Raw genomic sequence first — 55925 nt, forward strand, 5'->3', positions numbered from 1 at the left:
AAAATTCGAGCACCGATAAGCGATTGGTGTATCTTTCCGTGACCCCGAAGGGACTGAAGGAGCTGGGCGCTCTCGACGAGAGCAGAAGCGCCATCCGCTCCGCCATCAAAAAGGAAATGGGGGAGGCGGCGACGTTGCACACCATAGAGCTTTTGCAGCAGCTTGAACGCTGTTTTGCGCGCTGCCGGTTGCGGTTGCAGATCGACGAATAGGACAAGAACGGACGGTCGCAATGATCATCTTTCCCTTCGGGTTCTATGTCTTGGAAGGCAAGTTGCCGGTCTATCTCGGTAATGACTTAGAAGCGCAGAAAGCCATGCAGGCTTGGCTGGAAGCGAACCCTGATTGTGTCCAGTTGCGCCTGGACGTCATAGGGCCTGAGCAGCTTTTGACGAGATTCCTGGGTTTCGATGTAAGCGGCCGGTCTGCCGCAATGGACCATGGGCCGCTTTTGTTCGAAACGACCTGCTGTGAAAAGGAAAAGATCACAGTGCGGCGCCTGTACCATGACTATGATGCGGCGCTCCGTGGTCATGCCGAACTGATTGAGATCAGCCGAAAAAGATTGCACTGACAGTTAGCCATACAAAACGGAATCAGGACACTGTGACCCTGCTCCTCCGCGCTCAGCGCAACTGGTAAGCTCTAGACGACAGAGACGGGAGCTCTTGGCAGGTAACTGCCGAGAGCTCCCCAGAGCCCTCGGCGGGAAACCGCCGAGGGCTCTGCTGTCTTCGGAAGCAAGATTGGGAGTCTTCGATCGACAATAGTCGGGCACCAGCCGCACGTGGCGATTTTCAAAAACGAAGTGCTTCTTCGCTTCGCCGGTGAACGGCTGGATGAGAGGTTCGCTCCCCGGTGATGATGTTCTCGCTGCACCAAACACAGCGAGCGCGGCAACCTTGTTTTGCGTGGGCAATCGGTTGCTGCATCCACATCAATACGGCCAAGCCTCCTCAATAACGCCGGCGGCGTGCGAGCCCATTGGGCGGATACGCCGTGAGAACGCCCGCAGAACAACTGATCCTGTTTTTGAGGCTGCCAAAACCGTTGTCGTTTACCGTCTGTGCCGACTTTGCCGATCACGCGAAACTTCAAAACGCCTGCTATTATAGGCATTTTGTGGTGCCGGCTGAGGGGATTGAACCCCCGACCTTCGGTTTACAAAACCGCTGCTCTACCGCTGAGCTAAGCCGGCGACGCCTGGAGAAGCGGGGCAGGCCCGGCCTATGCCGGGGCTGTCCGCCCGTGCGCGCCGCAATACCAGACTTGACCGGAAAGTGCCAGAACCCGGGAGCCCCGATGCAGACATGAATCAGGCGGCCCGAGGGCCGCCCGATCTGTCGCGTTCGGTTCAAACCGCCTTACTGGCAGATGTGCCGGCGGCCGTCTTCGCCCTTGAACCAGGTGCCGGGCGTGCAGACGAAGCCGTTGCGCTGGGCGTAGGTGCGGGTGTCCCACCCCCGATTGTCCCAGCCGCGGTTATCCCAACTGTTGTCGTAGGCGTAGGCGTCGTTCGTGGCGCGGAACGGGGCGGTTGCGATTGCGCCCGCAGTCCCGATGGCTGCGCCGGCGACGCCAGCGGCTGCTCCGACCGCGCCGGCGGCGACGTCGGTCGGCCAGAAGCCGGTGCGGCTCCTGTTCCAGTCGTTATTCCAATCGCCGTTGTTGGTCTGGCGATAGGACACGCGACGATGCCGATAGCCGCTGTCGGTGTACGGATTTCCCGGTCCGACGTTCCGGCAGTTGGCGTTGGGGAATTGCGCCGCGCAACGGCCGGGATTGGTGATCACGGCCTGCGCCATGGCAGAGCCTGCCACCAAGGTCGCCGCAATCGCCGTGGCTCCGAGAAGTTTGACGTTCATGATTGTTTGGCTCCCGTTTTGTTGACGGGGGCTAAACGCGGAAGACGCCGGACGTTCCGCTGAAACCGCCGGATTTTCGTCAGCCATAGTCAAACGGAAGTGAGCACGCGCGACGGTTCCGGACTGCAGGATCCGGCGGCGTTAATGCTTCGCTAGTTCGCTTTGGCGCATTTGAGCGGCGCGCAATCCTTACACATTAGGCTTACCGGCAATTGGTGAGAGGGCCTTAACCCTCTCTGCGCCGCCATCGGGTAGGTTGTCGCCGAATAAATGGGGTCCCCTCATGCGCGCTGTGGCGCTCGCTGCCTTTCTGATCGGACTGCCCGCGACGGCGTTTGCCGGCGGCGGCTTCGATATCGTCGTTCCCGGTCGCCCCGGCGTGCCCATCATCATCAACAACATCGACGCGTCCTATGCCGTGATCGAGGGGACCTGGGGCCTGGGGAAGAACGTCCAAGTGCAGCCCACGATCTATGGCGGACGCTATGTCGCCGAGCGCCAGCCCACGGACGTCGGCCACTACTACCCGACGCTGGGCCTGCGGCCCGGCTATGGCCGGCTCGAGGTCGAACCGCCCGCGAACCGCAAATTGCCCAAGCCGCCCGATAGCTATCACCAGAGCTGGGGCGCCCAATCGGCGCCGCTGCCGCCGCAGATGGACGTGCCCGTCAATCCGCCGCCGGTGATTCTCGCGCCTGAGTTCAACGACCAGCCGCGGCGTCCTCGGCCGCGGCCGCGTGCAGAGATGCCCGGCAAGCCGCCGGGTTAAGAAACGACAAAATCCAAAAAACGGAAATCAACAGGAGAGAGTAATGCGTCAGATGATTTCGGGACTGGTCGCGGCGGCTGCCGTGATGTTCGCCGCCACCGCGCCCGCTGCGGCCTGCGGCTTCGATCCGTGCCAGCCGGTCGCGCCGGTCTATTCCGGCTGTAACACCGGCTGCGGCGGTTATGGGGCCGGCTACAGCTACGGCTACGGCGCCTATGAGCGTCTCGCCGAGCCCACCACGCAATATTATCACGTCAACCAGGGCCCGACCTACACCGGCCCGGGCGCCTTCGCGCCGTATCCGACCTACCGTGAGGACGCGGTGGTTGCGCCCGCCAATTACGGCTACGGCCGTGGCTACGGCTATGGGCACGGCTATGGCTATCGCGCTGCCGCGGTCGAAGCGCCGGCCGCCTATCCCTACCGCCGCCCGTATTACCGTCCGTATCGCTACGGCTACGGCCCGCGCGCCGGCTATCTGCCGCGCACGCATTACGGCTACGGTCCGCGCTACGGCTACGCCCCGCGCCATGCGCCGTATTATGGCGGCCACCGCGTGCTGCGCCGCTATTACTGATCGCTTGATCGGTTGAGCCGACGAGACGCCCGTCCGCGACGCGGACGGGCGTTTTGTTTTGTTACCGCTTCATCAGCCCGAGCCGGCTCGCGCCGACATAGAGCGAGAGCACGGCGGCATTCGAGACGTTGAGACTCTTGATCTCTCCGGGCATGTCGAGCCGCGCCACGACGCTGCAGGTCTCGCGTGTCAATTGCCGCAGGCCCTTGCCTTCCGCGCCCAGCACCAGAGCGAGCGGCTCGCGCACGGTGACCTCGGAGAGATCCGCACTGCCTTCACTGTCCAGCCCGACGGTCTGGAAGCCGAGCTCGTTCAGCGTGGTCAGTGCGCGGGCGAGGTTTTGCACCGTCACCATCGGGACGAGCTCCAGCGCGCCGGAGGCGGCCTTGGCCAGCACGCCGGTCGCTTCCGGACTGTGACGCGCGGTGGTGACGATCGCCTTCACCGCAAAGGCGGCCGCCGAGCGCAGGATCGCGCCGACATTGTGCGGGTCGGTGATCTGGTCGAGCACCAGCACCATGCCGTCCTGCTCCAAATCCTCGATGTCGGGCGAGGGCAGGGGATCGGCCTCGGCGAGCAGGCCCTGGTGCACGGCGTCGGGCGACAGCAGCCGGTCGATCTCCTGGGGCCGGACGATCTCGGGCGTGACCGGGATCGCGATGTTCTCGTCCGCCAGACGCCTTGCGGCGTTCTCGGTCAGCGTCAGCTTGCGGATCTGCCGCTGGGGGTTGGCGAGCGCCATGGAGACGGTGTGCCAGCCATAGAGGATGACAGGCCCGTCGGTGTCCGAATCGCGATCGCGACGGGCCGGGCGACCGGCCGATTTTCCGGGCCTGTTGAAGGGCTTAGACCCGCCGCGGGGGCCCCTCGGGTTGAATTTTCGATCCTTCATGGGCTCGCTTGTGTCACGGGTCCCGGAATATGGCAATTTGGGTGGTGTCGAGAACGATTTTAGCTGTTCGCCTCGGTTGACTTTACCCCATCGCTTCGCCGATAACCGCGCCCGGTCGCGCCCCCATCCGGGCTGTCGCGGCCTTCACGTTCCATGGCCGTCTTCGGTCGCCGGCAAGGTCCGGCCCGATCGTGCTGCCGTCGAGCGGGGGAGTGTCCCGAGTGGCAAAGGGAGCTGACTGTAAATCAGCCGCCTTATGGCTTCGCAGGTTCGAGTCCTGCCTCCCCCACCACGCTTCGCCCTTCGGGCTGCGCGTGGCGCTGCCAAGTGATGCCTGAAGAACGGAGCGTGGTGTCCGGCGAAGCCCGTAGGGCGAAGACGGACTGAAGCGGATCCGATCGCCTTACCCCATCATCTCCCGCACCATCGGCACTACCTTCCGCCCATAGAGCTCGATGCTCTTCATCAGCTTGCCATGCGGCAGCGGGCCCGCCGAATACTTCAGCTGAAACCGCGAAATGCCGAGTGCCTTTGCCGTCTTGGCGATCTTGCGCGCGACCGTCTCGGGCGAGCCGACATAGAGCGAGCCGTGCTCGGCCTCGTTCACGAACTCGTCGCGGCCCATCGGCGGCCAGCCGCGTTCCTTGCCGATGCGGTCGCGCATCGCCTTGTAGTCGGGCCACAGCTCCTCGCGCGCCTGTTCGTCGGTTTCGGCGACATAGCCTGGCGAGTGCACGCCGATCGGCTGTGCCGGGCGGCCGAACTCCCTGAACGCGCGATGATAGAGCTCGACGAAGGGCGCGAAGCGCGCGGGATCGCCGCCGATGATCGCGAGCATCAAGGGCAAGTCGTAATGCGCCGCGCGCACCACCGATTGCGGACTGCCGCCGACGCCGATCCAGGTCTTGAGCGTGCCGTTCTCGACCGGGGGATAGACCAGCTGCCCGTTCAGCGGCGGACGCAGCTTGCCTTCCCAGGTCACCGGCTTCTGCGACAGCAGTGCCGCGAACAGATCGAGCTTCTCCTCGAACAGCGCCTCGTAAGCCCGCAGGTCGAAACCGAACAGTGGAAAGGACTCGGTGAACGAGCCGCGGCCGAGGATCACCTCGGCGCGCCCGTTCGAGAGCGCGTCCAGCGTGGCAAAGCGCTGGAAGACGCGGATCGGATCGTCCGAGCTCAGCACCGTCACGGCAGAGCCGAGATGGATCCGCCTGGTCCGCGACGCGATGGCGGCCAGCACGGTCTCGGGCGAGGAGATCGCGAAGTCGGCGCGGTGATGCTCGCCAAGGCCGATGAAATCGAGGCCGAGCTCGTCAGCGAGCACCGCCTCGTCGACGACGTTGCGGATCACCTGTGCGTGCGGAAGCATCGCGCCGGAGGCGTCCCTGGTGACGTCGCCAAAGGTGTCCAGTCCGAATTCGAGCGTTGCGGTCATTGATGAGGTCTCTGCGGGCGCGGCTTTCGCGCCTGTCACTGGGGAGGGGATTGCTTTGGTTGGAGCTAAGCAGCAGGGACTGGCGCGCAATGCTGCTTCGAGAAACCCATTGTTTCCCTTTTTTCATGGTGTCCGGGGGGGCGCACCGCCCGCGGCTTCAGTCGGACCTGGCGAACATCTCGACCAGGGTCTCGCGCAGCCAGCGCTGCGCCGGTACGGTGTCGTTGCGCTGGTGCCAGAACAGGCTGACGATGCGCGGCGGCGCCTTGAGCGGAAGCGGCATGGCGTGCAGGAACGGCGCGTGCCGGGATTGCGAGCGCAGATCGCTCGGCAGCACGGCGATCAGGCCGGACTGGCGCACGATTTCGTAGGCGGCGCTATAGTGATTGACGGTCGCGACCACGTTGCGCGACAGCCCGCGCGAGGCGAGGAAGAGGTCGTAGGACGGCAAGGTCTTGCCGGCGAGGCTCACATCGACATGCCCCGCGTTGAGGAAGCTGCGCGTGCTCAGCCGCTTCATCGCGGCGAGCGGATGGCTGCGCCGCATGAAGCAGGCGTAGTCGACGGTCCACAGCGAGCGCGAGCGGATGGCGGCCGGCTGCTGCGCCTCGTTGACATAGACGCTGAGGACGCAATCAACGCGATTGTCCTCGAGCTGGTCGGCGATCTCCAAAATGGTGTTGGGAACGGTGTGGATTCGCGCCTTGGGCGCGACCTTGCCGAAATGGTTCAGCAGGTTTGGCATCACCAGCGAGGCGACGTAATCCGACATCGACAGGCTGAACTCGGTCTGAGCACGGTGCGGATCGAACACCTGCTCGTCGAGCGCGCCGCGGACGGTTTCGAGCGCTTCGCCGATCGGCTCCCACAGCACCACGGCGCGCTGGGTCGGACGGATGCCGGTGCCGGACCTGACGAACAGGGCATCGCCGAGCGCGTCCCGCAGGCGTGCGAGCGCGTTGCTGACGGCCGGTTGCGTCATTAGAAGCGCGTTGGCGGCGCGCGTGACGCTGCCCTCGGTCATCAGGGCCTCGAACACTTTCAGCAGGTTGAGGTCGAGCGAGCGAAACGACAGAACATTCACCCCAGTGATGTACTAGATCATGATTATAAATTATGACGATAATATCTCCTTGTCTATGGTTCCCCCCGGGAATGAGCGGAGTGCCGGGCCGCCAGACAGAGGGGGACTTTCATGTCGATGATCTCGGCGCGGATCGAGCGCCTTCCATTCGCACGCTTCCACAAGCATCTGCTGCTGATGGGCGGGCTCGGCTACATGTTCGACGCGATGGACGCAGCCGTGCTGGCGTTCATCCTGCCGGTGCTGCGCACGACCTGGAATCTGTCGAGCGTCCAGATCGGCGTGCTCGGCAGCAGCACCTATATCGGCTTCCTGTTCGGCGCGCTGCTGGCGGGCACGCTGGGTGACCTGATCGGCCGTCGCGCGGTGATGATGTCGGCGCTGGCACTCTATTGCGTCGCATCCATCGTCAGCGCTGCGGTGAACGACTGGTCGTCCTTCTTCGCCGCGCGCGTCGTCGCGGGCATGGGCACCGGCGCGGAGAGCGCGATCATTGCGCCCTATCTGGCGGAATTCGTCGCACGGCGTTACCGCGGCAGCTTTACCGGCGCGCTGGCCGGATTCTTCTCCTTCGGTTTCGTCGCGGCGGCCTTGCTCGGCTATTTCATCGTGCCCGCCTCTGAGAACGGCTGGCGCATCGTTCTGGTGATCACCGCGGTGCCGGTCGTCATGCTGCTGTGGTGGCGCAGGGCGCTGCCGGAATCGCCGCGCTGGCTGGAAAGCCGGGGCCGGGAGAAGGAAGCCGCAGCCGTGCTGGACAGGATCGAGGCCGGATTTGCGAGCCAAGGCCATGTCCTGCCGCAACCGGTCGTCGAAATCACGGCGCCTGCCGTGACTGGTGGGACGCTGCTTGCCAATTTCGCCGCGCTCCTCGCCGGCCGCCAGGCGCGCATCACCATCATGACCTGGATCATGTGGCTTACGATCACGTTCAGCTACTATTCCTTCTTCGTCTGGATCCCCGGCCTTCTGGTCCAGAACGGCATGAGCATCACCAAGAGCTTCGCCTATTCGATCGCGATCTATTGCGCGCAAATTCCCGGCTATTTCAGCGCTGCGTACTTCAACGAGCGCATCGGCCGGCAGGCGACGATTGCCTCCTACATGGTGCTCGGCGGCGCCAGCGCGCTTGGACTTGCATTCGCGCAGAGCGATCAGCACATCATGGTCGCCGGAATCTTGCTGTCCTTCTTCATGAACGGCACCTATGCGGGGGTCTATGCCTATACCGCCGAGGTATTTCCGACGGCCGTCAGAACCACCGGCGCCGGGCTCGCCTCCGCGATCGGCCGCATCGGTGCGATCGTCTCGCCGATCCTGGTCGGCTATCTCTATCCCAATTTCGGCTTCGCCGGCGTGTTCGGCCTCACCACGAGCGTGCTGCTGTTAGGCGCGCTCACCGTGGTGCTGATGGGCGTGCCGACACGCGGCCGTTCGCTGGAAGAGATCGCGGCAGGCGAAGTCGCATGAGGGATACGAAACACCGATCCGATCCGCTGCTCTGCGCGGTGGCGGCCGCGCAGGGCAGGGCGGATCAGCCGGATGCCCTGTACTCGGCGCTGGACGGCGCCCTGAAGTCGGCGATCGGGCACAAGCTGTTCACGATCCTGACCTATGACGACGACACGAGGGAAGCCGCGCGGGTGTATTCCAATCTGCCCGGACCTTACCCCGCGGGCGGCCGCAAGCACCTGGCGCCGGGGCCGTGGACCGAGGCCGTGCTCGACCGCGGCGAGGCCTATATCGGCCGCACCCGGGACGATCTGCGCGAGGTGTTCTCCGATCACGAGCTGATCGCTTCGCTCGGCTGCGAAAGCGTGCTCAACATGCCCGTGCGCTGGCGCGGGCGCACACTCGGCTCGCTCAATCTGCTCCATGAGGCAGGCTGGTACGTCGAGGACGATAGCGCCGCGTGTCTTCCATTCGCCCAGCTCGCCTTGCCCGCGCTGCTCATCCAGTCCTGATAAGACAGGAAGTCGTCATGTCCCGTGTGCTCTTCAAGAACGCCGCTCTGCTCGATCCGCTTCAGCCGGACCTCCTGGAGGGACATCACGTGCTGGTCGAGGACGGTCTGATCAAGGAGGTCTCCGATCGGCCGCTCCAAGTGGAAACCGACCGCACCGTCGATCTGAAGGGCAAGACGCTGATGCCCGGCCTGATCGACCTGCATGTGCATGCGATCGCCGTCGAACTCAATCTGGCGCAGCAGGTGCACATGCCGAACGTGCTGGTGACGCTGCGCTCAACGCTGCTGCTGCGCGGCATGCTGCGGCGGGGCTTCACCACCGTGCGCGACGCCGGCGGCGCCGGCCATGCGCTGAAGCAGGCGATCGAGACCGGTCTCACCGACGGTCCGCGGCTGTTCGTCTCGGGACGTGCGCTCAGCCAGACCGGCGGCCACGGCGACATGCGGGCCCGCTCGGATTATCTTGCCAGCGACGCACCGTGCCCCTGCTGCGTGCGTGTCGGCGCGCTGGCGCGCGTTGCCGATGGTGTCGACGGCGTGCGCAGGGCGGCGCGCGAGGAACTGCAGATGGGCGCCGACCAGATCAAGATCATGGCCTCCGGCGGCGTTGCTTCACCGACCGATCCGGTCGGCGCCTTCGGCTACTCCGAGGACGAGATCCGCGCCATCGTCGAAGAGGCGCGCGGGCGTCAGACCTATGTGCTCGCCCACGCTTACACCGCTGCCGCGATCGAACGCGCGGTGCGCTGCGGCGTGCGCACCATCGAGCACGGCAATTTGGTCGATGCTCCGACCGCGCAGCTGATGGCCGAGAAGGGCGCCTATGTGGTGCCGACGCTCGTCACCTACGAGGCGCTGGCTAACGAGGGTGCCCAATATGGCCTGCCGCCCGAAAGCGTTGCCAAGATCGCCGATGTCCGCGACGCGGGCCTGCGTTCGCTCACGATCTACCGCGACGCCGGCGTGAAGATGGGGTTCGGCAGCGACCTGCTCGGACCGTCGCAGCGTCTGCAGAGCGACGAGTTCCGCATCCGTGCCGAGATTCTCGGTCCCCGCGCCGTCATCGCCAGCGCGACATTGGTCGGCGCCGAGGTGCTCGGCATGGAGGGCAAGCTCGGCCGCATCATGCCCGAAGCCATTGCGGACCTGCTCGTGGTCGATGGCAATCCGCTCCGCGACGTGGCCTGCCTGCTCGGCCAGGGCGAGCACATCCCGATGGTGATGAAGGCAGGCAAGGTCCAGTTCGACCGGCTGGGGGCGCGTAGCTAATCCTATTTCGAGATGCGCACGACCATCTTGCCAAGCGCCCCGCGCGTCTGCATCGTCCTGAACGCTTCCCGGAAGTCATCCAGCGCGAAGATGCGACCGACCACAGGCTTCAGCTGGCCCTCGACCAACCAGGCCGTCAGCTCCGACATCAGGCGCTTCTGCACCTCGGGCTCGCGGATTGGAAGCTGCGCGAGGTCGACGCCGAGCAGGGCGCCGCCCTTCAGCAGTGGCAGGTTGAATGGCAATGCCGGGATCGCGCCGGCGGCAAAACCGACCACGAGATGACGGCCGCGCCAGGCGATGGAGCGAAAGGCCTGTACCGAGACTTCGCCGCCGACGGGGTCGAAGATCACGTCTGCGCCGCGTCCTGAGGTCAATTCCTTCAGCGTGTCGCGCCAGTTGGTCTGCGTGTAGTCCACCACAGCGTCGGCGCCGTGCTGTCGCGCGAACGCGCGCTTGTCTGGTGTCGATGCCGCTGCGATCACACGGGCGCCGAGCAGCCTGCCAATCTGGACGGCCGCGATTCCCGTGCCGCCCGCTGCGCCCAGCACCAGAAGCTGTTCGCCTGCGCCGAGCGACGCGCGCGCACTCAGCGCATAGAGGGCGGTCAGGTAATTGGCACGAAACGAAGCGGCGACCTCCGCCGCGACGCTGTCCGGCAGGGGATAGAGCGCTTCGGGGGGGACGACGATCTCTTCGGCAAGCGCGCCCGAGCGCGTCATCCCCATTACGCGCATCCCGGGTTGATAGCCGCCCGGTGCGCCGGGGGCTTCGTCCACGATGCCTGCGAATTCGGTTCCGGGAATGAAGGGCAGGGGATCCTTGGTCTGATAGCGCCCCTCCATCTTCAAACCGTCAACAAATCCGATTCCTGCAGCCTCTACCCGGACACGCAGCTGTCCGGGCCCGATGCGTGGAGACGGAACGTCCTTCAGGGCGATTTGATCGATCGGCGCGTATTGCTCGACGACGACGGCTTTCATGTCGGACCTCTGTTGTCCAGTTATGCTGACAGGTCTCGACACCAGCCTCTTGTGTCTTACCGCCACATTCCGCGCATCCGCGCCCTGATGTCGACCTTCGGCCCTTGCGCCGCCGTGCGGGCCGCGCTTGCCCCAGCCTTCGGCCAGGCGGTGCGCTCGAACAGATAGACCAGCGGCTCCGGGATGAAGCGGGTGCGCGAGGCGTAGACGTGGCGGTCGCCCTTGGCTTGCTGGCCGTGGGTGAAGAAGCGCTGCGGCACCACGAGGTGCAGGTCGTCCTTGGCGCGCGTCATCGCGACATAGAGCAGGCGGCGTTCCTCCTCAAGCTCGGCGCTGGTGCCGGCGCCGAGATCCGACGGCATGCAGCCGTCGACGACATTGAGCACGAATACCGATTTCCACTCCTGGCCCTTGGCGGAGTGGATGGTGGAGAGGATCAGATAGTCCTCGTCGCGCAAGGGCGGCCCGGATTTGTCGCTGGCAGCATCCGGCGGGTCGAGCGTGAGCTCGGTCAGGAATTTCTCGCGCGAGGCATAGCCACTCGCGATCTGCTCGAGCTGCATCAGGTCGGCGCGGCGCGTCTCCGAATCCTCGTGGAGGCGATCGAGATGCGGTTCGTACCAGAGCCGCACGCGTTCGAGATCGGCCGGCCATTCCGAATAGCGCAGATTTTCGATGGTGCGGACGAAGTCGGTCCAGTCCGCGCCGGTGCGCGGCGGCACCGGGAGCTGGCCGAGCGCGGCGAGCGGATCGGAGCTCTCCGCCATTTGATCGAGCACGCGCTGCGCCGTCGCGGGTCCGATGCCCGGCAACAGATGCAGGATGCGAAAGCCGGCGACGCGGTCGCGCGGATTTTCGGTGAAGCGCAGCAGCGCCAGCACGTCCTTGACATGCGCGGCATCGAGAAATTTCAGCCCGCCGAACTTGACGAACGGGATGTTGCGGCGGGTCAGCTCGATCTCCAGCGGGCCCGAATGCGAGGAGGTCCGGAACAGCACTGCCTGGTGCTTCAGGAGCGCGCCTTGCTCGCGGTTGGCCAGCACTTCCTCGACGATGTAACGGGCCTGGTCGGTCTCATCGTGCACGGTGACGAGCTGCGGCTTTTGCGCGGAGCTGCGGTCGGTCCAGAGGTTTTTTGTGAAGCGCTCGCGCGCCAGACCGATGACGCCGTTCGCCGCCGCCAGCACGGGTTGCGTCGAGCGGTAATTGCGGTCGAGCGTGATCATCTCGGCGCGGGGCGAGAAGCTCTGCGGAAAATCCAGAATGTTGCGGACCGTGGCGGCGCGGAACGAATAGATCGACTGCGCGTCGTCACCGACGACGGTGAGGCCGCGTCCGTCCGGCTTCAGCGCCAGCAGGACCGAGGATTGCAGGCGGTTGGTGTCCTGATATTCGTCGACCAAGACGTGATCGAAGCGGCCGCCGATTTCTTCCGCGATCAGCGCATCGCTCATCATCTGCGACCAGTAGAGCAGCAGGTCGTCGTAATCCAGCACGTGCTGGGCCTGCTTGGCCTCGACATAGGCCGCGAACAGGCCCTTCAGCTCGGCCGCCCAGCCTGCGCACCAGGGATAGTGCGCCCCCAACACCTTCTCAATCTCCATCTCGGCATTGACGCAGCGCGAGTAGATCGACAGGCAGGTGCCTTTGGCGGGAAAGCGGCTCTCCGTCTTCGACAATCCGCGCTCGTGCCGGACCAGATTCATCAGGTCGGCGGAATCCTCGCGGTCGTGGATGGTGAAGGCAGGATCGACGCCGATCCGCTCGGCATATTCGCGCAGCAACCGTGCGCCAATGCCGTGGAACGTGCCGGCCCAGCTGAGCGCGTCGCGCATGATCGCGGCATTGTTCTCGCCGAGCACTTTTCGGGCGATGCGCTCGACCCGGCCGGCCATCTCGGCCGCGGCGCGGCGGGAAAACGTCATGAGGAGGATGCGGCGCGGATCGCTGCCCGCGACGATCAGATGCGCCACGCGGTGGGCCAGCGTGTTGGTCTTGCCGGAGCCCGCACCGGCGATGACGAGCAGCGGCGCGCCCACGGTCGCACCATCGGCCACGCCATGCTCCACGGCGCGGCGTTGCTCCGCATTGAGCGTGTCCAGATATGTCGCCACGAATCGCCCCGGTGAAACAGCCAGAGTCGGCGATCCCGCTGCGAATCGCAATGCGTCTGGACGGGACCGATGTTAAGACCTAGGGACAAGACGGCCCAAGGTTCCATTCCGAAAAGCGCCACCCGGCATGACCGAGCTCAAATCCGACCAGTTCGAGATGCGACGGCTGGAATCGCTCAGCAACACCATCTTTGGCGTCGCCATGACGCTGCTCGCCTACGATCTGCCTAGGGCCGCGGTCTTCACCAGCGCGCCGGACTGGAACGATCTCGCCCGGGTCTATTCCGGCAAGCTCGCGGGTCTTGCGCTCAGCTTCATCATCGCCGGCGTGTTCTGGATCAGCCATCACCGGCGGCTGGCGCGCCAGCCCGTCGGCAGCCGCGGCGCGGTGATCCTCAATTTGTTCTTCCTGCTGTCGATCGTGCTGCTGCCGGTGACCAACGGCCTCTACACCAACTACGCCACGAGCAGTGCGGTCGCCGTGCTCTACGGCCTGCACCTGACTGCAATCGCCGGCCTCAATGCCTGGCTGTGGTGGAGGATCTTGGGCGGCTGGCGCCAGGAGATCATGGCCTCGTTGTTTCCGCTGCTGGTGTTCATCCCGGGCACGGTCGTTGCGGCGTTCGCGCCGCAAGTCGCGCCGTTCGTGTGGTTCATCGCCTTCGGCGGGCTGCTGATCCAGCGCTTCTATGTCGGGCCCACCGGGACGGACAATTAAGCCTGCCCTTCATTCGCCGGAGGGCGTCGCGCCGAACCCGTCGGCCGGCACGTAAAGCTTGACCGGGCGGATTTCGTAGACCGCTGAGGGATTGACCTGGCGCAGCGTTCGCGCCGCCGCGATCGCCTCCTCTTCCGTGTCGTACTCGGCGAGGTGGAAGCCCAGAAGCTGCTCCTTGGTCTCGGCAAATGGGCCGTCCAGCACGACCCCCGCGCCGGGGCCGCGCAAGGTGCGGGCCTTTCGGGTCTCATCCAGGCGGGCGGCCGGGCCAAAATGCCCGCTTGCCCGGAGGGGAGCCTGAACCTCGATGACCTTTGCCACGACCGCGGCGTCCTTCTCGGGCGTCCAGGACAAGATCTCGTCTTCCACGTGATAGGCCAGGATGGCGTAAAGCATCGTCACCTCGTTGATTTTCGCTGCGCGCGTCCAAAGGACGTATCACCACCGTCGCAGCCGACAATGGGGCTGCGGAAAATATTGCGTCGCGGGTGCGGCGACGAAACCTTCCCGAAACCCGATTGCGGCCGAAAGGTGTGAACGCCGCGCGAAATCGGCGCGACTGATTGCCACCAAGAGCACTTCGGAGGCGGCCATGTCGACCATCAAGATCATCTGCGACGCGCGTCGGACGGGAAAGTCGGAGCTTGCGGATCTGCACGACCAGAGCGGCCACCATCGCTATTACGACAGCTCGGCCGAGAGCGGCGGCGAGCGCATCGTTGAAAGCCGGCGCGGCAAGCGCCCGCGCGCAATGAACGTTTGCGGCTTCTAAGCCCAATGCTTGCGAAACAGCCTGCGACCATGAACGTCGTGCAGATATCGATCGCCGCGATGCCGTTCCTGCTCTCGCTCGCGAGCAGGTCCGGCAAGGCGATGGCGCCAAGCCTGCTGGCGGGCATCTTCACCGTGCTTCTCGGCAGCGAGCCGCCGCGGGCGGCCATGGCCTGGTGCGTCGGGCTGTTGATCGCGGCGGTTGCGGTGCGGGAGCGGACTCGCACGACCTGACCGCGTGTCACATCCCGCTCAGCACCTGCTTGATCAGGGTTTCCCGCAACCGGGCGATTTCGCCGCTCGCCTCCATCTGCTCGATCATCCTTCCGACCTTCGGCACGAGATCGCGATGCCGTTCATGCAGATGGTGGTAGATGCTGATGCGCTCGAGGGGTGGTGAGAGCGGATGGATCCTGGCCTGGAGATTGAGCTTCCTCACCGCAGCCAACCCGCTGAAGAGGTCGGTGACCATCACGTCGATGCGGTCGGCGTCGAGCATCTTGACCATGTTGTCGAGGCTTGTCGTCGCCGTGACCCGGGTCATGCCGCGCGTACCGGCTTCCGACGAGCCGACGCCGCGTACGATGCCGATGCTGTAGTCCCTAATTGAATTCCAGCCGGCGACGTCGAACTGCAGTTTCGTGGTGAAGACAGTAGGCTCGATGTAATTGATCGCAGGTGTCACCTGGATCAGCGTCGGATAGTCGCGAGAGAGCGTTCCGATCCGCTGGACCTCGCCGTCGACCTCGCCGGTGCTCGACAGCGCGAGCGCGCGCTTGCCGGGCACATCCTCGAATTCGAGCTTGATGTTCAGCCGGGCATAGACCGCGCGGAGCATCTCGCCGCCGACATATTGATCGGGGATATCGGCGATGCGCGCCAGCCTGATGACCTCTTGCGCCTGCGACGGGCCTGCCGCGAGCAGCAACAGGCAGACCACGACTATCCGCCTCATGACGCATCTCCCTGGCCATGCCTCTTGGGCGTGCCCTGCTACCATCGGATTCCGGTGCCGCGATCTACCGGAGATGGCGGCTGCGCCGGTCCGCAACGTTGAGAGCGCGTTCCCGCTGTATGGCGGCTCCGGACTTTCACCGATGTCATTCTAGCACGCGAGGTGGTAGTTTGCCTGGGAAGCCTGCTGCTGGGCGCAAGATATGACCCCGTCGAGCTCAAGCCGCCCAAGGGCCAACAGGATCATCGGCCGACAAGATCGCCACGTGTATCGCGTGCTGAGGCAGCGCCTCAACCGTTCACCTGCTCGCGGCTGCGATCGGTAAGCTGAGCAGGTGCCGCCATTTTCGAGGACATGGTGCATGGGCGACGCAGGTGACGATGATATCAAGCGTGGCCGCGCCATTGCGCCGGCGGCTTCGAAGCAGGATTTGACCGGCATCGGCGCCCCGTTCGCGCCTCCGATGTTCGCGGCGCTCCTGTCGCGGATCTTCAACTGGTCGCGCAGCGGCGTCGGGCCTCGGCTGCTTGCCGCCGTGCTGCTGTTCTCATCGGTCGTGACGCTGACCCTGACCGCGCTCCAGCTCTATCTGGATTACAATCGTGAGGTCGGACTGATTGAGACGCGGCTCGACGAGATCGGCCGCAGCACTACGGGCAGCCTCGGAGAGAGCCTGTGGAATCTCGACCAGAACCAGCTCAAGCTCCAGCTCGATGGCATTCTGCGGCTGCCCGACATCCGTGCGGCGGAGGTCCGCGAGATCGCCGATCGGCCCAATCCGATCCGCGTGGAAGTCGGCGAGCGAAACACTCGTTCGATCATGACCCGGGAGTTTCCGCTGAGCACGATGGTGCAGGGGACCTCGCGTGCCATCGGCACGCTCCGGGTCGAGGCGACGCTGACCGACGTCTATCAGCAATTGTTGAACAGGGCCCTCGTCATTCTGGCAAGCCAGGCGGCAAAGACGTTCCTCGTCTCGTTGTTCATCATCTACATGTTTCATCTGCTGGTGACCCGGCATCTCGTCGCGATCGCCGAGTACGTCGGCAAGTACAGCCTCGGCCGGCCGCCGCCGCCGCTGCGCCTGGAGCGCCGGCCGCCTGACGAGGCCGACGAGCTGGACAAGGTGGTCGTTGCTTTCAACGCCATGTGCGCCAACCTCGAACATGCCTATGGCGAGCTGCGCGCGGCCAATGGGAATCTCGAGCGCGACCTGAAGATCCGGCGGCATGCCGAGGAGAACGCCCGCGCGAGCGAACAGCGCTTCCGTGACTATGCCGAGACCGCATCCGACTGGTTCTGGGAGACCGGTCCGGATCACGTGTTCACCTATATTTCAGATCGGGCCGGTGCTTTCGGCATGGACCCCAAGGCGCTGATCGGCAGGCGCCGTTCAGACGCCGCCTTCGACCACGATGCCGAGCCGCAGAAATGGCGCAGTCACTGGGCCACGCTGGATCGCCACGAGCCGTTCCGGAAGTTCGAGTATCGCGGCCGCGATGCGGCTGGCCGCGCGCACCATTTCAGCGTTAACGGCCAGCCGGTGTTCAGCGGCGATGGACGCTTCATGGGGTATCGCGGTTCGGCTACTGATCTGACCGAGCAGCACGAGACGGAGGAGCGGCTTCGCCAGTCGCAGAAGATGGATGCGATCGGTCAGCTCACCGGTGGCGTCGCGCATGACTTCAACAACGTGCTCACTGTCATCACCGGCACCATCGAGATCATCCGGGAGGGGCTGGCGGACAAGCCCGACCTCGCCGCGATCGCCCAGCTCATTGACGATGCGGCGGCGCGAGGCGCGGAGATCACCTCGCAGCTCTTGACCTTTGCGCGTAGGCAGCCGCTGGAGCCGCGCGAGATCGACGTCAACGGCCTCGTGCTCGAGACGGCGAAGCTGTTGAAGCCGATCCTGGGCGGAAACATCGAGATCGTGACCCGCCTCGCGGACGACGCCTGGCCGGCGATGGCCGATCCGTCGCAGCTGTCGTCGGCGATCATCAATCTCGCCGTCAATGCGCGGGATGCGATGCCTGGCGGCGGCACGCTGACGCTCGAGACCGCGAACCGCGAATTCGATGGCGCGGATGGTGCTGGTGACGGCGATGCCACGCGCGGCGCCTTCATCATGGTTGCGGTGGCCGACACGGGCCATGGCATCCCCGCCGACATCCGCGACCGCGTGTTCGAGCCGTTCTTTACCACCAAAGGGGTCGGTCGCGGCACCGGGCTCGGCCTCAGCATGGTCTACGGCTTCGCCAAGCAGAGCGGCGGCAGCGTTGCGATCGAGAGTGAGGAAGGCCGCGGCACCGTGATTCGGCTGTTTCTGCCGCGATCTGCGGGCGGAGCGCAGGCCAGGACCGGCTCGCTCCAGGCGCCCGCGGCGGCACGCGGGCACGAGGCGATTCTCGTCGTCGAGGACGATCCGCTGGTGCAGGGCTATGTCATCGCCCAGCTCGGCAGCCTCGGCTATCGCATCCTCGCAGCCGGCGACGGCGCAACCGCGCTTGCGCTGGTGCAGCAGGGCGCCCAATTCGATCTGCTGTTCACCGACATCATCATGCCCGGCGGCATGAACGGGCAGGAATTGGCCGAGGCCGTGTGGCGCCTCCGCCCGGGGATGAGGGTGCTCTATACGTCCGGCTATACCGACAACGCCCTCGACCACGAGGGTCAGCTCGGTCCCGGCGTTGCGCTGCTGAGGAAGCCGTACCGGAAGGCGGACCTGTCGTTGAGGATCCGCGAGGTCCTCGCCGGCGAGCCGCCCGCCTGAGCAGCCGGCGCGCGATGCCAACGAAAAAGGCGCGGCGGGGAAGGCCCCCGTCGCGCCCGATTTCTTGCTCGCTGGTCCAGGGCTGAGAGCGCCCCGATGCCAAGCCTCTATTAAAGGCTTAGCGGGCGATCCCAGCGAGGTGACAGCGCTTGGTAAAAGACACTGGATCACCTCCTTTCGTTGGTTGCGGAAGATTTCAATATAGGCGGCAATTCCGGCGTTGTTAAGGGGAGGCGGGTCGGGAGGAACCAGCGGCTGTTCGTAGGGCCGGGCAGACGCTGGAAGCCGTCTCTTAGGCAGTTGATCTTGGGCAGTTGAGACCGCCGCCCGGCCGTGTTAGGGAGCCCCTGTCGCGGGTGTAGCTCAATGGTAGAGCAGCAGCCTTCCAAGCTGAATACGAGGGTTCGATTCCCTTCACCCGCTCCAATTATTTCAATAACTTAGCGCGTTAAGGCCTTTCCATTCTGACAAGCCGCGCATTCTCATTCTGACAAACGTTCCTTTCGCTTGTTTTGCACGGCGCTTGATGCGTTTCATTTGCGCATCTTGCTTTGCCTGATCGTCGTCGTGCAGATAGTGCGCCATAGCTGCCGTCGACGACCACTGACCCTTCTTCATTAGCTGCGTTTCCGTTAGCCCGGATGTGCTTGCTTCGGTCGTGCCGCCGTGGCGGCCGAAAGAGGTAAAAGTTAGCTCGGGCCGTAAACCTGCAGCCAAGATAATTTTCTTCGTGATGCGTTGGACTTGAGTCAGCGTCTCGCCCTTGCCAAACTAGGGTAGACTGCTCCCATCACGTCGCAACATCAGACCTCCTGTCGGACGCAGCTCCTTGATCGCACCGAGCTCTGCCATTAGCAGCGGGTAACATGCCTTCCCCTTGGCTTCTTTGAAGAGCTTTCGAAGAGCTGATCGACGAAAGCGGTGTCAATACTTGCGACCCGGCGCGTCCCCAGTCGTCGGCCATCTTGCAAGATGTACTCACCGATCATTTTGATGCCAGTCTCATGAACCCGGCACTGACCGGGGCTCAAAGGCTGAAGTCGCTTAGCTGTCTTCTGGGGACCACGTTTGACGGTAGAGATGAAACATCCAATCTACCGTGCCGATGACCACGCCAATGCCAATCGCATTTTGCGTCCTCGCCGCCCATGCGCCAGCTATCTGAAGCTCGACCTGAACAGCACATCCTGCAAGAACTCATCCTGCAGGATGCGGTGTACATACTGCCAGCAAGAGATGTTAGCGGCAGACGTAGCTGCCGTTAACCAGAACGCGGACACACGCGGTGCCCACCGTAGGTCATGGTATCCTCCCCCTAGGCGTCGATCTCCTGAGCGCAGATTGGCGCGAGAGGCGGCGGCTCAATGAGCGCCGCCCATCGCGCCATCATCAAGCTCTATTGGCACACATACATGATGCCATCACCGCCCTTCACCAACGAGCCTGGGACGCATCCGGTGCCGTTGCGCGCCGCATAGTCGGCCAGCCGCTATAGCCGTAGCTCCACGGCCCGCCGAAGTAATAAGCTCGCACCGCGTACCAGGGCAAACCGTCATTCGTGTAGTAGTGACCGCGATAATAAGGAGTGACGTACAATCGGGCGGCCGCTTGGGCGTTGTCGAGTCGCAGCGAGATCCCGCTTCGGTCGGTCAAGCCAATGAACAGCGCCGTGCCGCATACGAGCGCGGCGACGGCAATCTTCCTTGCGCTTATCTTCATGGACGTTCTCAAAAAATGAACTTCAACGCCACAACACCAACGCCACAACAGGGCGGCGATTTGCGTTAGATCAAGGGAATCAAACAAATCGAATCTGCTTCTCCTTCGAATTCGCAGGATCAGTTCGGATCAAATAATGCGAATCTGGAGGATAGCACTCCAGCCCGACAAGTGCGGCCCACCATCGGAAAGCTCGCTGTCACGGTGGCAGCGCCGGCTCTCTCTGCACTGGAGCCAAGTATGCAATTGTGCGAGTGCTTTTCGCCAGAATGCTTCAGGCAGTCGGGGACGAGCTCGGAGACGGCATCGCGGTTCGGGATCTGCTCTTCATCAGCTCTGCCGATCGGTTCGTAGGATCCTGTTGCGCAGCGACCAATTTGCTGAACGCAAAGAAGAATCTGGCGACGACACCCTCGTCCGATCCGCGCTCATCACGAAGCGCCTCTGCCGCCATAAGCGACCAGCTTCTTGCCTCAGCCATCCAGACGGTGCGGTTTGCCGCATCCTCGCTTGCGAGCTGCCGACAAAGTGCTGCGCGCGAACTCAGCTCGAATTGACTCATCATCGTCCCTCCCTGCCAGAAGCTCGATGTACGCGGTGAGAACTCTGCGTTGCGTGCCACGTCTCTGCAATTGACCTTCCGGTCATTGTACCAAGGGGCATGTCACAGCCACTGACCAAGCCGCGCGATACTACGCCAGGCGGTGTTGCGAAAATTCAGTTTGTTGATCTGGCTCAAGCGACGCCGCATTCGAACGCGGTGAACATTAGCCTGCTGCAGCGTGCGTGCGCTTACCAGTGAAGCGCCACCGATGCATCAGCAAGTGCTTCACCAGGGGCGCGCCGCGGCGGAAGCAACGGCGGCTCGATTTAGGCAGCCATGCCCATGCAGGTCGCATTTCTTCGCCAATCCTGCCGCCGTGGCCCGTTGCTTGCCAGACGAAGGTCTGCGGCGGCAATGGCGCCGACAATGCCCATCTCGCGATATCTGGTCTATGTCGGCGGTGCGTTGCTCGCGATGCTCTTCGTTGTGGACGCCCTGGTGCAGGATCGGCCTGCCATCCACGGTGGAGCTGCGCGCTCCGCGACCATCCGCATCCATTCCGATTGGAAATTGCCCGAGCGGGTCGTTCTCGACACTAGCCTGCCGACGATCGTCGCAACCGACATCGCCAAGGTCGAGCCTGGTGCCCTGCCGGGCGCCGACCTCTCACAGAGGCGCGCTCGCGAGGCCTTCGCTCAGCTAGGAGCAGCCGATGCCGAACGACCGCCGGCGCGTCCGTCGACAAAAGCTGATGTGAAGCCGCAGCGTCAAAACAAAAGTGCGCGGAGGCACATCGAAAAAAATATCCGCCTCGTCGCGCGGCCGCCGCAGTACGGCTGGTTTGGCAACCAGGTTTGGTGAGCGTCTCCGATCGTCGCATCTTCGGCGTGGGGCGCCTGCCATCGATACTATCAACGAGTGCACGTCGAGGGATTGCCCAATCAAATGTCCTTCAAGATCGGGAGTAACTGACATGAGTGAAACGTCAAGGTTTGAACGGTTAGATCGTCGCGGGGCTCTTTCATTGCCCGGATGGGCCGCTGTACTCGGATTGGCGGCACCCGGCACGGTGCTGTTAGGAACAGAAGCGCCGGCGCAGACGATCGGCATGGAGCGACGCCAGGAGAGGCGGGGAGCCCGCCACGAGCGACGTCAGGAACGGCGCACGGGCCGGACTGAACGCCGCCAGGAAAGGCGTTCAGGGCGCACGGAGCGCCGTGAAGAGCGGCGCAACTAGGACGTCAACATGCTCTCACCGATCATCGCTCGCCGGCAGAAGTCTGCTTGATCGCGATCCGGAAGCTGGCGCATGCCGCAGACCTGCTACGTCACATTCGAGGTGCACAAGCGTGGGACCTTGCCGAAGCGGCGAAGTCCACGGGAGACACGCACATTCGAGAGCGAAGCCGAGGCGCGGGCTTTCGCGCGAGAGAAATTCAATGAGGGATTGATCGTGTTTGCAGGCACGCTCAATCCCTTTTTGCCACGACGGCTGATTCCCTCGAGCGACATTCCGTCCTGGATAGAGCAAGACCGAGGCGGCGAGGTTGGCGGCCACGATGACAAGCGCGAACCGGAGAAATAGGCAGCATGTCTTGGTGCTTCATGCCGATGTCACGTTCGAAATGTCTTGAGTGTTGCCATTATGGCACGTGGAGTTTGTGCCCTCGCCCGTAGAGTTTCAGCTGGAAGTTGGGGGATGATCGCAGGGCAACAAGCCACCGTTCGAGCAATCAAAAAGCGGCCGGCAAGGAGAGCATGATGAAAAGACTTCTGCTGACAACCATTGGCGTGGTGACGCTGGCCATGGGACCCGCCATGGCTGCCGATATGGCCGTGAAGGCGCCGCCCCCGGCACCGATCATTCCGATCTACAATTGGACGGGGCTCTACATCGGCGGCAATGGTGGCTGGGCGCAGAACCACAGCTGCGTCGATTTCCTTGACGCGGCCGGCGTCGCCGTCGCTTCCGGCTGCCGCGATCGTTCCGGTGGTGTTATCGGTGGCCAGCTTGGTTATCGCTGGCAGGCCAGCCAGTGGGTGTTTGGTCTGGAAGCTCAGGGCGATTGGGCGGATCTCAGCAATCAGCGCGTCAGCCTGTTCGATCCAACGCTCTCCACGCGCGCCAAAACCAGCGCTATCGGCCTCTTCACCGGCCAGATCGGCTACGCCTGGAATGCGTCACTGCTCTACGTGAAAGGCGGCGCTGCGGTGACAGACAATCGCCTCAGCGTACTTGATACTGCGACCGGCGCCGAGCTCGCGGCGCAAAGCGCAACCCGCTGGGGTGGTGTCATCGGTGTCGGATTCGAGTATGGCTTCACGCCGAACTGGTCGGTGGGTCTCGAATACGACCATCTGTTCATGGGGCACCGGAATAATTCGTTTACGGTCGCTGATCCGCGACTTGCTGCTTTCGTGAACGATCGGATCACCCAGGACGTGGATATGCTCACCGTGCGCTTCAACTACCGGTTTGGCTGGGGCAGCAATCCGGTCGTCGCGAGGTACTGAACTTTCCTGGTCTGATGTCTTCAGGAGGCCGGCAGCGACGCCGGCCCTCATTTTTGCGCTTTGGCGCGTCCTATCCTCGGCGCCTGCCAACGCGATCGACCGGACCGCCGCGATTGGTCGGTGTGCCGGGCCGCACTGCTTCTCGTGCGCCAGCGCGCGCGACAGGACGCACCCCCAGGAGGACGCCCGGTCTTGCAACGCAATGCGCGGGATAGTCCACGTATTGGCAGTATGCGACGGCGTTGGCGCTCCCAGAACTCGTGAAGACGAACCCGACCGTCATCAATGCAACTGCTAATGCGATGGATGGCTTCATTTTTGGCCTCCTGTTTTTGGAGCCGTAGTGGAAGCCTGCGCGTTGCGGACGTTACCGGCAAAACGGTTCGTCTGCCGCGAGAATCGTCCGATGCGGCTCTCGCGCCATAGAATGTCGATCGCTCAAAACTGTTCGTGCTGGAGCGGTTGGATTCCGTCGAGCGGCCGGGTTGCTCGGGCGATCGAATACACTCGGTTTCCTTACACGATGTCTTCCAATGATAGCCTGATCGAGGAGGAAGGATTGCTGTTGCGGGCCGCCGATCTCATCGGTCAGCTCGGCGATCCCAACTACCTGAAGAAGTCCAACGCGCTGTTCTACGAATTCGAGGAGATCGGCCTCAACAGGACCTTGGGCTACGCGACGCCAGCGGACATCGTTTACAAATATCCGCCATTCTATTGGAGTAACGTAGCTCCCCAGATCCAGCCGGCGATACGTCATCTCAACGTGACGTCCCGAGGCCGGCAATGGATAGCGAGTCTCTACGGCAACATATTTCGGGCCGAGCGCGAGCTGACTCTGTCTGGACCTCAGCCCTAGAAGAGGCTCGACGCTTGATCTGGATCAAGCGTGCGGCGTGAGAGCAGGGGCTAGTTCGCCTCAGCATGCGCGGCATGGCTGAAGGCGCGTCCGTGAAAACACTCCGTCAGATATTCTCCGGAGACGAGATCATCCAGCTTCTGATCCGACTCGGATTGCTGGGGCTGCTGCTCGTCTGGGCGCTCCTCCTGGTCCGTCCATTCATCCCCATTTTGGCCTGGAGTGTCGTGCTTGCTGCTGCGCTGAACCCGGCGTTTCGGCGCCTCAGCGACATTCTCGGCGGACGGCCGAAGCTTGCGGCGACGATCCTCACGCTCGTGAACCTGGCTGTGGTGATCGGACCGGCGACCTGGCTGGGCATGGGCGCGGTCGACGGGATCACCGATCTTGCCGCCCAGGTGACGGCCGGTGAATTGCATGTGCCTTCGCCGCCGCAGTCGCTCAAAGAGTGGCCAGTCATCGGGCCTCAGCTCTTCGATCTCTGGGATCAGGCGACGACCAACCTCCGGTCGCTCTTGCGCGCGGTCGTGCCCTATTTGAAGCCATTCGCGTCCACCTTGCTTGGGTTTGCCGGCAATGCTGGTGTGGGAACGGTCAAGTTTCTGCTGTCGGTGGCGGTGGCCGGCGTGCTGTTTCCGTATGGACCTCAGCTCGTGGCCGCAGGGCGCAGCTTTCTGTCCCGCATCGTGCCGGACCAAAGCGAGCATTTTCTGGACCTGGCAGGAGCCACGATCCGTGCGGTGGCTCAAGGCGTGATCGGCGTTGCCATCATCCAAGCCTTGCTGGCGGGAATAGGTTTCAAGCTCGCCGGCATCGCCAGCGCGGGCCTTCTTGCTTTCGTGGTGCTGTTGCTGTCGATCGTGCAGATCGGCGGGACCATCGTCATCCTGCCGGTCATCATCTGGATATGGACCGACAAGGAATTCCCGATCGCGCTCCTACTGACGGTGTTTCTCGTGATCGTGTCGGTGCTCGACAATATCCTGAAGCCGCTCGTCATGGGGCGCGGCCTGACCACGCCAGCGCTGGTCATCCTGATCGGGGTGATCGGCGGAACTCTCTTCCACGGAATCATCGGCCTCTTCATCGGACCGATCATTCTGTCTGTCGTCTGGGAGTTGACAGTCGCCTGGATCCGCGCTGAACGGGCTGCGCCCGCACAGCTGGCAATCGAGCGTTGACCTCGATGAGCTCGATGGAAGCTCTCGGGTGAAGATACGACGACCGGTCGGAGATGGTGGTGGATATGCCTGGCTCGCCCGCTGACGTTGCTCGGACCATCAGAGTCGATGCGGGGCGTCGGCATGCTGCAAAATTTGCGGTGTGAGTGCCATGGACACCATCCTTGTCATCAATGCCGGCTCCTCTGATCTCCGATTCCAGATCTACTCTGTCGAAGGAGAAGGCAGGCTACGGCAACGGCTCAAGGGGCAGATGGACGGCATCGGGCGCTGTCCGCGCTTGCGGGCGAGCAAGGCTGGCGGTGGTCCGCTCGCCAATCGCGCTTATCCAGTCGAAACAGTGCCGGATGTTGCGGCTGCGATGGACATCACCAGCACCTGGTTGCGGGACGAGCTTCATATAAATCCGATTGCAGTCGGGCACCGCGTCCTTCACGGCGGTCCAGAGCATGACCGCCCCGTCTTAATCGATCATGAAGTCATGGCCCGCCTGGAGCGGTTGACCAGGTCCGCACTTTTTGATCTGCCGCACAACTTGGCGCCAATCCGTTCCATTCTGGCGAATTTCCCGGCAATCCCGCAGGTCGCCTGCTTTGATGCCGCATTTCCCCGAACGCATGCCGCAGTCGCCGACCATTCTGCGGTTTCTCCGGCGAGCCGCATTCCGGTCCATGTCATCCCCTCCGACGAGGATCTTATGATCGCCAGGCACACGCTGGCACTGCTGATGAAGGGTAGCCCGAGAGCGCCAAGCTGAGCGTCATGACCGGGCTCCTTGGTGGCCGGGGTGCGGGCAATGAGCGTACACGCCCGCGCCACGTTGATCTGCATCAAACGCCCGCATCATACCGCGGGCCGGATGGCAGCGCTGACCAACCAAACCCCGGCAGCGTCGGAGGGAGCTCGCGATGGCTGTCCAATTTCTGCTCGGCACTTTCATTAGCGTGATCAACATCATGATTCACGCGCTGGTGACCGTTGCAGCGATCGACATCGCCCGCAGCGCGGGATTGAAGCATACAATGCGGCCCCGATCTCACATGATGGCGGTGATGGTCACGATAGCTGTCATTTTGATGGTTGCACACACGGTCGAGGTTCTTGTCTGGGCGCTGGCTTACGCTCTGGTTGGTGCCGCGCCCGAGGGGAGCGAGTTGCTGTATTTCACCTTCGTGAACTACACCACGCTGGGCTACGGCGATGTCACGCCAGTGCAGGGATGGCGGCTGACGGGGCCGATGACTGCCATGAACGGCATTCTGATGTTCGGCTGGTCGACCGCAGTCCTGTTCGAGGTGTTACGCAAGACCCTTGAACATCTCTCGGCAATCGCGGCGCCCGGCTTCAATTCTGGAGATCATCAAGAGCTGCGAGCTGATGCCGGTCCAGGAGCATGATCTGCCGCTGGGTGTTGCCGATGAAGCCGAGGATGCCGAGGTCGTGAAGGCGGGACAGGGCGCGGGACACGGTCTCCAGGGTCAATCCGAGGTAGTCCGCGATGTCGCGCCGGGACATTGGCAGGGCCAGAATTCCTGCGGCCGTTAGCCGCGTATCCATCTCGAGCAGGAAGGCCGCCACCCGCTCCAGCGAGGTCTTGCGGCCGAGCAGCAGCATGTGATCTTCCGCATGCTGAAGGTTGTTGGTGGTCATGCTGAGCAGGTTTCGGGCAACCATGGCATCGCCTTCTGCGACGAGTTCGAGGCTCTGCCGTTTAACCAGGCGTACGGTCGTGTCGACGATCGCTTCCGTTGTGAATCTATGCTCGCTGCCGTTTTCGAGCCCGAAGATGTCGCCAACCAGGTGGAAGGCGCCGATCTGGCGACGCCCGTCTGACAGGAGCTTGTAGCTTCGCACGGCGCCTGATTTGACCTGATAGACGTATTCGGCCGGCTCTTTCTCGCCGTAGATTTCGGTGCCCTTTTTATAGGTAAATTCGTTTAAACTGATGATCGGATTTGAACTGGTATTCAGGCCAAGCTCGCGGAGTGAATGATGCCGCGAGGAAGCGTCGGCAGCGTTGCGAACCAGCATGGTCAACTCCCGAACTGGTGCTGACGCGATAATCGCGAGCAGCTTATTTCCGTCACCGGGAATACGGAGCCGCCGATAAATCACCCTTCCCGCAAAGGTTGTTTAAGCCAAAAGCAGGCTTTGCAGCCATTGTCTGTAGGTGCATTGTACCAAAGTACAGGGACGGCGATGGTGCGCTGGATGAGAAACCTGTCAGAACATCTGTCGGATTGCGCGGCGTAGGCTTACGTCGCGCATTCCGCCCGAAGTCGTGCCACTGCGGGCGGGCTGCTTTCATTGATGTTGACCGCGGGCTGCGAGGCGTCTTGAATTGCTTCTAAGGCTTGCGCGAGCGGTGGTGTTCTGCTTGCAAGAACAGGTCGGGAGGAAAACATTGCCTGGCTTCGTCTATGTGGTCGACGACGACCCATCGTTTCGCACCGCCATCCAGCGTCGGCTCAAGCTTGCCGGCTATGAGGTTGTGACCTACGCGTCGGCGCAACAATTGCTCGAGGATCCCCCGGGCTCCGAACATCCGGGCTGCATCCTGCTCGACGTGCAGATTCCGGGCCTGAGCGGCCCTGAGTTGCAAGCGTGCCTCGCCCAACGACCTTCGCCGTTGCCGATCGTGTTCCTGACAGGGCATGCTGATACCGCAACGACTGTTCGCGCGATCAAGGCCGGCGCGGAAGACTTTCTGACCAAACCAGTATCTTCGGAACAGTTGATCGACGCGATCGAGCGCGCACTGGTTCGACAAGAGGTGGTGCGCGGCCAACAGGGCAAGCTGGATTCGTTTCGTGCTCGTTTGACGTCTCTGACGCGACGCGAGCGACAGGTCTTCGACCTCATCGTGCGCGGGAAGATCAATAAGCAAATCGCTTACGAGCTTGGAACCACCGAGCGCACCGTAAAGGCGCATCGGCACCAGGTGATGACAAAGATGCAGGTGCCGTCCTTGGCCGAGCTGGTCTCCGTCGCCGAGCGGCTCGGACTTCTGAGCTCGCAGCCGGCGTGAACCGTCGGACTGTTTGCGGTAGGTGACGTCAATCGCGCGATCAGACCTGTACGATAGGACAATACGAAATATTGTTGACAGATTCTGGCAACGACTGCCTAGTTGGCCGTTGGATTTGCGCAGGAACATTTGCGGCGCCTCGTCGTTGTGAGGGGGGTGCAGAGTGTTCGATGAGAAAGCTCACCCATTGTTTGCACGCAGGTCAATATACGTTGTGGATGACGATTCATCGATGCGGCGAAGCATGGAGCGGTTGCTGCGGAACCACGGCTTTACCGCGGTTGTTTTCGAGTCCGCCGGTGCATTGCTTAGTCATGGCCACCTCGAAGACGCGTGCTGCCTCGTGCTGGACGTCAATCTGAACGGCGAGTCGGGTATCGCCCTGCGGCGCAAGCTGGCAAGTGACGGCGCTAAGGTGCCTGTCGTCTACATCACGGGCAACGACAGCCAGGCAAATCAGGCGGCCGCGATCGATTCCGGCTGTGCGGCCTATTTGAGCAAGCCCTTCGCGGCCAGCGAGCTGATCGCAACGGTTGAACGCGCCTGCGCCAAGAGCGCTTGAGTTGTTCTCACCTGCTCACTCCTCGATGTCCTGCTCCAGGATCTGTGCAGGCGCGCCTTTGTGAGCCGGGCCGAACTGTGCCAGCGGCAATGACGTCGTCAGAGACAGAAGGTTGGAGTCGGTGACCTCAAGGACGAGAGCCGTGCCGGCATCCATGTCGTTGATGAACTTGGGATCGGCTGCGTCGGCGGCAATGCAGGTATTGCTCAGGCACCAGGTGTAAGGCAATGACTGGACGTTGGCCCCGTCGATCGTCAGCTTGACCGGCTTCTGCAGATACATGCCGACGGGAACAAACACTTGTAGGCGCGCAATGGGGTCGCCGTCACGCTCGATGAGGTCCACGCGGATTGCCATCTGACCCGTAGCAAACCGCCCCGTGATCGAGGTTCGGCACAGCATCGGCGTTCCTGCAGGCCGTACGCAAAGCTTTGTCCAGCCGCCATAGGTGATGTCCTTGGCTTCGCGCTGCCCGCGAGGTGCGATTTCGGCGGACTTTACCTCTGGGGTCGGCTTTGGCGCGGCTATATTCTGCGCTGAAGCTGGTCGGGCAACAGCCGCCGCGAACAATATCGACACGCAGACGAGCGCACGCCCGGACAAAAGCACTGAAGTTGCGTCGATCATGTTCTGCCTCCAGGCGCCAGCTCTGCGGCTATTTCTGCGCGTCAAGGAATCGTTCGACGAGCGGTGCCCACATCGGAATCGTGTAGGGCAAGCCGATGAGGAAATGTCCGTCGCTGACGGGCCGAACCACATAGGCGAACATAGGTAGCGGCAGTGGCAAGGCCCAGACCTCTTCCTGGATACGAACATTGTGGTCGGCGCCTCCCGGGGCTAGAAAGCAGGCCAGGATGCTCAATGCCGCGGCGAAGTAGGTCACTGTCGAAGCATGCCGCAGGTTCACGCGCGCCTCCTTCAGCCGGCGAAAGTGCTGGCCACGATGATCGGTCCAAGCACGGTGAGCACAACGTTGCCGACAGCGTAAGGCACGGCGACTCCGAGGACGGGGGTTTGGCTTTCTGCAACTTCGCAGGCGCCGGTCACGGCGGCGTCGACCGTCATGGCGCCGGCCAGCGCTCCGCAAATGATGACCGGGTTCATGCGGAGCACGCGATGGGCAAACAGGGTGGTCACGATCAGCGGCACCAGCGTGACGACCAGGCCCATGCCGACCAGTAACAAGCCGTGCGACTGGATCGCGACCCAGGCCGCGTGGCCGTTGCCGAGCCCGATCGCGGCGATGAAGCCGCCGAGCCCGAGGTCGCTCAGCGTCTGCTGCGCTGCGGGAGGCATTGCACCCATCGTCGGCCGCCGAGAGCGCAGCCAGCCGCAGAAAAGCCCTGCAATCAGGGCGCCGCCGCCACCTCCCAACGTCAGGGGCACAGACCCGATCTTGACGCTCACGAGACCGGCAAGCAGACCTATGGCAATGCCTGCGGCAAGGAATGCGATGTCGGTACGGTCTTCGGAGCTCAGGATCTGTCCAACCTGCGAGGCGGCGCGCTCGATGTTGCGGGTGCTGCCGACCAGCGTCATGACATCACCGACATAGACGCGGGTCTCCGCGCTCAAGGGGACCTCGCGTCCCATCCGCGTCAAGGTGCGCAGGAACACGCCGCGCGCGGCGTCGCCGACGCGGTCGGCCACGTCCTTGACGGAGCGGCCGTGGAGCTTGCGATTGTCGACGAGGACGTCGACCACATTGCCTGGAAGAGCCTTCAGGATCTCGTCGGCGTCGATTTCGGTGCCAACAATCGGCTTTGCGGCGACAATGGCCGCCGTGCGACCCGCGATGACGATGTCGTCGGCCGCTTCAAGAACCGTGTCACGATGCGGCTCGACGTCAGCTCCCCCGCGCACGATCCGCTCGATTACACTGCGGCTGCCGATCTCGTCTTCGACGGCGCCGACCGTGCGTCCCGCCGCTGCCGACACCCGGTACGCGCGCGCCTGGAACTTTCGATAATGCAGATTTTCGGTCTGCGGCGGGTTTCCTCCTGACAGCTCCGCTTCCAGCTTCGCAGCCTCCGCCTTCAAATCGATCCGCATCAATTTCGGCGCGACAAAGGGTACGAACAGAAGCGTGAGGATGTAACCAAGGACGTACGTCACCGCGTATCCGGCGGCGATATTCGCCTCCTGCTGCTCCAGCACGTCCTTGGCGAGCCCGAGTTGGGCCAGCGCGCCGGACGCGGTGCCGATCACCGAAGATTGCGTCAGGGCTCCCGCAGCGAGCCCCGAAGCGGTGCCGGGACCGAGTGCGAATGCCTTGGCAAATATGAGAACGATGACAAGCCCGGTGCCGCCAAGCACGAGCGCGAGGGCGACCTGCGCCAAGGTCCGGATGCTCAGAGAAGCAAAGAACTCTGGCCCCGACCGGTACCCGATCGTGAATACGAACAGGCTGAAGAGGATGACTCTCAGTAGCGCTGGAAATGTGAAGGTGCCGAGCTGCCCGATCAGGACCGCCACGATGAGCGTGCATGCGGTGGTGCCGATCGAAAATCCAAAAATACGGACGCGGCCAAGGATGGTGCCGAGCGCGACCGACAGCAGCAGGAAGATTTCCGGCGCGGCAGAGATGATCCACCTGACGGTAATCATGGCGCATTGCCTCCAGTAGTTAGGGGCCAATCTCGTTGCCGAAAGCTGGCGACAGTTGATCCAGATCAATCCTGGTCGGCGGCAAGCTCGCTTCTTGTGGAGCCTCAAGAGTCAAAGCCGACCTTCGGACATGAGCACGATGGATACTGCCGCTGCTTCGTCGATACGCCGCGACGAAACGGTGCCGATTGCGCTGCTGCTTGCCTTCGCCGGGGGCTATATCGACGCCTTTACGTGGATCATCCACGGCGTGATGGCCAATGCCCAGACCGCAAACCTTGTGCTGTTGTGGGTTTATGGCTCGATCGGAAATTGGACGAAGGCGCTGCACTTCGTTCCGCCGATCCTTGCATTCGCCGCCGGTATCCTGGTCGCTGCATGGCTGCGACGGGCAACCGGAGCGCGCGCCAGCGCGATCGGTACGCTGATCGAAATCCTGCTGCTGGTTACTATCGCCATCCTGCACAATCGCCTGCCGGATCTTGCGGGAACGCTTGGCATTTCCTTCGTCGCCGCCGTACAGAGCGCCGTCTTCACGAGGGTCGAAGGCGTGCTCTACAGCTCCGTCATGATCACGGGCAACATGCGGCAGGCGATTGAAGCTGTGTTTGCTGTAGCGTCTGGCGAGGGGGCGCTACGGCTCCCCGGCATTTTCGTTGTCTTGTGTATCACGTTCGGCCTCGGCGCGGCTCTTGGCGCCTTCGCGACCAAGCAGATCCCGAATTTGGCGCTCGGTGTCCCCGTGATCGCGCTGCTGGTTGTGCTGTTGCGTTGCGAAAGTCCAGGCGAGGAGGCCAGCTCATGACCTCATCCAACCGCAGATCGCGCTGGACTTTCCTGTTTCCGCCGGCGACATGGTTGGCGCAGTACCGTAGCGCTTGGCTGCGTTCGGACGCCATCGCCGGCATTACGCTTGCGGCGTACGCCCTCCCTGTGTCACTTGCCTATGCGACGCTGGCGGGCCTGCCGCCTCAGATCGGCATCTACGGCTACATGCTCGGCGGCATCGGCTATGCGCTGCTGGGGTCGTCGCGCCAGCTTGCAATAGGTCCAACCTCGGCGATCTCGCTGATGATTGCGGCGACCGTCGGGACGCTGGCCGGCGGAGACGCGGCGAAATATGCCGAGATCGCGAGCCTGGCCGCCTGCGCGGTGGCGCTGCTGTGCCTGATCGCCTGGTTGTTCAAGCTCAGCGTTCTCGTCCGCTTGGTGAGCGACAGTATCCTGGTCGGTTTCAAGGCCGGCGCGGGACTTACCATCATGATGAGCCAGTTGCCGAGCCTGTTCGGCGTTGCCGGAGGCGGTCACAATTTTTTCGATCGCGCCATCAAGCTCGCGGGTCAGCTCGGCGGCATCAATTGGCTGGTTCTGGCGATCGGAGCCCTCGCTCTCTTGTCCCTGCTTGTGGGAGAGCGGTGGCTGCGGGGAAAGCCGGTCGGGCTCACGATCATGGCGCTATCGATCATGCTGGCGACACTGCTTGGCCTTCCATCGCTTGGCGTGCCGGTGACCGGCAAAATTCCGGAGGGATTGCCGGCGTTTGGACTACCCAGCTTTGGTCTGTTGGAGCCGGACGAACTGTTCCCGCTGGCTGCGGGATGCGTGCTGCTGGCCTATATCGAAGGTGTCTCCGCCGCGCGCAGCTTTGCTGCCAAGCATGGCTATGCCCTTGATGTCCGTCAGGAGTTTTTGGGGCTTGGCGCGGCCAACCTCGTCGCCGCATTCGGCCACGGCTACCCCGTGGCGGGCGGATTGTCGCAATCTGCCGTCAATGACAATGCGGGCGCGCGCACGCCCCTGGCTCTGGTGATCTGTTCGACGACGCTGGCACTGTGCCTGCTGTTCTTCACGGGAGCCCTGACGAATCTGCCCAAGGCGGTGCTGGCGGCGATCGTCTTTGCTGCCGTTTACAGGCTGGTGGACATCCGCGCGCTGTTGCGGATGTGGCAGGTCAGCCGCATCGACTTTAACGCTGCGGCAATTGCGCTGGTATCCGTGCTGCTCCTGGGGATATTGCAAGGCGTTCTGCTGGCGGCGATTGCCTCGATTGTCCTGCTCCTGGCGCGAGCCTCACGTCCGAATGTCGCCTTCCTCGGCCGGCTCCCGGGCACCGGCCGCTACTCCGATGATGCGAGGCACGAAGGCGTCGAGCCATTGGTCGGTATCATCGCCTTTCGACCGGAAGCCTCGCTGCTTTACATCAATGCCGAAACAATCCTGGAAACAGTGTCGGATGCCTTGCTGAAGTCGTCCGATATCAGGCTGGTTGTCTGCGATCTCTCCGCTTCGCCCTACATTGATTTGGCTGGGGCGCGCATGTTGCACGACCTTCACGACAAGCTCGCCTCGGTCCATATCGCCTTCTGCATCGTCGGTGCACATGCACAATTGCGCGATCTGCTGCGGGCCGAGGGATTGGCGGAAAAGACCGACAGTGCGATTTGGCTTCGCTCGGTCGACAGCGTGCTCGGTGAAAGCAAGCAATCGTCTGATCCCATATCGGAGGATCCGGCCGGCGTGTTGGCCACCCGGCTCTGATCCGATCTCTCTCGCCTGCAATCGGAATCGGGCAACCACCTCGGACGATATTGCATCGCGAGGTGCTTCGGGTCTCTTCAAGATGCGCGTCCGTTGACTTGGATCAATAAACCGAGGTGAGCGGGCATCACGATCCGGCTGCGACCTCGCAAAGATCCGGAGAGAGACATGTCCAAGGACGCCAAGCCTGCAGAGAAGCGCATCGATCAGTTCATTTCCGGGCCCGGCGGACGGGCAGACAACTGGCGCGATCTGGTCGAAGCAGCCAAAGCATGGGCGCGCGGCGGCGACCGTGCGATGTTTGACGCGGCCCTGGCCGATCTCTCCGTGATAGAGGAGTTTCACGGCTATCCGGGGCTGCAGTTGATGGCGGCTTTGCGGGAAGCCGCCTCGGCCGGGGATGCGGCGGGTTCACTTGCTCTCGCGACGCGCATTACGCAGGCGTTGATGACGAGATCCTTCCGCCAGCTTGCCGGCGACTGGGATGCCAAGGACGACGGCGACGGTGATGCGCCCGAGCTTGTGCCGTCAACTTTCGGATCGCATGCAGCTCGGCGACCCTATTTCGAAACGCTGGTCGTCACCGGCGTCTCCTCCGAGAAGTGGCCAGCTCTCGCTGCCGAATGGCGCAAGTTGCGGCGTCCGGTCGATTCGTTCGTCTATGAGCCGGTGATCGTCGGAAGTCTGGAAGACGCCTTCTGCGCGACGATGCTCAAGCCCAATATCGCCGCCGTCGTCATCAACGAGGGGTTCGCTCTGCGCTCGCGTCACGACGCGCCGGTATTGCGCACCATGACCGCCGCCGCGGGGATCAATGACGAGTCGGACGCGTCCGCGCTCCGGCTAGCCCACGTCATCAAGCGGGTACGTCCCGAGCTCGACATCTATCTGATGTCGAATCGCGACGTCGAGGAAATGGCGGGGAACCCCGAGGCCAATGTGGCTCGGCGGATATTCTACTCCATCGAGGAGCTCCTCGAGCTCCATCTCTCCATCCTCGAAGGGATCCAGGATCGATTCGATACGCCATTCTTCGACAACCTGAAGAAATACGCGCAACGCCCGATCGGCACGTTCCATGCGCTGCCGATCGCTCGCGGCAAATCTGTCTTCAGGTCGGACTGGATCCGCGACATGGGCGAGTTCTATGGCTTGAATCTGTTCCTGGCCGAAAGCAGCGCCACCACCGGCGGCCTCGACAGCCTGCTGGAGCCGACCGGCACCATCAAGAAAGCGCAGGACAAGGCGGCACGCGCGCTCGGCGCGGATCGCGTGTTCTTCGTGACCAACGGCACCTCGACCTCCAACAAGATGGCGGTGCAGGCGCTGCTCGGGCCAGGCGATATCGCGATCGTGGATCGCAACTGCCACAAGTCGCACCACTACGGCATGGTTCTGGCCGGCGCCCAGCCGATCTATGTCGAAGCGTTCCCGATGACCGAGTATTCGATGTACGGCGCGGTGCCGCTGCAGACCATCAAGCAGGCGCTGCTGAATGCGCGGGCAGATGGCCGGCTGGACCGCGTCAAGATGCTCGACCTGACCAACTGCACCTTCGACGGCCACATCTATAACACCCGCCGGGTGATGGAGGAATGCCTCGCGATCAAGCCCGATCTGATCTTCCTGTGGGATGAAGCCTGGTTCGGCTTTGCACGCTTCTCGCCGTTCCTGCGGCGGCGGACCGCGATGGGCGCCGCGAACGAGATCGAGGCCTGGATGCACGACCCGAAATCGGTTGCGGCTTACGAGAAGCAGCAGGCCGAGCTCGACAAGAATCCATCGGACGAGGTGCTGCTCAAGACCCGACTGATTCCCGATCCGCGTCAGATCCGCTTGCGCGTCTACCAGACCAACTCGACCCACAAGTCGATGTCGGCAATCCGGCAGGGCTCGATGCTGTCGGTCAAGGACGTCGAATTCCATACCGTCGAGCAACAGTTCAAGGAGGCGGTGTTCACGCACGCGTCGACCAGCCCGAACCAGCAGCTCATCGCGAGCCTCGACGTCTCGCGGCGTCAGATGGAGCTCGAGGGCTATGGTCTGGTAGCGAACGCGATCGAAATCGCGTTCGCGATCCGCAAAGCGGTCAACAACAATCCACTGATCTCGAAATACTTCCGGATTCTCGGTGCGGACGCGATGGTGCCGGCGCAATACCGCCAGAGCGGCTTCACCGACTATCTGGCCACCGGCACAAACTGGGCGAGTGTCCTGAAGAGCCTTGACGACGACGAGTTCTGCCTCGATCCGACCCGCATGACGTTGGTGTGCGGCACCGCCGGATACGACGGTACGCAGTTCAAGGGAATCCTGGCAAACGAGTACAACATCCAGATCAACAAGACCTCGCGCAATTCGGTGCTGTTCCAGTCCAACATCAACAATACCCGCAGCGATGTTGCGCATCTGGTGAGGGTGCTGGCCGAGATTGCGGGCGAGGTCGATCGTGGACTGGTTCAGGGTGGCGCCAATGCGAAGAAGACCTTCGAGGCGCGGGTCAAGAGCCTGATGACCGATGTGCCCGACCTGCCGAACTTCTCGCAGTTCCACGACAGTTTCCGTGGCGATGCCGGCACCAGGACCAATGAGGGCGATATCCGCAGCGGCTTCTACTCGGCCTACGACGCGGCGGGATGCGAATATATCCGGCTCGGCGATCCCGAGATCGACCGTCGCCTCAAGGCCGGTCCCGACCTCGTCTCTGCCAGTTTCGTGATCCCGTATCCGCCGGGCTTCCCGATCATGGTGCCGGGGCAGGTCATCACCCAGGAAACCATCGACTTCATGCGCAAGCTCGATGTGAAGGAAATCCACGGCTACGACGCCAAGGAGGGGCTGAAGCTCGTACGTGCCGAAGCCCTGGCGAAGATTGGCCGGCCCAAGCCCGGCGCCGCGCCGAAGCTGAAGGCGGCATCGTAATAAAGGGGACGGACATGCAGAGCTTTTTCACGTTCTTGCAGCAGAACCCGTTTCTGTTGCTGTTCTTCGTCGTTGGCCTCGCCGTCTGGATCGGCCGTGCCAGCATCAAGGGTTACGGCCTCGGCATGGTCGCCGGCGCCATCGTGGTGGGCGCAGCCCTTTCGGTTTGGGCGTCGGTCTACGGCGTGAAGCTTGAGCTGAACACGTTCGCCAAGAGTCTGTTCTACTATTTGTTCATGTATGGCGTCGGCTTACGTGTGGGACCGTCCTTCATCAACAGCCTGAAGGGCGACGGTCTCAAGTTCTGCATCCTGGCGCTGGTGTCGAGCGTTCTCGGTCTGGCGCTTGTCGTTATGCTTTCAAAGCTCTTTGCGCTGCCGATCGGCGCTGCCGGCGGCATGCTGGCGGGGTCGCAGACGATGTCCGCCGCGATCGGCTCAGCCGAGCAGGCCATCACCTCAGGTGTCGTCAAGCTTCCTGACGGCATGAAGCCCGAGGACGCGTCGGGCATGATCGCGCTGTCCTACGGCATTACCTATATCTGGGGCACAGTCGGCATCATCTTGATCTGCAAATACCTGCCGCGCTGGTGGGGCGTCGATGCCAAGGCGGCTGCCAGGCAATACGAGAAGGAATTTGGCGTCAAGGATCTCGAGGGTGGCGGCCTGACCGGCTATCGGCAGTTCGGCCTGCGCGCCTACCGGCTCGAAAATCCGGCCCAGGTCGGCATGAGCATCGCCAAATTCCGCACGATCAACCCGGAATACCGCATCGTCAACGTGGTGCGAGGCGGTCAGCCGTTGGGAGCCGATCCCGACGTCGTGCTGCAAAAGGGAGACCTCGTCGCGCTCGGTGGCGCGACCGAGCATCTGACCGACAAGATGGGACTGATTGGCCCTGAGGTTGCCGACGCCAAGGCGCTCGGCATTCCCATGGATCAGGCGGACATCCTGGTCACCAACAAGGAGATGGTCGGACGCACCTTCGAGTCCTTCCGTGAGACCGCGATTGCCGGCCAGCTGCAGGTCACCAAGGTCGAACGTGGCGGCGTGCAGATTCCGGCCGGTCTCAAGACGGAGTTGCAGCGGATGGACATCGTCTCGGTGGTCGGTATCAAGTCGGCCGTCAACGAGCTCGGCGAGATGTGGGGACGCATTGCGCGGACCAACACTTCGACCGATCTGCTGACGCTCGCCGCCGGCATGATCATCGGCTTCCTGATCGGGATGATCGAATTTCCAGCCTTCGGCGCCAAGATCGGCCTCGGCAATGCCGGCGGACTGCTGCTGTCCGGCGTGATCGTCTCGTCGCTGGTCTCCCGACTGCGCTTCTTCGGCAACACACCGAACGCGGCGCGCAATGTGCTGGAGGATCTCGGCCTCGTGGTCTTCGTCGCCATCGTCGGCATCAATGCCGGCGCCGGGTTGTTGGCGCAGCTCACGGGTGCGGTCGCGTTGAAGATCTTCGTCGCTGGCTTCATCGCCTGCACGATCCCGCCGTTCGTCGTCTGGGCGATCGGCTTCCACGTCTTCAAGATCAATCCGGCCGTGCTGATGGGCGGCGTTGCCGGTGCGCGGTCGCACTCCGGTCCGTGCCGCGAAGCCGCGGTGGAAATCCAGAGCTCCGTGCCCTGGATCGGGTTCCCAGTCGGCTACGCCGTATCGGGCATTCTGCTCACCGTGTTTGGCTACTTCGCGATGATACTGGCTCAATAGATCGGCATAACAACCAGAGGAAACGAATCTCATGAGAAAAGTCGCCATCCGTGTCGCCTTGACTGCTCTGCTGATAAGTGCCGGCTTCAGCACGCCGTCGCAGGCAGAGACCGGCCAGGTCGCCGTGGTCTTCACCAAAGGCGGATTCATCGTCGGCGTCGGTGGCGGCGAGGGCGTTCTGCTGCTGCGGGGCCACAAATATCCCTTCACCGTCTCGGGCATGAGCGTCGGCTTCACAATCGGCGCCTCGACCACCAAGCTGGTCGGCCGCGCTCTTAACCTGAGGGGGCCGGAGTCGATCGAAGGCTCTTATGCTGTGGGCGGTGCGGGCGGTGCCGTCGCCGCCGGCGCAGGTGCCGTTCAGCTGCAAAACGGCAACGGCGTGATTCTGCAGCTTAGCGGGCCGAAGGTCGGTGCGGAGCTGTCAGCCGCTGTGGGGGGCGTGACGATAGCTTTGAAGCGGTAGAGCGGCAGTCGCGCCGCTTCGGCGGTCGCGGCGCTCTAGCTTGAATGGCGGCTGCTTCTCTCATGCACATAGGTCAGGGAAGCGGCCGCAACTCAGTGCCACGTTCGGGTGCCAACCGCGTTCCGCGAGGCATCGTCGAAAGCGGATCACGGCACCCATATCGAGGGAGGACATGCCATGCTTCGTTATCTTCTGGCTCTTGTTGCGGCCGTCGTTCTTCTCACGGCCACGCTCATTCCCGATGATGCCTATGCCCGCCGCGGAGGTGGCGGTGGTGGCTATCGTGGAGGTGGAGGGGGCATGCGCGCCGGAGGTTTTCATGGCGGCGCCGTTCACGCCGGACGGATCCATGGCGGAGGCGGGCGCCACTATGCAGGAGGTCCGCGGCCAAGCCATCCGATCGCCGGTCGTCCTGGCCGTCCAGGTTACCCCGTTGCGGGCCGTCCCGGTCGTCCGGTCGCCGGTTATCCCGGAGGCTATCCGCGATATGGCTATCGAGGCGCGGCTTACGGTGCCGCCGCCGTCGGTGCGGCCGCCGCGGGCGCCTACGGATACTACAACAACAACTACAATAACGGTTGTTATCAGGACACGTACGGCAATTGGGTCTGCCCCAACCAGTATCCGTATTGAAAGAATGCGCTGCTGACGGACCCAGCGAAGTCCGTCGGCAGCATCGATCTGACCGTCAACGATCGGACCGCGCCCGCCGTGCGGCCCGCGATCACTTCGTCAATATCGTTCCGCGACGAAGTTCATCCCGCGCAAGGGGGCCTGGTCATTGTAACGTCCCTTGTCGGAGCGCTTCGGCAGCTTCACCTTGTCCTTCTTGATCCGCTTGTGCGGGATAGCCTCCAGGATGTGCGCGATACAGTTCAGCCGCGCCCGCCGCTTGTCGTCGGACCGAATGATGTACCAAGGCGCGTCCTTCGTGCTCGTCTTCTTGAGCATCAGGTCGCGCGCGCGCGAATAATCATACCAGCGCTTGAAGGATTCGATGTCCATTGGGCTGAGCTTCCATTGCCGCACCGGATCGTCGATGCGGGCGTTGAAGCGGCGCTCCTGCTCGTCCAACCCGACCTCGAGCCAGATCTTGATCAGGATGATGCCGCCGTCGATGGCGTACTTTTCCATTTGCGGGCAGAGCGCGAGGAAACGATCGTGCTCGGCGGGCGAGCAGAATCCCATGACATACTCGACGCCGGCCCGATTGTACCAGCTCCGGTCGAAGATCACGATCTCGCCCCCGGCCGGAAACTGCTTCATGTAGCGCTGGAAGAAAAGCTGCGTCTTTTCGCGATCCGATGGCGCCGGCAGTGCCACCACCCGGAACACGCGCGGGCTGACCTTTTCCGTGATCGCCTTGATCGTGCCGCCCTTGCCGGCCGCGTCGCGGCCTTCGAACAGGACGATGACCCGAAGTCTATTTTCCTTCACATAATCCTGAAGATGGCAAAGCTCGATCTGGAGCTTTTCGAGCTCCTTCTCGTAGTCCTTGCGCTTCATCCGCTCTGTGGCTCGATCCTTCGCCATGCTGCTCCGCCTTCCGTCAATCCGGCCGAAACGTGATCAGTCGCCCCACGAAATGATGACGCCGATATCCCCGGGCACGCCGCCAGGAAAGTCGATGACCTGATAGCCGATCCGGTAGCCGCGCGGCTTGAGGTATTCGGTCCAGAGCTCGAATATCTCTTTTGGAATTCCCGTCAGCGTTTTCTCCCATCCTCCCTCCATCTGGTTGATGGCGCGGCCCTTGTCGGTGCACAGGGTGTTCGGGAAGCGGTAGACCTGCACCTCGGTCAGACCGTTGCGAACCGCGCGCTGGATGATGGTCGAGGCGAGCTTGATCTTCTCCTCCTCGGTCTTGCCGGACGGCTTGCTCAGCCGCTCGATCAGGGCGCGCTTCTCGGCTTCGGCGGCGGCGGCGAGGCGCACATATTCTTCGGCCTTTTTAGTGTCTTCGAGCGCCGCTTCCTTGCGGATTTGCGCGGCGTGGGGGATGAGATCATCGATGCCGGGCATGACTGACGAGCTCCTGGCTTGCTGTGGGGTAGAGTCAGGGCTAGGCTAGGTTCCGCGCCGTTCGGACCTTTGATTCATATCAATCAATTTCTCGCCTGCGTTGCCACGGTCGTTGTCTAGAGCGCGTACTGCCCTCATTCCTTTTGGTGGAGAGCTACCGTTGACCGAGCAAATTCACCCGTTGGCCCCGCATCATCTGCCGTTCTATCTCGCGCCGGGAAGCGGCACGGACGTGCTGATGGTGGTGATGGGGATCTTCCTGATCGGCAGCGTGCTCTGGGTCGGTACGCTCTATTGGAAGCTGCACAGCCTCCCCGAACGAATGGCGCACAAGTCGCAGAAGCTGCAGTTCGAGATCGTGGCCGTGCTGGGCATCATCTCGCTCTTTACGCACATGCACATTTTCTGGGTGGCCGGTCTTCTGCTCGCGATGATCGACCTACCGGATTTCGGCACGCCGCTGCGGAGCATCGCAGGCTCGGTCGAGAGAATCGCTGACGCGGCGCCCGGTGAGGGCCGCGAGCCCGAACTGCCAATCCTGCCGCCGGTCGAGAAGCCGATCGTCAAGGGGAAGGAACACAGCCATGTTTGAGCTCATGTTCTGCTCTCTTCTGACCATCCTGCCGGACTACCTCTACCGCCGCTATGCCCAAGGCAAACGTTTCGGCAAAGAGATCACGTTCTTTTCCATTTGGTACGAATTGCGATGGGGCATCACCGGCTGCCTGATGCTCACGATTTCTCTGATCACGATGATCTTCTACTTTCATCCGTCGACGACCTCGGCCACGCTCTATTTCCGCACGGTGCCGATCCTGCCCGAGGGTTCGGGCCGCGTCGCGGAAGTCAATGTCGGCTACAGCGAGGCAGTGAAGAAAGGCGACGTACTTTTCAGGCTGGACAGTTCGAAGCAAAAGGCGGCTTTGGAGACGGCCACTCGCAAGATCGCTGAGGTCGATGCCGCGATGACAAGCGCGGAAAACGACGTGGTCAAGGCCGAAGCGCAGATCCAGGAAGCCAAGGCCAGCCTTCAGCAGGCCAAGGACGAGTTGGACGTGAAGACGGAATTGCAGCGCCGCAACCCCGGCATCGTCCCGCAACGCGATATCGAGAAATTACAGGTCGTGGTCAACCAGCGGCAGGCTGGTGTGGACTCGGCCACTGCGTCCAAGACGTCGGCGACGTTGCGGCTTTCAACCCTGTTGCCGGCTGAAAAAGCGAGCGCCCAGGCGGCGTTGGCCGAAGCGCAGGTCGATCTGGACAAGACCTTCGTTCGCGCCGGCGTCGATGGCCGCGTGGAGCAATTCCTGGTCCGCACCGGTGATGTCGTCAATCAGCTGATGCGGCCGGCCGGCGTGCTGGTTCCGGACGGCGCCGGCCGGCGCGCCTTGCAGGCCGGCTTTGGTCAGATCGAGGCACAGGTGATGAAGGTCGGCATGGTGGCGGAAGCAACCTGCATATCGAAGCCGTGGGTGATCATTCCCATGGTCGTCACCAGTGTTCAGGATTACATCGCAGCCGGCCAGTTCCGAAGCGGTGAGCAGCTGATCGAGGCGCAGAACGTCGGGCGGCCCGGCACGATCCTGGCCTTCCTTGAGCCCCTCTACAAGGGCGGCCTCGAAGGCGTGACGCCGGGTAGCAGCTGCATCGTCAATGCCTATACCAGCAATCACGAGGAGATATCCGCGAAGGAGACGGGCACGGGTCGGGCCGTCGCTCTGCATGTTGTCGACGGTGTCGGCCTCGTGCACGCCATGCTCTTGCGGATTCAGGCGCTGCTGCTGCCGATCAAGACGCTGGTGCTGAGCGGGCACTGACCGGCTTCGCTTTGGTTTGAATCGCACTTCGGTTCGGCGATGCGCCTCAGTTGAGCCGGTCTGGCATCATGAGCCAGTCCGACCACCCAGCGCATATTCACTATGAGGGCCACATGGTCCCTGCAAAAATGCCGATCTGGCTTCGTTCCTTCATTGTCGCCAGCGCTGTTGTGCTCGTGCTTGGAGCGGGCCTGTTCGGCTACCGCTGGTACTCTCACCCGACGACGCTGACCATCGCGGTCGGGTCGCTGGATGGCGAAGCCACGCGTCTGGTATCGGCGTTGGCGAGCCGGCTTGCCGTGGTGAACGCCCCGGTCCGGCTCAGACTGGTGGAAACGACCAACGCGGTTGATGCTGCCGAGCAGTTTGCGGCGGAAAAGGTCGAGCTTGCTGTCGTCCGCGGCGACGTCGGCGACCTATCGCAGGCGCAGGCTATCGTGGTTCTCGCCCACGCCGTTGTCCTGCTGGTTGCGCCGCCGGGCTCCTCCATTACCGAAATCGCTGGTCTGAAGCGCACCAGCGTCGGCGTGATCGGCGGCGAGATAAATCGCAAGGTCGTCGACGTCCTCAGCGACGAATACGGCCTCGGACGCGCCAACGTGTCATTCCGCAATCTCCAACCGGCAGACGCGCGGCGGGCACTCGATGCCAAGGAGGTACGGGCGATTCTGATCGTCGTTCCTCTTGCCGAAAAGTATCTGGCCCTCTTGCGCGGTCTCTTTCTGCAGACGCCGAAGACCGCGCCGGTCCTCCTTCCCGTCGAGGCGGCTGGTGCCATCGCGGAAAAGCAGCGCGCCTATGAAAGCTTCGATGTCCCGAAGGGCACGTTGCGCGGTTCGCCGCCTGTCCCGAGCGAGGATCTTACCACGCTGCGGGTTTCGTTCTATGTGGTCGCGCAAAAGCAGCTCAGCGCAGAGGTGGCGGGCAGCCTGGCCGACGCGCTGATGAAGGCGCGCAGGGTGACCTGCTCGGCGAATTGCCGATACTCTCTCAAATGACCGCGCCGAGCACGGATTCGGACGCCTTTCTCCCGGTTCATCCCGGCGCCGCGGCATTCTACAACGGAACGCAGCAGAGCTTTCTGGACGAATGGGGAAACATCATCTTTCTCGCGCCCATGATTTTCGGCGGCCTCATCTCGGTACTGGCGGCTGCCTGGAAATTCCTTCGGGTAGGCGATCCATCGAAGGCCGAACGGGGGCTGGACTTGCTGTATGCGTTGGGTGTGCGGATACGCAGGGCGGAGGCAGTAGCCGAACTGTCCGATATCGAGGCCGAAATCGACCGGGTTCTCCAGGCTCAGCAGGCCAAAGCCGCGGCAGGAGACGAAAATGCGCTCGATGTCACGACCTTGAATGTCGCGGCGCATCGCCTTCAGAGCCTGATTCATGATCGCCGGGTTTTGCTGTCCGCGCTCCCGGGCTCCAGCGCCTGAGCGGCGCGGCCGGATCTCGACCGGATCAAACGTCGGGCCGCCGTGGAATGTATAGCGCGGACTTCGAGAGAGCTCCTTGTTCCTTGATCTTGATCAATAAAGGTCACTGATCGTCCAAGATGCTTGGCCCAATGAGGGTTCAAGGGAGGACGCGATGCTTCGTTGCGGTAGAACTCTGATCGCGATGGTCCTGCTCTTGGCGCCCGTGCCCGCGGCAGCCCAAACTGCGGACACTTCGGCCGCCTCAGGTGCCCAAGCCCAAACGCCGGGTCAGCCGCGGGCGGCTGCCGAAATGCTCAAGCCCGAGCAGCTCGAAGCTCTGGTCGCACCGATCGCGCTCTATCCCGACGAGTTGCTTGCCAACGTGCTGGCGGCATCCACCTATCCTCTGGAAGTCGTTCAGGCCGATCGCTGGCTGAAAGAGCACAAGACTCTGAGGGGTGATGCCCTAAAGACTGAAGTCGAGAAGCAGCCGTGGGATGACAGCATCAAGGCGCTGGCCTCGACTGCTGAGGTCCTTTCCATGATGAGCGACAAGCTCGACTGGACCAAGGTGCTGGGCGACGCGGTGCTCGCGCAGCAATCGGATGTGATGGATGCGGTCCAGCGGCTGCGGACCAAGGCTTATGACAACAAGAAGCTGCTGACCACCACGCAGCAGAAGGTGAGCGTCAAGACCGAGGAAAGCAGGCAGGTGGTCGTGATCGAGCCGGCGGTTCCCGATACGATGTACGTGCCGTACTACGAGCCTGCGACGGTCTACGGCGCGTGGCCCTACACCGAGTATCCACCATATTACTTCGGCTACCCGTCCTACATCGGCGCAGGCGTCGTCGCGGCGGGTCTCGCGTTCGGCACAGCCTGGGCTATCGGTCGCTGGGGCAATTATTGGGGCGGCGGCTGCAACTGGGGTAACCGCAACGTCTATATCAATCACCGCACCACCAACATCGGAACTGGCTGGCAGCACAATCCGTCGCATCGCCAAGGGGTACGCTACAACAACGCCAACGTTCAGCAGCGCTTCGGCAATAGCAATCTGAAGGCCGGCGCCGCCGACCGCATGGATTTCCGCGGCCGCGACGGACAGCAAGTCTTGAAGCCGGGACAGGATCGGCCTGGTGGCGCAGATCGCGCTGGGGATCGTGCGGCAGATCGCGCTGGCGACCGAGGTGGCGACCGTCAAGGCGCCGGGGATCGCGCCAAGGCGGGAGGCGATCGCGCCAAAGGCGGTGGCGATCGCGCGGCCAAGGGCGGTGGTGCCAAGAATGCCGGCGCAAAGAGTGCTGGCCCTAAAGCCGGCGGCGCCAAGGGCGGGGGCGCCAAAGCCGCGAACCGCGGTGGTAGCGGAAGCGTGCTGAACGTGTCGTCGGGCCGCTCGGCGGCCGCAGCATCGGCGCGTGGTCATGCGAGCATGGCGAGCATGGGACCGCGCGGTGGCGGTGGCGGAGGTGCGAGCTTCGCCGGCCGAGGCGGCGGCGGAGGCTTCCAGGGTGGCGGAGGCCGTGGTGGTGGTGGTGGCGGCGGACGGCGTTCCGATATCGCGCTGAAGCATGACGTCGTTCTGCTCGGCCATCTCGCAAGCGGTCTTGGTTATTACCGCTTCAGCTATATCGGCAGCGACAAGGCCTATGTCGGCGTCATTGCGCAAGAAGTCGAGGACGTGAAGCCGGTAGCCGTCACCCGCGGAGCCGACGGCTATCTCCGGGTCTATTACGAAAAGCTCGGTCTGAAATTCCGTACCTATCGCGACTGGCTCGAGAGCGGCGCGCGGATTCCTGGCGAGGTGACGCCATGATGGGTTTGAAGTCGCTTCGTCTCGCCATCTTGCCGGCCATTATTGCGCTTGGGCTCCTGAGCTCGCCATCCCTTGCGCAGCAGTCCTATCCGACACCGGAGGATGCGGCAGGGGCGCTCGCTGCCGCCGTGAAAAGCGGGCCGGACCGGGCCATCCTGAAAGTCCTCGGCAGCGCTGCCGAGGACATCGTTTCCTCCGGCGACGAGGTCGCCGACGTCGACATCCGGAAACGCTTCACCTCGATGTATGATGCGAAGCATGCGATCAAGGCGGAAGGTAACAGGAAGGCAGTGCTGATGTTGGGTCCGGACGACTTTCCGTTCCCGATTCCGCTCGTCAACACCAGGACCGGCTGGGAATTCGATACCGCCGAAGGCCGCATTGAGGTCCTGTATCGCCGCATCGGCCGCAATGAACTCGACGCGATCCAGACCAGTCTCGCCTTTGTCGATGCCGAGAACGAATACGCCGACAAGGATCGCGGTGAGGGTACTGGCGTGTACGCGCAGCGCATCGTCAGCAGCGCAGGCAAGAAGGACGGGTTGTTCTGGCGCGACGACAGCGACCCGAGCCCGCTCGGTGCATTGGCGGCGCAGGCTTCGGCCGAAGGCTACAAGGCCGAGGAGGGGCCGGCGCCCTATCATGGCTACTATTTCCGCATCCTGAAGGGGCAGGGATCGAACACGCCAGGCGGCGCGCTGAACTATATCGTCAACGGCAAGATGATCGGAGGTTTCGCACTGGTCGCCTGGCCGGCCGAGTACGGCAATTCCGGCGTCATGACCTTCCTGGTCAACCATGCGGGCGTTGTCTACCAGAAGGATCTCGGGCCTCGGACCAAGGTCCTCGTTTCCCGCATCAGCGCGTTCGATCCGGACCAGACCTGGAAGAAGCTGGATGGTGTAAAACCCTGAGCGACGCACGCAGATCTTGCGTGGGCTTCTTTGGCGTTTGGCACGCCTCGTGCTGCTCGCACTCCTTATCCCGACGACCCCGTCGTTTGCACAGGCATCCGCGCAGGTCCGGATCAAGATCGTAAAGGCGGGGCTGCTCGTGGGCGGTGGCGCTGGGAGCGGCGTGCTGACCTATCGCGGCCGCCATCATCCGTTCCGCATCAGCGGGGTAAGCTTGGGTTTTACCGTCGGCGCTACCGTTGGGTGGCTCGAGGGCTGGGCTTCAGGCATTCGAGAGGTCAGCGATTTTGCCGGCGCATACAGCTCGGTCGGTGGCGGGGCTGCCCTGATCGGCGGCATCAATGGCGCTCAGCTGCGCAACGACAAAGGGGTCACGATGGTGCTGCAGGGACCAAAAGCCGGGGTGGAATTCGCCGCTAATCTCAGCACAATCATGATCTCTCTGAAGTGAGCGCGCGAAAGGCGGAATGGTCGTGACGGTCCCGTACCGTCATTGCACCGAAGCGGGGGCGGAGACGGGCATTTCCAGCTCGAAAACGGAGCCCCTGACGTCCGATTTGACCAGCCTCAGCTTTCCACCGCACCTTCCGACCAGGTTGGAGGAGATGGCCAGCCCCAACCCCATACCGCCTTGTTTCGTCGTGAAGAACGGATCGAAGATGCGCTCTTGGTGACGGGGTGTGATGCCGGTGCCGGAGTCTTCTACGGACAAATGGACCGTTGCGCCACCATCAAGGCTGGTTTTCATACGGAGCTGTCGTTGATCGGCGGGGACAGAACTCATTGCGTCAAGCGCGTTTTTGCAGAGGTTCAGGACAATCTGCTGAAGCTCAGTGCCGCCCAGAGCGACTGGGGGAATGTTGCCCTGAAACTCCGTAATTACTGATACGCCATTGGCAAGGAGATCGTGCCTCAACAGTCGCAGCGCAAGCTCGGCGACATCCTCGACGTTTGCTGAAGCGCCGCCCTGCGCCGTTTTGATTGTCATCTCGCGAATGTTCGATATGATGTCAGCGGCGCGGCTGCTGTCCGCTTCGATGTCAGACAGGATGTTTTCGAGGTCCTCCAATTCAAGGGGGGCAGCTCGCAGGTGACTGAGGCCTGTCGCAGCATTGAGCGAGATGGCCCCCAATGGCGATCTTAGCTCGTGGGCGATCGCGCCAGTGACCGCGTCGATGCTGAGAAGCCGGTTCGCTCGTTCGCGTCGTTGCAGGGCAATGACGCTGGCAAGGCGCGAATAGATAAACATCGTTTCGATGAGCAATACGGTCAGCAACATGCAACTGCCGACGAGAACGAAACCGCGTGCTGCGTACCAACCGATGGTGAACCGAACCGAGCTGCCGATGATTGCTACCAGAAAGTTCGGCAAGTAGGCGAGCAAAGTCACCATCAGCCAAAGGTCAAGAATGGTGCGCATGCGTGCAAACAAAACGGTGAGAGCAGTCAGATTCCATAGCAAAAGTATCAGGTTGACCTGATTGCCGAGAGGGGTCTGGTGCCTGACGTCGTTCACGTAGAAATTAGGAAGCCATTCGGCTTTCGCGTTCACGATCCACGCCAGTCCTGCCACGGCGGCGCCGATGCACCCGACAACTATTATGATCGCGGCTGTTGCAGGTTTGCCTGGTTTGCCGCCGGCGGTATGATCCTTCGTGAACCCGTAGCCGAAAATCGCCGCGGGGAACGTTGCGTGCCATAGCACGTAAAGCCAAGCGGGGCTGTTCAGTCCATCCCCAATGACACCCGCGGAAGCGTATCCGTTCGGAAAGGCGAGCGTTTGCAAGAATGCGAATGATCCGCTGAAAACGTATCCGCTTGCCAGTGCGAGAAGTGCCCGTTGAGGCTGGATCGAAAATTGAGCAAATAGCAGGGCTGCCGTGATGAACTCGGCCAAGGCCAACGCGGTCTGCAACACTGGAACGAAACCATTAATCTGGCCCAATTGGATCCGGGCGAACGGCGCGATGACCGCTGCAAGGACGATGAGCAAGACGGCGACACCCACCGCCCAGGCCTTTTGACGAGGGGTTGCGGGGATGTTCGTAAGCGCTTAGCCGCAACCCTATTGAGGCTGGCTTGACGTTTTGCGGAATCGCCACGGCATGAGGTCTTCGATGCGGCTATGGGGATGGCCGTCGATGATCGTCTCGAGTGTTTCGGCGATGTAGGCGGCCGGGTTGACGTCGTTGAGCTTGCAGGTGGCGACGATCGAGGCGAGCAAGGCCCAGTTTTCGGCTCCGACCTCATGACCGGCGAAGAGCGCATTTTTTCTGGTCAGGCAGACTGGCCGGATGGCGTTCTCGACAGGGTTGGTGTCGAGCTCGAGGCGCCCGTCTTCGAGGAAGCGGGTCAGACCTTGCCAGTGATTGAGCGCGTAGCGGATGTCCTCGGCGAGCGTCGAACCGCTGGAGATCATCGACAGCTGTTTTTCGAACCACGACTTCAACGCGGCTACCATTGGCAGCGAGTGCTCCTTGCGCGCGGCCAACCGTATGTCCGGCGATGCACCGCGCACCATGGCTTCGATGGCGTAAAGCTGTGCGATGTGCCGAATGGCGGCCTCGGCGATCGGCGATTTGCTATTGCGGGCCAATTTGACGAAGCGTCGGCGCAAGTGGCTCCAGCAATGCACGAGCGTCCAAGGCCCTTGCAGTCGAGCGACTTCGGTCAGTCGATCATAACCGTCATAGGCATCGCATTGCAGGAAGCGTCCGCCAAAGCCATCCAGGAACTGCTCAGCGAAGGCACCGCTGCGACTGGGGGCATATCGGAACAGCACGATCGGCGGACTTGGGCCGCTGTGGCCGCGGTCGTCTGAGGCAATCGCCCAGAAGTAGCCTTTCTTCGTTTGGCCGCGGCCCGGATCGAGTACCGGCGCCTTGGTCTCGTCCATGAACAGCCGATCCGCCGTGGCCAGGTGGTGGCGCATGTGTTCCGCGATGGGCTGAAGATGGAAGCAGGCGCGGCCGGACCGTTGCCCAGTGTCGCCCGATCAAGCCGGATGCCCTGGCGCGCATAGATCTCGGCCTGACGGTAAAATGGCGTATGGTCGCCAAATTTGGAGACGACGGGGCCGGAGCAGCGGCGACAGATGTATTTTGGGCGGCGTGTGATCAGCACGCGCCATTGCGCCGGGATCACGTCGAGGCGCTGGCTGACGTCCTCGCCGATCTTCGTCATGGCGCCGCAACCGCACGGGCAAAGCGTACTCGCAGGCTCGATGATCCGTGCCACCCGCGGCAAATGGGCAGGCAGGCAGCCGCGATTGCGATGAGAACCTTGATCCGGCGCGCTCCGCGATCGGCCCTTGATCACAGCCTCGGCTCTCTCCTGCGCCGCGTCCAGGATGCCTTGCGCGATCTCCACGTCTTCCAGCGGCAAGTGATACTGATCTGGCCGCAGCTTCTCGGACGTCGCGCCGAACTTCTCGCGTCGCAATTCGCCGAGAATGACCTCCAACCGACGCCGCGCCTCTTCCGACGTCGCCAGCGCCGCCTGATGTTCGCTCAAGGCCGCCTGCGTTTGCGCCAAAAGCGCTTTCAATTGTTCATTTTCGTCGCGCAGCGCCGCGATGCTCATGCGCTATTTCGAGCACATCGCCGCCGCGCGTGCCACATTCAAAATAGCTTCCGAGTCATTCTGCCGCAGTTATCCAGCCGCCTGGGGACGCCGCGCTTCTTCCGGGCGGACCAACCTCCAATCCAGCCCCTCGAACAGGGCTGCGAACATCGCCGGCGATATCCGTATCACGCCGTCTGCGATCGTTGGCCAAACGAACTTGCAACCTTCAAGACGCTTGTGCACCAACACCAGACCCGTTCGATCCCAGACCAAAATCTTGATCCGGTCCGCTCGTTTCGATCGGAACACGAAGGCTGCGCCGCTGAACGGGTCGAGACGAAGCATCTCCTGCACCTTCGCCGCAAGCCCATCGTGGCCACAGCGGAAGTCGATCGGCCGCGTCGCGATGTAAATCTTCAGATCGGCACCGGCCGCGATCATCGTGACGCTCGCATCGCGCGGATCACACGGGACAGCTGCTCGCCATCTATGGCTGTGTCCGTCCGCAGCACGACATCGCCGATCGCGATCTCAAGCTTGATCGCCGGAACCTGACGCTCCTCCAACGCACCTTCCACGACTAGCGGCGCGAATGTCGGCTGCGATACCTCGCGCGGCGGCAACATGCCTCGCTGTCGAAACCGCCGCCGCCAATCGTAGATTTGCCAGCGCGTCGCTCCGTGCTTGCGCGCCACCTCGGACACCTGGGCACCGGGTAACAGACTCTCGGCGACGATCCGAGCTCTCTCAGCTTCCGAACGTACGCGGCGCCCCGATGGTCCTTCAAGAACCTCCAGCCGGCTCACCGATCCCCTCGTTGAGCCGTCCAAATGGACGTCCTTTTTGCTGTCCAATCCCATCCGAAACCTCCGTCCAAGCCGGAGGCTTCTTTCGCACGTTCATTCGAATTCTGAAGCAAGGGTATCGGCTTCGCGCTTACGGATGTTCGCGATGATCAGTGGGAATTCTTGCTCATCATCGTAAGCGGGCTCGGCGGCTGCGTTGGCTGATCGCTGGCTCGCTGGCGCAATGCCCGGCCCTGATGCTGTCGCACCGCCGACAAGTCCCATGAACTTGCGCTGGCTCATGCCGCCTCCGGGCCACGAGACAGCATCTTACTCGTCCCCACGCCCGTTGAAAGCCCGTGAGGGCAGACCAGGTTGAAGCCTCTCCGAGGAACGATCATGAAGCTTTGCGCCGCGTATACACCGGAATCCTGCAAGGACTGTGCGAAGCTTGCTATAGCTTTCCCCAACCTTAATCCACAATAGTGTCGCGCCGGTTCACCGCGCCGGGGATAATCATCCGGATCGTTGCTCGCCGGTTGAGCCGGTAACATACCGGAAATTCGTCATGCGGGGCAATGTGCTGGTGTCGAGTTTGGTTGGTGTAGATTTGAACCTCGATCGATGATTTTGCGGTCTGGATTTCGTCGGCGGCTGCGAGGGCGAGCAAATTGTACGTCGAGCCGAGGCTATTCTGACCGCGGATGTCCCGAGCTATGCGCCGCGCGCTAGCGACGCAGAAAACAATCTGCCAGGACGTCGATTGCCTGTCGCATGGCGGCCGCGCAATTCTTCTCCGTGTGCTTGCGCTATGAAGCTGACCAGCACGCTGGACAAGTCGTAAAACTACTCTCGGAGAGAGGAAGAATGCGCTACCGCACCGCGGCGAATTATCGGCGTGTTGGTGCATCACTTGAGTAAGCTCCCGACCACTCCCTTGCGACGGACCTACTCCAGGTGCCTTGCGCGCAGATCTTGAAGGTCCTTTTTCAATGCCGCCAGATCCAGCCCGCGAGGAAAAGTGAGGCGTCCAGATCGGATCACGAGCCGGACGTACGGATAGCGTTCCTCGGCAAGCATCGGCAAACTGATTTTGTATTTGTGCCAATCTTCAACGATGTGTGCCTGTTGCTCGACGTTGTATGAGTCCCAGGAGTCGCCGGGCGTGTAATCGTAGCCGGCACCGATTGTCTGCGCCCAGAAAGAGCGCGCCATCGTCCAGTTCGAATCGTTGAACGCCTGCCACACATGGGTCATTTCGTGCACGAAGAGGTCGCAAATTCGACCGAAGTTGTCGCACAGGAGGCCGAAGGTGGGGCTAGGAGATGCCAGGTTACTGAACGCGACATTGCCAAGATTGATGGCATACCGCATGCTCGGCACCATGGGATTGCTTCCTCTAAAGAACGGTCCGTCGTTCGTCCACGGTCTTCCGCCTGCTCCCAGGCCATTGGTAATCGCGATCGTCTCCCACGGCGGCAGGGTCGGGCCAAAGACGTTGCGCGCGAAATCCCGTTCGCTGACGTCCAGCACGCGGGCGAAGTCGGGTCGGCTTCCTTCACATGCCGGTGGGATCGGGGCCACTGGGGTGGGCGCAACCGGTGGAATGGGCGCAATCGGCGGGGGAGGCGGCGTACCTGGCGGTAGATAGATGAAGCCGCCTTTCCATCCACCTTTCCCGCCGGTCGTACCGGAAGAAAACGCAAAATTCTGGCGGTCGGGCGATATCGCGCGGCAGCCTACATACTCGGCCAGGTACCAGTTCACCTGCCTTGCGGCTTGTTGGAAATCGCGCTGTTTGACGAGCTTGATGCCCGGAAAATTGAACTCGATGAGGTCCCATGGATCGATGCCGATCCGCTTGGCGAGGGATATCCAAGTCTCGCCTGCCGCCACCGCATGTCGCGTTCCCGCTGGCGGTACGTAGCTTTCGACGACAGGCTTCAAGGGTCTTTCCTGGTTCGGCAATGTAAGGACCTCCCTTGCTGAGTCCTGCAGAACTACCCGATCTTGCCGCCAATATTCATTGGTCGCCGTTACTTTGAGGCGGTTCGATGGTTCCATTCCATTCGGGCCGCGAACAGGTAGGCTAGGGAGGAGCCTCATTCGTAGCTTGGAGGCGTGGACAATCGAACCAGCAATCTCCGCTTTAGCGCCGGCCTTTTGACCTCGAGCCTAGCAGGTCATGCGTGCCGCTGACGCTCACGGTTCCGGAGCACTCGAAACCGCCGAAAATTCCGCAGGAGCCGGTGACCGTGACGCGCAGATCTTTGCGCTGGTACATGTCGACCGAAACGCCCACGCGCGAAAAGTCGTTCGCGCTGTTCGGCAATATCAAGTCGATGTGTTCGGCCGCCCAACGCGGCACATGTGAGTTGCTCTTCCAGAACAGCTCGTTGCCGGCGTGGTGCATGAAGTTCGGCCCGACCGTAAGGGCACCGTCCACGCCCTCGAACACGAAGCCTGTTTCGTCGATGTGCACGTTCACCCGGTCGGGTGCTACTGCGAAATGCAGCGAGGTGATGTCCTGGGGCTGCGGGTCTTTGCCGAATTGCGAGCTGTAGGCATCGCTCCATTGTCCGCGGTCGCGTCCGAGCCCGAAGCCGTGCCGGCCCGGGAGATCCCGCGTTGAGAGTGGCTTGTCGGACAGCTTTGGGCGCCAGATCTCCCGAAACCCCTTGCCGATCGTTGCCGCCATCGACAGATCGAGAGCCCAATGCGACGCCTTTTCCGGGCTTTGCCCTTCGGCGAATGCGTCGAATCCGTCCGTCGTCTTGGCAATGCGCAGCTTCTTGATCAGCTCTTCCCAGTCCTTGGGCAGGAAGGTGACGCCGTCGAGCGTGGTCGTCGCGGCAGCGACACCATACTTCTCGAGTTGGTGTCGGATGTAGGGCTTCTCGTCATAAAGGCGCACATTCGGGTTGGCGCCGGCAAAGTAATTCTTCAAATCGATCTGCGGTCGCAGCATGGTCAATCGCGCCGCGATCTTCCGGTAAGTGTCGGTCGTCGTCGGATCGGTCGTCGTCATGGCGCGCCCTCCGTGGCAATCCTCACCTCAGATTGGTCTCGCCCGAACGGGTTCGGGTTCAATGTCTGCTCGTTCTATGAAGTTGCCGAAGGCCCCATGCCAATTCCGGCAAAAGTCAAACCCCTATTGCCCCAGCACCGATGCAGTTTGAACCCGCCAACTGGAATCGGCGACCACTATGCAGGGGGTACTTTAAGCGGCGAGGATGATCAGATGTCACTGCGAGGCAGGGTATTGGATATACTCAATGGGCCGGCGGTCGCACGCATTCGTTTCCGATTTCCGATCCGCGGCAGCCACGTGACGATTGCGCCGCAAACGTTCCATCACGTCGCCCGCGCGATCCGGTTGGGGCGGGTCACCGTCAGGGCTCCGACGGATCTCGCGGCAGGCGTTGCCGCACAATATAACGATGTGGCGAGAACCAGGGCGGACGGCACAGCGATCGCTGCGAACACGCTGGAGGTCGTGTCGGCGGCGGGGCGGATGGACGGAGCCTATATCGTCCATGAGAGCCTGCATGCAGCCTACGATCTGTTGCGTACCGGCCTCGACGCCAATGCCGAAGAGGCGTCCGCGTACGTCTGCACGGCGCTCTATTGCCGCATGACCGGCCTCCCGCGGCCGCGCTGGGCCAACGGCCCGATTTACGCCAATGCCGCTGAGGTCGCCAAAACGTTACTGTCGCAATACCAAAAGGGCGATCCTGGCATTCCCTGGGTCGGCGAGAGTGAATGGCGGATGCTGCGCGCCGGCGTGGGCCTTCATCCGGTCTATACCAGCGGACCCGGTGGTATTCTCACCGGATGGCTGCTCGGCCAGCAGTACACCCACGATGGCTGAGTGATGGGCACCTCGCCTGTTTCGGGAGGTAGCAGATCTTCTGGTTCCTTCCGCCACTCCTTCCACGGTGCCCGGCGCACATGAGCGCGTCAGGCGATTAGCAAGCCCAGCTTGCCGACCATCGCAAGCGAGCGTTGAACGCTTTCTCGCGTTGATAGCAGCAGCGGCTCGGCGGGCTTCCTGGCACGATCCTTCTGACCTACCTGGATGGTCGGGCCGAATTTCTCGGTCATTTCGGCCGTGATCTGGTCGATAGTCCGCGTACCATCGAGCAATTGCAGGAAATCCCTGGTTCGGTCGTCCTCCAACTGCACGGTTTGGTGGAGGAGATTGGTGACGAGCGGACCTGTTTGCGCTTGTTTTCGCGCGAGCAGGCTCGCCTGCGGATGCTCGGTCGCTTCCGTCAATAAGAAGGGACGCGACAGCAGGAACGAGACCTCGCCGCTGCAAGCTAGGATAAAGATCGCCTCGGTCAACGCCTTTTGGTCATCATCTGCCTGCCCGCCGCCAAGCAGCACTCGCGCCCCATCGAGCAATTCGTCAAATGACAGCGCGCGAGGCCAAGCGCGGCCGAGGCATAGGTGCGCCGCCTTCAAGAGCGAATTGGTCACCGTGATCCTGCTACCGTCCTCATTTTCGAATTCCATCGCTGAATCGTCCGTTACGCAGGCGTCCGGATCAACCGGGCTCGTCGTGCTCAGCAAATAGAACCGGGTGACGAAATCGAGGTCGGTCTGGCGGGAGAGCGAGACGTTGTCGTGGCAGAGCAAGGTACGGCGAAAGCCGTTACCGTCGATAAAGTCCTGATACTGATCGCGTGCCATGAACTCGGTTTCCGGGAAGCGTTGCAACGTCGCGCGTACCTCCTCGGAATAGCCCGCCAGATTGCGTCG

General features: G+C 62.5%; 55 protein-coding genes, 3 tRNA genes and 4 pseudogenes (2 of these 62 cut by a window edge). 35 read left to right on the top strand and 27 right to left on the bottom strand.

All coding sequences use genetic code 11. From position 1 onward, the window contains the following. Window positions 1-212, top strand: the end of a protein-coding gene (locus IVB54_RS15825; protein WP_247411326.1) for a MarR family transcriptional regulator. 280 nt of this gene lie to the left of the window's left edge; only the last 212 of its 492 coding nucleotides appear in the window; the start codon falls outside the window, past its left edge; the stop codon is at window positions 210-212. Between the two features lie 20 nt (window positions 213-232). Beyond that, window positions 233-574: a hypothetical protein gene (locus IVB54_RS15830; RefSeq protein WP_247411327.1), complete on the top strand. Its 342-nt coding sequence runs from the start codon at window positions 233-235 to the stop codon at window positions 572-574. Between the two features lie 549 nt (window positions 575-1123). Here IVB54_RS15830 and IVB54_RS15835 read toward each other — a convergent pair. Together IVB54_RS15835 and IVB54_RS15840 are read right to left on the bottom strand one after the other, a co-directional pair. After that, a tRNA-Thr gene (locus tag IVB54_RS15835) sits at window positions 1124-1198 on the bottom strand. A gap of 166 nt (window positions 1199-1364) precedes the next feature. After that, complete coding sequence (locus IVB54_RS15840; RefSeq protein WP_247777352.1) at window positions 1365-1865, bottom strand: hypothetical protein; 501 nt, start codon at window positions 1863-1865, stop codon at window positions 1365-1367. A gap of 283 nt (window positions 1866-2148) precedes the next feature. Between IVB54_RS15840 and IVB54_RS15845 the strand changes: the two genes are divergently transcribed. Both IVB54_RS15845 and IVB54_RS15850 read left to right on the top strand, forming a co-directional pair. Next, complete coding sequence (locus IVB54_RS15845) at window positions 2149-2634, top strand: hypothetical protein (RefSeq protein WP_018458105.1); 486 nt, start codon at window positions 2149-2151, stop codon at window positions 2632-2634. A 43-nt stretch (window positions 2635-2677) separates the two neighbouring features. Further along, window positions 2678-3211, top strand: coding sequence for a hypothetical protein (locus IVB54_RS15850; RefSeq protein WP_247335727.1), 534 nt, complete (start codon window positions 2678-2680; stop codon window positions 3209-3211). 61 nt (window positions 3212-3272) lie between these two features. Here IVB54_RS15850 and rlmB read toward each other — a convergent pair whose 3' ends face one another. Next, on the bottom strand, window positions 3273-4103 hold the full coding sequence (gene rlmB, locus IVB54_RS15855; RefSeq protein ID WP_247777353.1) for a 23S rRNA (guanosine(2251)-2'-O)-methyltransferase RlmB: 831 nt from the start codon (window positions 4101-4103) through the stop codon (window positions 3273-3275). Window positions 4104-4309: 206 nt separating this feature from the next. On the opposite strand from rlmB, the gene IVB54_RS15860 reads away from it, so the two are divergent. Beyond that, window positions 4310-4395: transfer RNA gene (locus tag IVB54_RS15860), tRNA-Tyr, on the top strand. A gap of 111 nt (window positions 4396-4506) precedes the next feature. Here IVB54_RS15860 and IVB54_RS15865 read toward each other — a convergent pair. Further along, a complete protein-coding gene (locus tag IVB54_RS15865; protein ID WP_247443689.1) occupies window positions 4507-5538 on the bottom strand; it encodes an LLM class flavin-dependent oxidoreductase in 1032 nt (343 codons plus the stop codon). 157 nt (window positions 5539-5695) lie between these two features. After that, window positions 5696-6622: a LysR family transcriptional regulator gene (locus tag IVB54_RS15870; protein ID WP_247443687.1), complete on the bottom strand. Its 927-nt coding sequence runs from the start codon at window positions 6620-6622 to the stop codon at window positions 5696-5698. A 111-nt stretch (window positions 6623-6733) separates the two neighbouring features. Between IVB54_RS15870 and IVB54_RS15875 the strand changes: the two genes are divergently transcribed. Genes IVB54_RS15875 through IVB54_RS15885 form a run of 3 tightly spaced genes read left to right on the top strand, consistent with a single transcriptional unit; the run spans window position 6734 to window position 9857 of the window. After that, window positions 6734-8092: an MFS transporter gene (locus tag IVB54_RS15875; RefSeq protein ID WP_018458110.1), complete on the top strand. Its 1359-nt coding sequence runs from the start codon at window positions 6734-6736 to the stop codon at window positions 8090-8092. Continuing rightward, window positions 8089-8586 (top strand): GAF domain-containing protein, encoded by a 498-nt coding sequence (locus IVB54_RS15880; protein ID WP_247777354.1) that lies wholly within the window; start codon window positions 8089-8091, stop codon window positions 8584-8586. The genes IVB54_RS15875 and IVB54_RS15880 overlap by 4 nt, the downstream gene beginning before the upstream one ends. A gap of 17 nt (window positions 8587-8603) precedes the next feature. Continuing rightward, a complete protein-coding gene (locus IVB54_RS15885) occupies window positions 8604-9857 on the top strand; it encodes an amidohydrolase family protein (RefSeq protein WP_247335740.1) in 1254 nt (417 codons plus the stop codon). 2 nt (window positions 9858-9859) lie between these two features. Here the strand turns inward: IVB54_RS15885 and IVB54_RS15890 are convergent, their stop codons facing one another. Both IVB54_RS15890 and IVB54_RS15895 read right to left on the bottom strand, forming a co-directional pair. Beyond that, a complete protein-coding gene (locus IVB54_RS15890) occupies window positions 9860-10840 on the bottom strand; it encodes an NADPH:quinone oxidoreductase family protein (protein ID WP_247362241.1) in 981 nt (326 codons plus the stop codon). Window positions 10841-10896: 56 nt separating this feature from the next. Then, window positions 10897-12954, bottom strand: a complete 2058-nt coding sequence (locus IVB54_RS15895; RefSeq protein WP_247362244.1) for an ATP-dependent helicase — start codon at window positions 12952-12954, stop codon at window positions 10897-10899. Between the two features lie 127 nt (window positions 12955-13081). Between IVB54_RS15895 and IVB54_RS15900 the strand changes: the two genes are divergently transcribed. Further along, window positions 13082-13672: a TMEM175 family protein gene (locus IVB54_RS15900; RefSeq protein ID WP_247299708.1), complete on the top strand. Its 591-nt coding sequence runs from the start codon at window positions 13082-13084 to the stop codon at window positions 13670-13672. A 9-nt stretch (window positions 13673-13681) separates the two neighbouring features. On the opposite strand, the gene IVB54_RS15905 is transcribed toward IVB54_RS15900, so the two are convergent. Beyond that, window positions 13682-14068 carry a YciI family protein gene (locus tag IVB54_RS15905; protein ID WP_247362247.1) on the bottom strand — a complete coding sequence of 129 codons (387 nt, stop codon included), beginning with the start codon at window positions 14066-14068 and terminating at the stop codon, window positions 13682-13684. A gap of 196 nt (window positions 14069-14264) precedes the next feature. On the opposite strand from IVB54_RS15905, the gene IVB54_RS15910 reads away from it, so the two are divergent. Both IVB54_RS15910 and IVB54_RS15915 read left to right on the top strand, forming a co-directional pair. Beyond that, window positions 14265-14444, top strand: coding sequence for a hypothetical protein (locus tag IVB54_RS15910; protein ID WP_247362250.1), 180 nt, complete (start codon window positions 14265-14267; stop codon window positions 14442-14444). Between the two features lie 29 nt (window positions 14445-14473). After that, window positions 14474-14677 (top strand): hypothetical protein, encoded by a 204-nt coding sequence (locus IVB54_RS15915; protein ID WP_026233505.1) that lies wholly within the window; start codon window positions 14474-14476, stop codon window positions 14675-14677. 7 nt (window positions 14678-14684) lie between these two features. On the opposite strand, the gene IVB54_RS15920 is transcribed toward IVB54_RS15915, so the two are convergent. Next, a complete protein-coding gene (locus tag IVB54_RS15920; RefSeq protein ID WP_026233506.1) occupies window positions 14685-15398 on the bottom strand; it encodes a transporter substrate-binding domain-containing protein in 714 nt (237 codons plus the stop codon). 361 nt (window positions 15399-15759) lie between these two features. Here IVB54_RS15920 and IVB54_RS15925 point away from each other — a divergent pair, with 361 nt between their 5' ends. Continuing rightward, on the top strand, window positions 15760-18171 hold the full coding sequence (locus IVB54_RS15925; protein ID WP_247777356.1) for an ATP-binding protein: 2412 nt from the start codon (window positions 15760-15762) through the stop codon (window positions 18169-18171). Between the two features lie 352 nt (window positions 18172-18523). After that, a tRNA-Gly gene (locus IVB54_RS15930) sits at window positions 18524-18597 on the top strand. A 6-nt stretch (window positions 18598-18603) separates the two neighbouring features. Here IVB54_RS15930 and IVB54_RS15935 read toward each other — a convergent pair. Beyond that, window positions 18604-18789, bottom strand: a complete 186-nt coding sequence (locus IVB54_RS15935) for a hypothetical protein (RefSeq protein WP_247777357.1) — start codon at window positions 18787-18789, stop codon at window positions 18604-18606. Between the two features lie 813 nt (window positions 18790-19602). Further along, window positions 19603-19977 carry a hypothetical protein gene (locus IVB54_RS15940; protein ID WP_247481753.1) on the bottom strand — a complete coding sequence of 125 codons (375 nt, stop codon included), beginning with the start codon at window positions 19975-19977 and terminating at the stop codon, window positions 19603-19605. A 931-nt stretch (window positions 19978-20908) separates the two neighbouring features. Here IVB54_RS15940 and IVB54_RS15945 point away from each other — a divergent pair. The 3 genes from IVB54_RS15945 (at window position 20909) to IVB54_RS15955 (ending at window position 22948) form a co-directional block, all read left to right on the top strand. Beyond that, entirely contained in the window at window positions 20909-21295 is a 387-nt protein-coding gene (locus tag IVB54_RS15945; protein WP_247364649.1) for a hypothetical protein, read from the top strand. A gap of 448 nt (window positions 21296-21743) precedes the next feature. Continuing rightward, window positions 21744-22019 carry a hypothetical protein gene (locus IVB54_RS15950; RefSeq protein ID WP_247362258.1) on the top strand — a complete coding sequence of 92 codons (276 nt, stop codon included), beginning with the start codon at window positions 21744-21746 and terminating at the stop codon, window positions 22017-22019. Window positions 22020-22192: 173 nt separating this feature from the next. Further along, window positions 22193-22948 carry an outer membrane beta-barrel protein gene (locus tag IVB54_RS15955; protein WP_247364656.1) on the top strand — a complete coding sequence of 252 codons (756 nt, stop codon included), beginning with the start codon at window positions 22193-22195 and terminating at the stop codon, window positions 22946-22948. A 70-nt stretch (window positions 22949-23018) separates the two neighbouring features. On the opposite strand, the gene IVB54_RS15960 is transcribed toward IVB54_RS15955, so the two are convergent. After that, on the bottom strand, window positions 23019-23231 hold the full coding sequence (locus IVB54_RS15960; protein ID WP_247777513.1) for a hypothetical protein: 213 nt from the start codon (window positions 23229-23231) through the stop codon (window positions 23019-23021). Window positions 23232-23320: 89 nt separating this feature from the next. Between IVB54_RS15960 and IVB54_RS15965 the strand changes: the two are divergent. The 4 genes and pseudogenes from IVB54_RS15965 to IVB54_RS15980 all read left to right on the top strand — a co-directional run. Then, window positions 23321-23807, top strand: a pseudogene (locus IVB54_RS15965) (metal-dependent phosphohydrolase); the annotation flags it as partial. Window positions 23808-23872: 65 nt separating this feature from the next. Beyond that, a complete protein-coding gene (locus IVB54_RS15970) occupies window positions 23873-24988 on the top strand; it encodes an AI-2E family transporter (protein WP_247362260.1) in 1116 nt (371 codons plus the stop codon). A 151-nt stretch (window positions 24989-25139) separates the two neighbouring features. Then, a pseudogene (locus tag IVB54_RS15975) lies at window positions 25140-25634 on the top strand (acetate kinase); the annotation flags it as partial. A gap of 262 nt (window positions 25635-25896) precedes the next feature. Beyond that, window positions 25897-26385: a potassium channel family protein gene (locus IVB54_RS15980; RefSeq protein ID WP_247362262.1), complete on the top strand. Its 489-nt coding sequence runs from the start codon at window positions 25897-25899 to the stop codon at window positions 26383-26385. Here IVB54_RS15980 and IVB54_RS15985 read toward each other — a convergent pair. Then, window positions 26333-27019 (bottom strand): helix-turn-helix domain-containing protein, encoded by a 687-nt coding sequence (locus IVB54_RS15985; protein WP_247362263.1) that lies wholly within the window; start codon window positions 27017-27019, stop codon window positions 26333-26335. The genes IVB54_RS15980 and IVB54_RS15985 overlap by 53 nt on opposite strands. A gap of 373 nt (window positions 27020-27392) precedes the next feature. Between IVB54_RS15985 and IVB54_RS15990 the strand changes: the two genes are divergently transcribed. Further along, a complete protein-coding gene (locus IVB54_RS15990) occupies window positions 27393-28016 on the top strand; it encodes a response regulator (protein WP_247364663.1) in 624 nt (207 codons plus the stop codon). Window positions 28017-28230: 214 nt separating this feature from the next. Beyond that, on the top strand, window positions 28231-28578 hold the full coding sequence (locus IVB54_RS15995; protein ID WP_345956893.1) for a response regulator: 348 nt from the start codon (window positions 28231-28233) through the stop codon (window positions 28576-28578). A 15-nt stretch (window positions 28579-28593) separates the two neighbouring features. Here the strand turns inward: IVB54_RS15995 and IVB54_RS16000 are convergent, their stop codons facing one another. Genes IVB54_RS16000 through IVB54_RS16010 form a run of 3 tightly spaced genes read right to left on the bottom strand, consistent with a single transcriptional unit; the run spans window position 28594 to window position 31185 of the window. Then, window positions 28594-29205: an invasion associated locus B family protein gene (locus IVB54_RS16000; protein ID WP_247362265.1), complete on the bottom strand. Its 612-nt coding sequence runs from the start codon at window positions 29203-29205 to the stop codon at window positions 28594-28596. A 28-nt stretch (window positions 29206-29233) separates the two neighbouring features. Further along, window positions 29234-29485: a hypothetical protein gene (locus tag IVB54_RS16005; protein ID WP_247362267.1), complete on the bottom strand. Its 252-nt coding sequence runs from the start codon at window positions 29483-29485 to the stop codon at window positions 29234-29236. 11 nt (window positions 29486-29496) lie between these two features. Then, window positions 29497-31185, bottom strand: coding sequence for a transporter (locus IVB54_RS16010; protein WP_247362270.1), 1689 nt, complete (start codon window positions 31183-31185; stop codon window positions 29497-29499). Window positions 31186-31315: 130 nt separating this feature from the next. Here IVB54_RS16010 and IVB54_RS16015 point away from each other — a divergent pair, with 130 nt between their 5' ends. The 6 genes from IVB54_RS16015 to IVB54_RS16040 all read left to right on the top strand — a co-directional run bounded on the left by IVB54_RS16015 (window position 31316) and on the right by IVB54_RS16040 (window position 39459). Next, complete coding sequence (locus IVB54_RS16015) at window positions 31316-31990, top strand: YoaK family protein (RefSeq protein WP_247777515.1); 675 nt, start codon at window positions 31316-31318, stop codon at window positions 31988-31990. Continuing rightward, window positions 31987-33723, top strand: a complete 1737-nt coding sequence (locus IVB54_RS16020; RefSeq protein WP_247362271.1) for a SulP family inorganic anion transporter — start codon at window positions 31987-31989, stop codon at window positions 33721-33723. The genes IVB54_RS16015 and IVB54_RS16020 overlap by 4 nt, the downstream gene beginning before the upstream one ends. A 168-nt stretch (window positions 33724-33891) precedes the next feature. After that, the gene (locus IVB54_RS16025) at window positions 33892-36645 is read left to right on the top strand and encodes a decarboxylase (RefSeq protein WP_247777358.1); all 2754 of its coding nucleotides are present in this window, start codon (window positions 33892-33894) and stop codon (window positions 36643-36645) included. Window positions 36646-36659: 14 nt separating this feature from the next. Continuing rightward, window positions 36660-38360 (top strand): transporter, encoded by a 1701-nt coding sequence (locus IVB54_RS16030; RefSeq protein ID WP_247368047.1) that lies wholly within the window; start codon window positions 36660-36662, stop codon window positions 38358-38360. A gap of 31 nt (window positions 38361-38391) precedes the next feature. Then, window positions 38392-38826 (top strand): hypothetical protein, encoded by a 435-nt coding sequence (locus IVB54_RS16035; protein ID WP_247362280.1) that lies wholly within the window; start codon window positions 38392-38394, stop codon window positions 38824-38826. 177 nt (window positions 38827-39003) lie between these two features. Further along, window positions 39004-39459 (top strand): hypothetical protein, encoded by a 456-nt coding sequence (locus IVB54_RS16040; RefSeq protein ID WP_247362282.1) that lies wholly within the window; start codon window positions 39004-39006, stop codon window positions 39457-39459. A gap of 99 nt (window positions 39460-39558) precedes the next feature. Here IVB54_RS16040 and ppk2 read toward each other — a convergent pair whose 3' ends face one another. Beyond that, window positions 39559-40359, bottom strand: a complete 801-nt coding sequence (gene ppk2 / locus IVB54_RS16045) for a polyphosphate kinase 2 (RefSeq protein ID WP_247362285.1) — start codon at window positions 40357-40359, stop codon at window positions 39559-39561. Window positions 40360-40395: 36 nt separating this feature from the next. After that, the gene (locus IVB54_RS16050; RefSeq protein ID WP_247362288.1) at window positions 40396-40848 is read right to left on the bottom strand and encodes a hypothetical protein; all 453 of its coding nucleotides are present in this window, start codon (window positions 40846-40848) and stop codon (window positions 40396-40398) included. A 160-nt stretch (window positions 40849-41008) separates the two neighbouring features. On the opposite strand from IVB54_RS16050, the gene IVB54_RS16055 reads away from it, so the two are divergent. The 6 genes and pseudogenes from IVB54_RS16055 (at window position 41009) to IVB54_RS16080 (ending at window position 47263) form a co-directional block, all read left to right on the top strand. Then, the gene (locus tag IVB54_RS16055; RefSeq protein ID WP_231190719.1) at window positions 41009-41440 is read left to right on the top strand and encodes a hypothetical protein; all 432 of its coding nucleotides are present in this window, start codon (window positions 41009-41011) and stop codon (window positions 41438-41440) included. Further along, window positions 41433-42665 carry a biotin/lipoyl-binding protein gene (locus IVB54_RS16060; protein WP_247362291.1) on the top strand — a complete coding sequence of 411 codons (1233 nt, stop codon included), beginning with the start codon at window positions 41433-41435 and terminating at the stop codon, window positions 42663-42665. Before IVB54_RS16055 ends, IVB54_RS16060 begins: the two co-directional genes overlap by 8 nt. A gap of 113 nt (window positions 42666-42778) precedes the next feature. Beyond that, window positions 42779-44100, top strand: a pseudogene (locus IVB54_RS16065) (TAXI family TRAP transporter solute-binding subunit). Between the two features lie 154 nt (window positions 44101-44254). Continuing rightward, a complete protein-coding gene (locus IVB54_RS16070; RefSeq protein WP_247368051.1) occupies window positions 44255-45898 on the top strand; it encodes a DUF3300 domain-containing protein in 1644 nt (547 codons plus the stop codon). Next, window positions 45895-46812, top strand: a complete 918-nt coding sequence (locus IVB54_RS16075; RefSeq protein WP_247362297.1) for a DUF2950 domain-containing protein — start codon at window positions 45895-45897, stop codon at window positions 46810-46812. Before IVB54_RS16070 ends, IVB54_RS16075 begins: the two co-directional genes overlap by 4 nt. Before the next feature lie 49 nt (window positions 46813-46861). Then, the gene (locus IVB54_RS16080; protein ID WP_247362300.1) at window positions 46862-47263 is read left to right on the top strand and encodes a hypothetical protein; all 402 of its coding nucleotides are present in this window, start codon (window positions 46862-46864) and stop codon (window positions 47261-47263) included. 39 nt (window positions 47264-47302) lie between these two features. Here the strand turns inward: IVB54_RS16080 and IVB54_RS16085 are convergent, their stop codons facing one another. From IVB54_RS16085 to IVB54_RS16120, 8 genes and pseudogenes are all read right to left on the bottom strand, one after another. Further along, window positions 47303-48805 carry an MASE4 domain-containing protein gene (locus tag IVB54_RS16085; RefSeq protein ID WP_247777360.1) on the bottom strand — a complete coding sequence of 501 codons (1503 nt, stop codon included), beginning with the start codon at window positions 48803-48805 and terminating at the stop codon, window positions 47303-47305. A gap of 72 nt (window positions 48806-48877) precedes the next feature. Then, a pseudogene (locus IVB54_RS16090) lies at window positions 48878-50394 on the bottom strand (IS66 family transposase). A 69-nt stretch (window positions 50395-50463) separates the two neighbouring features. Continuing rightward, on the bottom strand, window positions 50464-50817 hold the full coding sequence (gene tnpB, locus IVB54_RS16095) for an IS66 family insertion sequence element accessory protein TnpB (protein WP_007601228.1): 354 nt from the start codon (window positions 50815-50817) through the stop codon (window positions 50464-50466). Further along, window positions 50814-51236, bottom strand: a complete 423-nt coding sequence (locus tag IVB54_RS16100; protein ID WP_247290870.1) for a transposase — start codon at window positions 51234-51236, stop codon at window positions 50814-50816. Before IVB54_RS16100 ends, tnpB begins: the two co-directional genes overlap by 4 nt. A gap of 39 nt (window positions 51237-51275) precedes the next feature. Beyond that, entirely contained in the window at window positions 51276-51464 is a 189-nt protein-coding gene (locus IVB54_RS16105; protein WP_247777361.1) for a hypothetical protein, read from the bottom strand. Between the two features lie 169 nt (window positions 51465-51633). Next, complete coding sequence (locus IVB54_RS16110) at window positions 51634-51831, bottom strand: hypothetical protein (RefSeq protein ID WP_247362306.1); 198 nt, start codon at window positions 51829-51831, stop codon at window positions 51634-51636. A 278-nt stretch (window positions 51832-52109) separates the two neighbouring features. Then, entirely contained in the window at window positions 52110-53108 is a 999-nt protein-coding gene (locus tag IVB54_RS16115) for a hypothetical protein (RefSeq protein WP_247362309.1), read from the bottom strand. 202 nt (window positions 53109-53310) lie between these two features. After that, window positions 53311-54189 carry a hypothetical protein gene (locus IVB54_RS16120; RefSeq protein ID WP_162496436.1) on the bottom strand — a complete coding sequence of 293 codons (879 nt, stop codon included), beginning with the start codon at window positions 54187-54189 and terminating at the stop codon, window positions 53311-53313. Window positions 54190-54423: 234 nt separating this feature from the next. Here IVB54_RS16120 and IVB54_RS16125 point away from each other — a divergent pair, with 234 nt between their 5' ends. After that, entirely contained in the window at window positions 54424-55032 is a 609-nt protein-coding gene (locus IVB54_RS16125) for a hypothetical protein (RefSeq protein ID WP_247777362.1), read from the top strand. Between the two features lie 89 nt (window positions 55033-55121). Here IVB54_RS16125 and IVB54_RS16130 read toward each other — a convergent pair whose 3' ends face one another. Beyond that, a protein-coding gene (locus tag IVB54_RS16130) for a class I SAM-dependent methyltransferase (RefSeq protein WP_247777363.1) crosses the window boundary here: on the bottom strand, window positions 55122-55925 show its 3' portion. 783 nt of this gene lie beyond the right edge of the window; 804 of the gene's 1587 nt are visible here — the last part of the coding sequence; the start codon falls outside the window, past its right edge; the stop codon is at window positions 55122-55124.

Source organism: Bradyrhizobium sp. CW1 (genome assembly GCF_023100665.1).
Lineage (GTDB): Bacteria > Pseudomonadota > Alphaproteobacteria > Rhizobiales > Xanthobacteraceae > Bradyrhizobium > Bradyrhizobium canariense_D.

Coding starts and splice junctions, on each gene's coding strand:
- IVB54_RS15830 (WP_247411327.1), top strand. CDS start 233: ATGATCATCTTTCCCTTCGGGTTCTATGTCTTGGAAGGCAAGTTGCCG.
- IVB54_RS15840 (WP_247777352.1), bottom strand. CDS start 1,865: ATGAACGTCAAACTTCTCGGAGCCACGGCGATTGCGGCGACCTTGGTG.
- IVB54_RS15845 (WP_018458105.1), top strand. CDS start 2,149: ATGCGCGCTGTGGCGCTCGCTGCCTTTCTGATCGGACTGCCCGCGACG.
- IVB54_RS15850 (WP_247335727.1), top strand. CDS start 2,678: ATGCGTCAGATGATTTCGGGACTGGTCGCGGCGGCTGCCGTGATGTTC.
- rlmB (WP_247777353.1), bottom strand. CDS start 4,103: ATGAAGGATCGAAAATTCAACCCGAGGGGCCCCCGCGGCGGGTCTAAG.
- IVB54_RS15865 (WP_247443689.1), bottom strand. CDS start 5,538: ATGACCGCAACGCTCGAATTCGGACTGGACACCTTTGGCGACGTCACC.
- IVB54_RS15875 (WP_018458110.1), top strand. CDS start 6,734: ATGTCGATGATCTCGGCGCGGATCGAGCGCCTTCCATTCGCACGCTTC.
- IVB54_RS15880 (WP_247777354.1), top strand. CDS start 8,089: ATGAGGGATACGAAACACCGATCCGATCCGCTGCTCTGCGCGGTGGCG.
- IVB54_RS15885 (WP_247335740.1), top strand. CDS start 8,604: ATGTCCCGTGTGCTCTTCAAGAACGCCGCTCTGCTCGATCCGCTTCAG.
- IVB54_RS15890 (WP_247362241.1), bottom strand. CDS start 10,840: ATGAAAGCCGTCGTCGTCGAGCAATACGCGCCGATCGATCAAATCGCC.
- IVB54_RS15900 (WP_247299708.1), top strand. CDS start 13,082: ATGACCGAGCTCAAATCCGACCAGTTCGAGATGCGACGGCTGGAATCG.
- IVB54_RS15905 (WP_247362247.1), bottom strand. CDS start 14,068: ATGCTTTACGCCATCCTGGCCTATCACGTGGAAGACGAGATCTTGTCC.
- IVB54_RS15910 (WP_247362250.1), top strand. CDS start 14,265: ATGTCGACCATCAAGATCATCTGCGACGCGCGTCGGACGGGAAAGTCG.
- IVB54_RS15915 (WP_026233505.1), top strand. CDS start 14,474: ATGAACGTCGTGCAGATATCGATCGCCGCGATGCCGTTCCTGCTCTCG.
- IVB54_RS15920 (WP_026233506.1), bottom strand. CDS start 15,398: ATGAGGCGGATAGTCGTGGTCTGCCTGTTGCTGCTCGCGGCAGGCCCG.
- IVB54_RS15925 (WP_247777356.1), top strand. CDS start 15,760: ATGGGCGACGCAGGTGACGATGATATCAAGCGTGGCCGCGCCATTGCG.
- IVB54_RS15935 (WP_247777357.1), bottom strand. CDS start 18,789: ATGAAGAAGGGTCAGTGGTCGTCGACGGCAGCTATGGCGCACTATCTG.
- IVB54_RS15945 (WP_247364649.1), top strand. CDS start 20,909: ATGCTCTTCGTTGTGGACGCCCTGGTGCAGGATCGGCCTGCCATCCAC.
- IVB54_RS15950 (WP_247362258.1), top strand. CDS start 21,744: ATGCCGCAGACCTGCTACGTCACATTCGAGGTGCACAAGCGTGGGACC.
- IVB54_RS15955 (WP_247364656.1), top strand. CDS start 22,193: ATGATGAAAAGACTTCTGCTGACAACCATTGGCGTGGTGACGCTGGCC.
- IVB54_RS15960 (WP_247777513.1), bottom strand. CDS start 23,231: ATGACGGTCGGGTTCGTCTTCACGAGTTCTGGGAGCGCCAACGCCGTC.
- IVB54_RS15970 (WP_247362260.1), top strand. CDS start 23,873: ATGCGCGGCATGGCTGAAGGCGCGTCCGTGAAAACACTCCGTCAGATA.
- IVB54_RS15980 (WP_247362262.1), top strand. CDS start 25,897: ATGGCTGTCCAATTTCTGCTCGGCACTTTCATTAGCGTGATCAACATC.
- IVB54_RS15985 (WP_247362263.1), bottom strand. CDS start 27,019: ATGCTGGTTCGCAACGCTGCCGACGCTTCCTCGCGGCATCATTCACTC.
- IVB54_RS16000 (WP_247362265.1), bottom strand. CDS start 29,205: ATGATCGACGCAACTTCAGTGCTTTTGTCCGGGCGTGCGCTCGTCTGC.
- IVB54_RS16010 (WP_247362270.1), bottom strand. CDS start 31,185: ATGATTACCGTCAGGTGGATCATCTCTGCCGCGCCGGAAATCTTCCTG.
- IVB54_RS16015 (WP_247777515.1), top strand. CDS start 31,316: ATGAGCACGATGGATACTGCCGCTGCTTCGTCGATACGCCGCGACGAA.
- IVB54_RS16020 (WP_247362271.1), top strand. CDS start 31,987: ATGACCTCATCCAACCGCAGATCGCGCTGGACTTTCCTGTTTCCGCCG.
- IVB54_RS16025 (WP_247777358.1), top strand. CDS start 33,892: ATGTCCAAGGACGCCAAGCCTGCAGAGAAGCGCATCGATCAGTTCATT.
- IVB54_RS16030 (WP_247368047.1), top strand. CDS start 36,660: ATGCAGAGCTTTTTCACGTTCTTGCAGCAGAACCCGTTTCTGTTGCTG.
- IVB54_RS16035 (WP_247362280.1), top strand. CDS start 38,392: ATGAGAAAAGTCGCCATCCGTGTCGCCTTGACTGCTCTGCTGATAAGT.
- IVB54_RS16040 (WP_247362282.1), top strand. CDS start 39,004: ATGCTTCGTTATCTTCTGGCTCTTGTTGCGGCCGTCGTTCTTCTCACG.
- ppk2 (WP_247362285.1), bottom strand. CDS start 40,359: ATGGCGAAGGATCGAGCCACAGAGCGGATGAAGCGCAAGGACTACGAG.
- IVB54_RS16050 (WP_247362288.1), bottom strand. CDS start 40,848: ATGCCCGGCATCGATGATCTCATCCCCCACGCCGCGCAAATCCGCAAG.
- IVB54_RS16060 (WP_247362291.1), top strand. CDS start 41,433: ATGTTTGAGCTCATGTTCTGCTCTCTTCTGACCATCCTGCCGGACTAC.
- IVB54_RS16070 (WP_247368051.1), top strand. CDS start 44,255: ATGCTTCGTTGCGGTAGAACTCTGATCGCGATGGTCCTGCTCTTGGCG.
- IVB54_RS16075 (WP_247362297.1), top strand. CDS start 45,895: ATGATGGGTTTGAAGTCGCTTCGTCTCGCCATCTTGCCGGCCATTATT.
- tnpB (WP_007601228.1), bottom strand. CDS start 50,817: ATGATCGCGGCCGGTGCCGATCTGAAGATTTACATCGCGACGCGGCCG.
- IVB54_RS16100 (WP_247290870.1), bottom strand. CDS start 51,236: ATGGGATTGGACAGCAAAAAGGACGTCCATTTGGACGGCTCAACGAGG.
- IVB54_RS16105 (WP_247777361.1), bottom strand. CDS start 51,464: ATGAGCCAGCGCAAGTTCATGGGACTTGTCGGCGGTGCGACAGCATCA.
- IVB54_RS16120 (WP_162496436.1), bottom strand. CDS start 54,189: ATGACGACGACCGATCCGACGACGACCGACACTTACCGGAAGATCGCG.